Below are 56,890 nucleotides of genomic sequence, written 5' to 3'. Positions count from 1 at the left end.
GTATCGGCTTTGCCGGCAGGTAAAAGACGATACGGAAAGTAAAAGCGTTCCGTACCGGCTTCAGCCCAGTCAGGGGTGCCGTCGGCGATGTCCCACAGATAAACAGCCTTGGGGTAGCTGATGGCTGCCAGCGGTACTTTGAAAGGCAAGCCATTGCGATAGACCAGCAAAAAAGGGGGTGGCTCACCAATGCCGCTGAGCCTCATGTGCAGGCGCCCGTGCTCTTCAATATCCCAGTCGAGGCGGGGGGTGGCTACGATGGGCAGCTTGACAGGCGTGACGGCCTGCGGCTTTTGCCCGTAAAGCCGCAAACGGATGCTGCTTTCATTGCCACCGGCATCCTGCAACACGATGCGCACCTCATAGTTTTTCCCTGCTTCTATTTGCAGAATGCCGTCACCTTGATAGATGCCCAGCCGGTTGTCAGGGGTCAGGTAACAGCGTTGAAACAGCGCTCTTGTTTTGAGATATACATCATAGTTGATGTGCCGGTTGATAGAAAAGGTTTCGCCCATGGGGAAATCATCGAGTCGCCAGGCAAACAGCTGTTTGCCGTTCACTTCCAAACGCAGGCTGCGTATGGCATAACGGTGTTGGGCGGCCGTCATGTAATCCCATGCGCTTACTTCCAAGCCTATGGCACCGTAAGCACTGATGGCGTGAGGCACTTCATATTGCCCATTGCCTTTGTGCACTACAGCAAACACACGGCGCTCGATGCCTTGTTGTATGCGGCTGTGGGCGCGCAAAGGCATGATGGCCACTGCCTGCACATGTGGCGGGCGCCGGTCGGGCATCAGCCACGGGAAGAAGCGCTGAGGGTCCAATACGTTGTCATTGACATTGCGTATTTCATAATGCAGGTGTGGACCAAATGAAAAGCCGGTGTTGCCCACATAACCTATTACTTCCCCTTTTTTGACAGGCAACCGTTCAGGCAAAGGAAACAGCTCTACAAAAAACGATTTTTGGGCATATTGTGCTTTACGCACATATGCTTTGATTTTGGGGGCAAAGTCGCTCAAATGGGCATATACGCTCATGTGGCGGCTTTGAGGGTGAAGCAAATACACCACCTGCCCGTATCCACTGCTCGATACCTTTATCCGGCTCACATAGCCGTCGGCAGAAGCATAGACAGGGGTGCCTATGGGCGCCCGTATGTCTAAACCACCGTGAAAATGGTTGTTGCGCAGCTCGCCCATATTGCCCGTAAGGTAGCGGTACTCTTCGGGCAACGGATAAAGCCAGTCCGTTCTGTATTCCGAAGGCTGAGCCGGCAGCAGCCTGCCCGGAACAAGCAGGCAGGCCGTGAGCAGCAGACGCCACACAAGCCGTGAAAAAAGCATAGGGTGAGGGGTTATTTAATTTCGAAATCCAACATTTTACGCCCTTCCAGATAGGCGGTCAGGCGATCGCCGATGGCCACGGGGCCTACGCCCGAAGGCGTGCCGGTGAAAATAATGTCGCCGGTTTTAAGTGTGAAAAAGCGCGAGAGGTAGGCAATGAGGTAGTCTATTTTAAAAATCATCATCGAAGTGTTGCCTTTTTGGCGCACTTCACCGTTCACTTCCAAATGGAAGTTGAGGTTTTGCAGGTCGGCAAACGTTTCTTTCGGAATCCATTCCGAAACAGGTGCCGAGCCGTCGAATCCTTTGGCTATATCCCAAGGGTAGCTGTTTTGTTTGAGCTTGGCTTGTATGTCGCGCGCCGTGAAGTCAATGCCCAAGCCTACGGCGTCATAGTATTTGTGGGCAAATTGTTCTTCTATGTGCTTGCCTTCTTTGCATATACGGACGATGACTTCCACTTCGTGGTGTATTTCTTTGCTGAAATCCGGGTAGTAGAAGGGGGCATTGTTGCGCAGAAGTGCAGTGTCGGGCTTTAGAAAAATCACCGGTTCACCTGAAAACTTATCGTAGGCGCTTTTCATTTCTTCGATGTGCGCCGCATAGTTTTTACCTACAGCCAGTATTTTCATAGAATTTGCGTTTGTTTTTGGCAAGAGATGATACACAAACTTAGAAAAAGAAAATCAAATGCAGGCAGCCAAAAAAATAAAAGGCTGCTCATTACGGAAACAGCCTTTATTTTGATAGCGCGAATGCATTTGTGGTGATTTATTCACCGTGCAGCCAAGCTTTTTTGGCAAGCAGTTCTTCTTCGGTTTCTTCGTAGTCGGGGTCTTCCACGCAGCAGTCCACCGGGCACACAGCCGCGCATTGGGGTTCTTCATGGAAGCCTACGCACTCGGTGCACTTACCGGACACAATGTAGTAGAACTCATCCGACAAAGGGGGCTGTGGTTCATGAGCATCCACCACGGTGCCGTCTTCCAGTTCTACTTGCTCGAGAGCGGTGCCATCTGCCCAGCGCCATTCCACACCACCTTCATAAATCGCCGTGTTGGGGCATTCCGGTTCGCATGCACCACAGTTGATGCACTCATCTGTTATCATTATAGCCATAGCAATCAGTCATTTTAAGATTATCGGTTGAAAAAGTCATTGTCTGTACAAAGTAACTAAACCCTGAACAAACAAAAAAGTTTCTTACCGGCAGCTTTTTATGATGATGCTTTGGCTGTTATTTCTTTCAGCGAAAAACGGTACACCTTGCGCGAGGGCACCAGCCAAAGTAAAAGAAAACCTATCAGGAAAAAGCACATGAGAGCCAGCACACTGTTGCGCATGGTGCCGGTGAGGTCGTCTATAAAACCATAAGTAAAAGTACCCAACACAATGGCCAGCTTTTCACTGATGTCATAAAAACTGAAATAAGAGGCGGTATCGTCGGTGTCGTCGGGCATGAGCTTGGCATAGGTAGCCCGTGCCAGTGCCTGCGTGCCGCCCATGAGTAAGCCCACCACCGCAGCCAAACCATAAAATTGCCATTCGGTGTATGTGTAGTAAGCAGCCACACAAACCCCCACCCAAACGATGAGTGCTATTTGCAGGGCACGCACATTGCCCCATAAGGAGGAAATGTAAGAAAACAAATGCGCGCCGGGCACCGCAATCAGCTGCAAAATGAGAATGGTGATAATGAGCTTGTCGGCAGACAGCTTCAGTTCATTGGTGCCAAAAAGAGTGGCTACGTACATCACCGTTTGCAAGCCCATGGTAAAAAAGAAGAACGCCAACACAAAGCGCTTGAGCAGCTTTTGGTATTTGATTTCATGAATGACTTTACGCAACTCACGCAAGCCGTTCAAGATCCAGTGTTTGGTATCGTCGTGGCGGCTATGGTCGTTGGGCAGCCCCCGGAAAGTGATTTGTGCAAAGCCCATCCACCATAAACCCGTAAGCACGAAGGCAAGGCGGGAAGCCGTGCCACTGTCGATGTTGCCAAACCACTGCGGCTGCAAGATGGGCAACAAGCAAATCACCAGCAGCAATACACTGCCCACATAGCCCCAGGCAAACCCACGGGCACTCAAACGGTCATAATCTTCTTCCGGGGCAATGCGAGGCAAGTAGGAATTGTAAAAAACAATGCTGCCGCTAAAGCCCACCAAGCCCAGCAAAAAAGCACCCAGTCCCCAAGGCAGGCTGTCGATGTCTTCGAAGAAATAAAGCCCCATGCAGGCAAGGCTACCCAGATAGCAGAACAGCTGCATGAATTGTTTGCGCCAGCCGCTATAATCCGCAATGGCTGTTAAAAAAGGCGAAAGAACAGCCACCAATAAAAAGGCAGCAGAGATGGTATAAGAAAAAAGAGCCGAGCCCGACACTTGCACACCGGCAACATGCAGCAACCGGTCCTGCACAATGGCTTCGTAATAAATAGGAAAAATAGTAGAGGTGATAATCAAAGAGAAAACCGAGTTTGCCCAGTCATAGAGTACCCATGCCTGTTGGGCGCGTTTTTGTTGCTTCCCGTCGAACTTGTTCATGTTTAAACTATTGGTTTAGTATTTTTTGGACAAGCTAAGAAAAAAACTTATCTTGAATTTACCTATCTAAAAAAGCATGACCTATGAAAGAGGTATCCCAAGCGGGCAGTAGTGTTCCCCATTTTATAGAGGGCATTAAGCCCAAAGAAACCCTGTTGGATAAATTTTACAGATGGGAGCGTGAGTGCCCCGATAGAGTCTATCTGCGGCAGCCCTACGGGCAAAAGTGGAAAGAAATGACTTTTGCAGAGGTGGGCAAAGAGGCGCGCCGCATGGCTGCCTACTTCGCTTCTCTGGACTTGAAACGTGGCGACCACATCGGGCTGCTTGCCAAGAACCACGCCTATTGGATTATTGCCGACTTGGCAATCATGATGGGCGGTTACGTATCGGTGCCCATTTATCCCAACATCAGCCGGAAACAGCTGGAGTATATCATCAAAGACTCAGACATCAAGCTGCTGCTGGTAGGCAAGCTGGAGAACCGGAAGCTCTTCTATGATGCGCAATTTGCCGTAAAGCATATTTTGGCTCTGCCCGATTCCAATATTATGGGGCTCGAGAGCTGGGAACATATTCGAGGAAACTATTTGCCCGTAGAGGGTTATCCCAACGTCGATTTCGACGATTTGTTTACACTCATTTACACATCCGGCACCACGGGGCACCCCAAAGGGGTCAAGCTCACCTATTTTGCCATCTCTATTTGTCTGGAAACGAACCGCCCGCTGTTGGAACTGGAAGGCGATTGCCGTTTCTTTTCCTACTTGCCGCTGGCGCACTCTGCCGAACGGGCTGTCGTAGAGGCTTTCAGCCTTGAAAGTGGCGGCAGTGTTTCTTTCTATGAAAACCGCGATACTTTTTTGTACAATCTGCAAAACACGGCGCCTACACACTTTTTGGCAGTGCCTGCCGTATGGCAAAAGTTTTATGAAGGCATTATGAGTAAGATGCCTGCATGGCGTCTGAAGCTGCTTTTGAAAATATCGCTGCTCAACCGCTTGATAAAGAAAAAAATACTGCAAGGGCTGGGCTTGCATAAGGTGCGCTTGGTAATGACGGGCGCCGCACCCATGCCGGCAAACCTGCATCGTTTCTTTGGTGAGCTGGGTCTTGAGATACAAGAAGTCTATGGAATCACCGAGATGGCAGCGGCTGTGTGCATGCACCGAAAGGGCGATGTGCGCCCCGGTACGGTGGGCAAGCCTTTCCCTATGGTGCAACTGCGCATTGACCCCGATAGCAGCGAAATTATTGCAAAAGCCCCTTGGATGTTCATCGGCTACTATCGCGACAGCCATAAGACTGCCCAAGCCATCGATGCCGAAGGGTGGTTTCATACAGGCGACCGGGGGTATCTTACAGAAGATGGGCACCTGGTGCTGGAAGGACGTCTGAGCGATGAGTTCAAGACGATAAAAGGGGAGTTTGTGAATCCCAATAATATTGAACCGCTTTTTGCACTGAATGAAAATATTGGACAGGTGTGCGTGGTTGGCGAAGGATTGTTGCAGCCGGTTGCCTTGGTTACCCTCTCGGAGGCAGGGCAGAAAGAGCCGGATATTGTGTTAAAAGTAGGTATGGAAGTAACCATGAACCGTGTGAATAGCGAGCTTTCCGATGTGGAGCAGATAGAAAAAGTCATCATTCTGCCCGAAGAGTGGACAGTGGACAACGGCTTGCTGACGCCTACCATGAAACTACGCCGGAAGGCAATTCATGCGCGCTATGCTGCCTTGCTTCCTACCTGGTTGAAACACCCCGAAAAAGTGGTTTTTGTATCGAAGCAAGAGTTGAGTTATCTCTACGAACAGACAGAGTGAGCAGAAGGGCGGCTTGTGAGGTGTAGCGAATAATTTTTCTTTTTTGCCTTTGAACTGCTATCTTTGGGCAAAAGAACTGCTTATGGATTTACTCTTTATCCGTTGGGATGTGGACCCCGCCATCGTTGAAATATTCGGCAGGGAGATTCGCTGGTATGGACTCATGTTTGCCATTGCTTTCTTGTTGGGGTCAAACATCCTTGCCAAGATATTTAAAATAGAAGGCAAGCCCGAAAAGGACCTGGATAAGTTGACGGTCTATGTTATCATAGCCACCATAGTGGGGGCTCGCTTGGGGCACTGTCTGTTTTATCAGCCCGACTATTATTTGTCGAATCCTGTGGAAATTTTGAAGATATGGGAGGGAGGGCTTGCCAGCCATGGGGCAGCTATTGGCATACTCACAGCTTTGTATCTGTATAGCCGTTCCCGTCCGGACCAACCCTTTTTATGGGTAACAGACCGGGTGGTGATTCCCGTAGCGCTGGGCGGCGGGTTTGTACGCCTGGGCAACTTGATGAACTCGGAAATTGTGGGCAAACCGACCGACTTACCTTGGGGTTTTATTTTTGTGCGCAATGGCGAAGACTTTGCCCGGCATCCTGCCCAAATCTATGAGTCGCTGTTTTATTTCTTTACGTTCTATGTACTCTGGCGCATTTATCAAAAGCACCAAAGTAAGCTGCCGCAAGGGGCACTACTGGGCTTGTTCCTGGTGATGGTTTTTGGCTTCCGATTTTTGGTAGAGTTTGTCAAAGACAACCAGGTGCCTTTTGAAGACCAACTGCCGCTCAATATGGGGCAGATTCTGAGTATCCCTGCCGTCTTGGGCGGGTTGTGGCTCATGGCACGCGCCTGGAAAAAAGATGTAAACACACAAATATAATTCCTCTTTCAGGAATTCATGCTTTAGCACCTCCCCGGAAGTCCTTGGGAGGTTTTGGCATATAATTACTCATTTATTTTCAACCTAAAAAACATAAACCACATGAAAACGAAAGAAGAGATTGTGAAAGATTGGTTGCCGCGTTATACCGGCACCCCCTTGGAGGAGTTCAGAGAGTATATTTTGCTCACCAATTTCCACAATTACGTGGAAATGTTTGCCGAAAAGTTCAATGTGCCCATACGCGGGCTCGACAAGCCCATGCAAACAGCTTCTTCCGACTTGATTACCATTGTGAACTTTGGCATGGGGAGTGCCATGGCGGCTACTATCATGGACTTGCTTTCGGCAGTAAGCCCCAAGGCTGTTTTGTTTTTGGGAAAATGCGGTGGACTGAAAAAAGACATTGCCGTGGGCGACCTCATCCTGCCCATTGCTGCCATACGGGGCGAAGGTACCAGTAACGACTACATGCCCCCTGAAATTCCGGCTTTGCCTTCGTTCCGCCTGCAAAAGGCAGTGTCTGCCATGATTGTAAAAAACGACATGGACTATTGGACCGGCACGGTATATACCACCAACCGCCGGGTGTGGGAGCATGATGTGGCCTTTAAAGAGTATTTGCGCAAAACCCGGGTGATGGGCATCGATATGGAAACCGCCACTTTGTTTATCGTTGGTTTTGTCAATAAAATACCGCATGGCGCTTTGCTGCTGGTATCCGATGTGCCCATGATTCCCGAAGGGGTGAAAACCTCGGAGAGCGACAAGCACGTAACGCGCCAATTTGCACCGGTGCACTTGCAAATAGGTATCGATTCGCTCACAGAACTGGCAATTTCGGGCGAGTCGGTGAAGCATTTGCGTTTCGAATAAGCAGCAGGTGGACAGTTGCCGGTAGGAATCACCGGCAATTCTTGTTTTATTTACCTCCTCGAAAAGTAAAAAATACCATTCAAGCATGCATTGGACAGACACACATTGCCACTTGTATCTCCAACAGTTCAACGAAGACCGGACGCAAACCATAACGCGTGCTTTTGAGCAGGGCGTCCGCCGTATTATTCTGCCAAACATCGACCGCACGTCCATAGATGATATGTTGCAGCTCGAAGCTGCCTATCCCGGGCATTGCTTTGCTGCCATGGGGTTGCACCCCTGTTCGGTCAAGGCAGATTTCGAAGAAGAGCTGCGCGTGGTGGAAGAGTGGCTGCAGCGTCGCCCTTTTGTGGCAATAGGGGAGATGGGCACCGACCGCTATTGGGATACCACCTTTTGGGAACAGCAGCTGGAAGCATTTAAAATACAGGCAAGCTGGGCAAAAAGTTTGGACCTGCCCTTGATTATCCATTGCCGCGAGTCTATGGATGAAACCATTGAACTGCTGGAGCAATTACAAGATGGTTCTTTGCGTGGTGTCTTTCATTGCTTTACCGGCACGGCAGAACAGGCATCCCGCATCGAAGCACTCGGTTTTTATGTGGGCTTGGGCGGTGTGACCACCTTCAAAAAAGCAGGTATGGAGCGGGTGGTGCCGTATCTGAACCCGGAGCGCATCCTCTTGGAAACCGATGCGCCTTATTTAAGCCCCGTTCCTTACAGGGGCAAGCGAAACGAGCCCGCCTATATCCCCTTGATTGCGCAACGTGTAGCTGCTTTGATGGATATGTCGCTTGAGCAGCTATCCAAACAGACCGAAGAGAATGTACAGCGCCTTTTCTTTTCCAAAAAACAATAGCCTATGCCGGTAGATCAGCTCATAGAAATAGACACCGCTTTGCCCAAGCCGCCCCGCGCTCATATCTTGGTGCTTTACACGGGCGGTACCTTAGGCATGCAGTACGACCCCTCCGGGCAATATCTGGTGCCTTTCGATTTTAGTCAAATACTGGAACGGCTGCCCGAGCTGCGTCGTTTCGACTTTCGCATTACGGTGCTTACACTCACACCACTGCTCGACTCAGCCAATATCACCCCCGCGCATTGGCAAGAGTGGGCTGCTATTATCGAGCAGCACTACCATGCCTATGACGGCTTCGTGGTTTTGCACGGCACCGACACCATGGCATATAGTGCTTCGGCACTTAGCTTTATGTTCGAAAACCTGCAAAAACCCATCATCTTTACCGGGGCTCAATTGCCCATTGGCGAGGCGCGCAACGATGCACGTTCCAACCTGATTACTGCCCTGGAAATTGCTGCCATGAAGCACCCCGACGGGCGTGCGCGTGTGCCGGAGGTGTGCGTGTATTTCGACTATCACCTATGGCGCGGCAACCGGGTGAAAAAGGTGGAAAGCGAGGATTTCGATGCCTTTGATTCGCCCAATTATCCCTTTTTGGCAAAAGCCGGCATCCGTATCCGCTTTCAGGACAGCTACATTTTGCCCTATCCTGCCGGCGCTTCTCTGCGGGTGCACAAGCAATTTGACCCATCCGTGGCACTGTTGCGTTTATACCCGGGCATGCCACTGCCTTTGATGGAGGCTGTGTTGCTGCATTCAGCCGCCAAAGCAGTGGTTTTGCAGACCTACGGCTCGGGAACGGCCCCCACAAATCCCGGTTTTTTAAGACTTTTGGAAAAAGCCTTACAAGCTGATAAGATTTTGCTGAATGTATCGCAGTGTTATGGGGGGCGTGTGGTGCAGGGAACCTATGAAACCAGCCATACATTGGAAAAAATGGGTATTTTAAGCGCTGAAGACATGACTGTGGAGGCAGCCATCACGAAGCTGATGTTTTTACTCGGAAAAGAATGCCCTAAAGAAGAAGTGAAAAGACTAATCAAAGAGAATGTGCGTGGTGAAATAACCAAATGATGGTACATGAAGATACCTCCAAACAAAATTTGCATGTAATTAGGAAAATAATCATATTTGCATCGGAAGCTTCGAAGCAAGGCTTGATTTGCTTTTGTTTCGGCTTCTTTTGAAGAAGTACAGAGAGGTGGCCGAGTGGTCGAAGGCGCACGCCTGGAAAGCGTGTATCCCGGAAAACCGGGATCGCGGGTTCGAATCCCGTCCTCTCTGCTGTTTATTTTTAAATCGATTCATGGTTTTAAATTCAAGCGTTTAAACAACTAAAGTGTTGAGTATGAAAAAGCTATTCTCTATTTTCGCCTTAGCCGGTCTTTTGTACGTGCAAGCTCCCGTGTTTGCTCAAACTGAAACCGACACCACCGCTGCTACCGAAGAAGCAGTAAGTACGGACACCGCGGCTACCACCGAAGAAGTGGCACCGGTTGAAACAGAAGCTACCGCACAAGAAGCTACCGCACAAGAAGAAACAAAAGCAGAAGAGCCTTCTTTCCATCAGTTTGTACTTGAGAAGTTTATCGAGGGTGGAGTAGAGTTCATGTCTATCATCCTCGTCTGCTTGATTCTTGGTTTGGCTATCTCTATTGAGCGTATCATTTATTTGAACCTGAGCTCTACCAACACCAAGAAGCTTTTGACTGAAATTGAAGAAGCACTCAAAACACAAGGTACCGACGGTGCATTGAAAGTAGCTCAAAACCATAAAGGTGCTGTAGCCTCTTTGTTCGCTCAAGGTTTGATGCGCATAGACGAAGGCATCGAAATGGTAGAAAAATCTGTACTGGCTTACGGCTCGGTAATCATGGGTAAGCTGGAGCGTGGTCTTGTATGGGTTTCTCTTTTCATTGCCATTGCACCTATGCTTGGTTTCATGGGTACTGTATTGGGTATGGTAGCCGCTTTCGACAAAATCCAGCAGGCCGGTAACCTCGATGCTTCTTTGATTGCCGGTGAAATCAAGGTGGCTCTTTTGACTACCATCGGTGGTTTGATTGTAGGTGTGATTCTCCAAGTCTTCTACAACTACTGCGTGTCGAAAATCGACAGCATGGTAAATGAAATGGAAGATGCTTCTATCAGCTTGGTTGACCTCTTGGTGCGTCATAAAGCCGGCTTGTTGAAGTAATGCCTTCTTCCCTTTCTCTAAATCTTAATTTTCAAGATGTTATGAAAAGAATTTTGAATATACTTGCCCTTTGGGGCATCGCCAATATATCCAACCTCGCTTATGCGCAAGGAGGAGCGGAGGTGCCTGCCAGTGTCAACATCTTAGTGATTGTGGCTTACATAGCCATTGGCTTGGCAGCAGTACTGGCTATCTTCCTGCCCATCGTAACCAATCCGGACCCCAAGAAGTTAGCCAAGACCGGCATCGGCATCTTGGCCTTGGGCGTTGTTTTCCTGATTGGCTGGGCTATAGCCGGTTCTGACGTGCCGGCACAGCTGGCAGAGCGTTTCGGCGTCACCGCCGGTTCTATCAAATTATATGGAGGCGTTATCATTACCTTCTATATATTGCTGGCGGTCGCTTTCCTGAGCATCATTGTTACCGAAGTATTACGTATCCTTAGATAATCAGCATCATGGCAAAAAAAGAAAGACAAGCACCGGAGATTAGTGCAGGAGCCATGGCCGATATTGCCTTCCTGTTGCTGATTTTCTTCTTGGTAACGACCCAGTTCCCCGCCGAAGAGGGGATTCCCATGGTCTTGCCTGCCAAGAAGGACCCCAATCAGGAACAGGTGCAAAAGGAAATCAATGACCGCAACCTCTTTAAAATACTGGTAAACCGCAACGACGAGTTGCTGGTAGAGGATGAAATCATGGATTTGGCCAATCTGAAAGATGCGGTGAAGCGTCATATTACCAACAACGGGCGCGACCCCAAACTTTCAGACAGCCCCCAAAAAGCGGTGGTTTCCATCAAAGTGGACCGTGGCACCAGCTACGATATGTATATCAAAGTGTTGGACCGGGTGAAGCAGGCTTATCATGAAGCCCGGGCCGAAGCCTTGGGTATTACCGTAGAGCAATACTTGGCTATCAAAGAGGATAAGCTCCCGCCCGATATGAAACAAAAGTATCAGCAGGTGAAAGAGCGTATCCCGATGATGATTTCGATTGCTGATCCCAATAAAAACAAATAATCATGCAAGGGCATTTTAAGAAGAAAACAAAAGCAAAACAGGATATACCCACGGCGGCGCTACCCGACATTATCTTCATGCTCTTGTTCTTCTTTATGGTGACCACTCAGCTCAAACCTGAGCAGGTACTCGTAGAGCAAGAACTACCGCATGCAAGCCAGATACAGTCGATAGATGACCCCACCGTGGTGAGCTATGTGTACATCGGACCGCCTATCAACAAGGCCGCTTATGGTTCGGAGCCGCGTGTACAGGTGAACGATGTACTGCTTGAACCCAGTGCCATTGCCCCCTTGCTCTTGGAAGAGCAGGCAGCCCTGCCTTTGGAAAAGCGTGCAAAGATGATTGTATCGCTTAAAATAGATAAAGACGTGAAAATGGGGGTAGTGAGCGACGTGACCAATACCCTGCGCGACAATGAGCTGCGGATGGTATTGTTCAATGCGGTGAAAGCAAGTGCTTCTGAGCAATAAGAGCAGCTTTGCTATCAAATGGATAAAGGGAGCCGGATAAGGCTCCCTTTTTTTGTGAGGCTTTATTTGCCTTTTTCAAGCAAGTGTGCTTTCAAAAAGCGCAAGCTTTGTTCATAAGCCTGTGCCGTAGCTTCGCTTTGATAACGCGGGTTGCTTGGATTGGCAAAGGCGTGGTCGGCATCGTACAAATGCACCTCTACGGACTTGCCGGCCTCCTGCATCGCCTGTTCAAAAGTTTTTACCACTTCGGGGGTAATCCAGCGGTCTTGCTTGGCAAAGATGCCCAAGACAGGTGCCTGCAGCTCTTTGAGCTTTTCCACATTTTGCTCCGGCATGCCATAGTATATGATGCAAGCGCGTGCTTGCTTGCCCAGCATCAAGGCTGCCTGCATAGACCATCCGCCGCCAAAGCACCACCCGATGGTGGCTATGCGCGCTTTCTTGCCTGCATAGGCTGCGGCACCGCGAATGATTGCCCGGATGCGTGCCTCTTGAGCGTTTTGCATGAGCCGGGCCGCTTCCTCGCGTGTATCGGCTACTTTTCGATCGTAAAGGTCCAAAGCCAGAACGTTCACTTGTCCGTTCAGGTCGTGGTATAGCTTTTCGGCTTCTTTTTTGATATGGTCGTTGAGTCCCCACCATTCGTGAAAAACAAAGAGCCATAGGTGAGATCGACCTTTTGCCCGCAGCTCGTAGGCGTGGGCGGGCTGTCCACCGGCCACGGGAAAGGTGATGTCTTTTCCTATGTCGCTCACGTGCCGGTAAGGGCGCGGGTTTTCGTGCCGGCTGTTAAAGTTTTTGTCTGCGGCAAAAGCGGCAAAAGCACGGGTGGCGTCCAGACAGCAGCTGTGCGACTGGGCATAAAGCCAGCTGCTCAGCAAGCTCAAAAAGAGGGTTGTTAATATTCGCTGCATAACCTTATTATTTAGTTGAACGTAAGCAATTTAACGGATTTGGCTGAAAGTGGAAGTTTTTAAACGAAAATACTTGAGCTTATTCTATTCTTTTTATACCTTTGAATGGGGAGGTTTTGGTGTAGTTGATGGAAAAGCATAAGAAGGCACAATTTTTGAAGAGTTCTAAAAATTAAAAACAAGATGATGCGCACATTCTGTTTGATGTTTTTTTGCATTGCAAGTGCACTTTGGGGTGCCCAAGCGCAGCAAATCAATAGTGGCGGTAACTACTGGGCTATTTATGGAGGTTTGGGGGCAGCCAACTACTTTGGCGACTTGGCTCCGGATGATAACCCTGCCAGTACGAACATTTCATATACACGCCCCAGTGTGATGGCGGGCGTGGCACGGCGTTTCAACAGCCGCATGCAAGTGGAAGCGGAGTTTGATTACTTGCGCATCATGGCTTCGGACTTTCGTAATGCAGACCCCAACGATCAACAGCATAAATACCGCTATTTGCGCAATGCCAACTTCCGCAATGACGTATTTGAGTTGTCGGTGCGTTTGGCGGTAGATTTGCTGCCTTCCCGTGGATATTTTTACCGTCGGCCCATGTGGCGCCCTTATGCTTTTGTTGGGGTGGGGGCTTTTTATCATAACCCCAAAGGGATGACCCCCGATGGAAAGTGGGTGGCTCTGCAGCCCCTGCGTACCGAAGGGCAAGGACTCACCCCCCGCTATAATCCTGACCTGAAGTATCCTGATAAGCCTTATTCTTTGATTCAATTCTCGGTGCCTTTTGGGGCGGGTGTGCGTTATAAACTGACAGATAACTTGGATTTGAGCTTTGAGTTCGTATATCACTATACCTTTACCGATTATCTGGACGATGTAAGTGGCAACTATGCCGATCCGCGTGACCTCTTGGAGCAAGTGGGACCTTTAGCGGTGATTATGGCCAACCGCACCACCGAAACGGTGGACCCCATCACCGGCAAAACGCGTAATTTCCAGCCGGTAGCCGACTCCATAGGAGGGCTCACCACCGATGAGCTGGGCAACTCCACGGTGGTTGGCTTTGGGCGAGGCGGCGACCAGCGGGGCAACAGCAAGGAGTTGGATAAAATCATTACCGTGGGCTTTAAGCTGACGTATATTTTTGCCGGAAAGGTGCGTTGCCCTAAGTTTAGATGATAAGGTGCCGTTCAGCGGGTGCATGCCCGCTTGATGCTTTTGAATGACTTGGTATTAAAAAAATGAATGCGCTCTAATGCAAAAAGTAACTTTTCTGCTTCTTACGATATTCTTTGTGTTTGGCGCTGCTCTTTCTTATGGGCAGCGTCATGAGTTAGGTGCCGGTGTGGGAGTTTGGAACTACAAAGGCGAACTGGCGCCCTATATCAACTATCAATCGCCCCGTTTGGGTTTCTCTGTGTTGTGGCGGCAAAACTGGAATGAGGCTGTCTCTACCCGCCTTAGCGTTAGTCATGGGAGCATCGAGGCACATGACAGCGATTTGAATACCCCCTTGGCACGCCGTCGGCAATACAGCTTTCGCACGGAGTTGACCGAAGTGGCAGCTATTTTTGAGTATAACTTTTTCTACTATCGCAACCCCGGCCGTTTTCAGGGATGGAGTCCCTATCTGATGATGGGCGTAGCTGCTTTTCGTATGAACCCCCAGCAAAACTTGTCGCCCGATTATAGCCTTTACCAGATGTCGATACCTATGGGCGTAGGGATGAAGGTGGTTTTGGGCGAGCACTGGAATCTAAACGCAGAAGTGGGGGCACGTAAAACCTTTACAGACTATTTGGACGACCTCTACACCAACGACCGCCTGTTGCCGGCCCGCCCGGCGAAGTACTATACCGGCAACACCTACGATAAAGACTGGTACTTCTTTTCGGCAATTCATCTGACCTACACTTTTTATGCCAAGCCTTGCCCCTCTTTTTACAAGTTTTAAGAGCTAAGAGAATAAATGCAAGATTCTTGCTAAATTGCAGCCTCTAAAGCAGGAGTCTGAATGCAGGCTTATTCCAAAGAACAAAACGAATGGTTTCATTAGACGATATTAAAAAACAGGCGGTTCCTAAGCATATCGCCATTATTATGGATGGCAACGGGCGATGGGCAAAACAACGAGGGGCAGCCCGTGTGTTTGGTCATCAAAACGCAGTGGAGGCAGTGCGTGCCGTGGTGGAAGGATGTGGCGAAGCCGGTGTGGAATTCCTTACCCTTTACGCTTTTTCTACCGAAAATTGGGCACGCCCCCGGCAGGAGGTAAATGCCCTCATGAGCTTGTTGGTATCTACCATTCGCAAAGAGGTAAAAAAACTCAATGAGAACAATGTGCGCCTGAAGGCCATTGGGCAGTTGAGCGATTTGCCGCAAACAGCGCAACAAGAACTGCAAGATGCCATGGCTCTGACGGCTCAAAACAGCGGATTGACGCTGACCCTGGCTCTAAGCTACAGCGGACGCTGGGACCTTACGCAAGCCATGCGCCGCATGGCCGAAGATGTGCGTTATGGCCGTTTGGAGCCCGCCGCAGTCGATGCACAGACCATCAGCCGCTACCTTTCTACTTCTTTCATGCCCGAGCCCGAGTTGCTCATTCGCACCAGTGGCGAAATGCGTATCAGCAACTTTATGCTGTGGGAGCTGGCTTACACAGAGTTATATTTTACACCTATCTTATGGCCCGACTTCCGCAAACAACATTTGTTTGAAGCCATTCGTTCTTTTCAGCAGAGAGAACGGCGTTTTGGAAAAATCAGTGAACAAATAAAATCAGAATAATACAATGCAGCGTTTTTTGAAGAGTTTCCGGGTACTTGTGTGCCTATTGTTGCTGACAAACTTGGCGAATGCACAGAATCAATCCGGCGAGTACGTCATTGCAGGCATCAATATCAGTGGCGTCAAGTTTCTCGATAGCAACGCCCTACTCAACATGGCAGGCTTGAAAGTAGGCGATACCTTGGAAATTCCCGGCACACGCACGGCTACCGCAATTAAAAAATTATGGGATACGGGGCTTTTCGGCGATATTGAAATTACCGCCACCAAGTTCGAAGGCAATAAGGTTTATCTGAATCTTTATTTGCAGGAACGCCCCAGAGTATCGCGCATCCAATTTGAAGGTGTAAAGCGGGGCGATGCCGATAAACTGCAAGACAAAATCAAAGCAATTAAAGGGAAGATTATTTCTGACCCCTTGATAAAAAACGCTTTGATTACGGTAGAAAAATACTATAAAGACAAAGGCTTTTATGCCGTGAAGGTAGATGCCGTTCAGCAGAAAGATACTTTGCTTTCCAATAGCGTGATATTGAAACTGAAAGTAAACAGGGGCAAGAAGGTCAAAGCAGACGAAATTATTTTTGAGGGCAACGAAGCTGTATCGGACAAGCGTTTGCATCGCCGCATGAAGATCAAAGAAAAACGTTTCCCCCGTATTTTTACCTCGTCTAAGTTTGTGCCTAAAAAATACGAAGAAGACAAAAAGCGGATTATTAAGCTATATGGCAAAGAAGGTTATCGCGACGCACAGATACTGCAAGACTGCGTGTATTTTGTGAAGCCCAACCGCGTAAATATTTACATGAAAATACATGAAGGTCCTCAATATCACTACCGCAACATCACTTGGAAAGGCAACTTTGTATATTCCGATGAATACCTTTCGCAGGTGTTGGGCATCAAGAAAGGCGATATTTACGACCGTGAAGAGCTGGACAAGCGCCTGAACTTCAGCCTGACAGAGCAAGACATCAGCTCTTTGTATATGGATAACGGCTATCTCTTCTTCCGCATTACCCCTGTGGAAATCAAAGCGGAGGGCGACTCCATCGATATTGAAATGCGTATTTATGAAGGTCCGCAGGCTACCATCAATAGTATTTTCATCAGTGGTAATACCCGCACCAGTGATCACGTGATTTTGCGTGAGATACGTACCATACCGGGGCGTAAATTCAGCCGCCGCGATATTATACGTACAAACCAGGCGCTGAGCCAGTTGGGATACTTCGACCCCGAAAAGATACAGATAGAACCCATACCTCACTTGGAAACAGGAACTGTGGATATTAAATATACCGTAGAAGAAAAACCCAGTGACCAGCTGGAGTTGTCCGGTGGCTGGGGTGGTGGCATCGGCTTTGTAGGTACTGTGGGCGTGATTTTTAATAACTTCTCTTTGCGCAAAGCCGGTAAGCTGAGCAACTGGCATCCGGTGCCTGCCGGCGACGGGCAGCAGCTTGCTTTACGGATTCAAGCCAACGGACGTGCCTTTCAAACCTACTCTTTGACTTTCACCGAGCCATGGTTGGGCGGCAAAAAGCCCAATGCCTTTTCGGTCAACTTCAGCCACTCGGTGCAGCGTAGTGTGATTAACAATCGTGTGTTGGGGGGCTTGCAAGTAACCAGTGCTACCGTAAGCTTGGGGCGGCGTCTTAATTTCCCCGATGACTACTTTGTTTTGAGTAATGCCTTGAGCTTCCGGCAATACACCATCGACAATTACAATACCGGTTTGGGATATAACAACGGGGTTTCGCGTAGCATCACGCTGAGTACCACGCTGGCACGAAACAGCATCGACAACCCCACCTTCCCCCGCACCGGTTCGAATATTTCACTGAACGTAACCATGACACCGCCTTTTTCTTTGTTCGATGACATCGAAGGCAGAAAAAATTACGAAGCCCTTAGCCCGCAGGAGCGCTTCAAGTGGATAGAATACCACAAATGGATGATAGATGCCTCGTTTTTTACACCTATTGCCGGCAAGCTGGTATTGAACACGCGTGCCCACTTTGGTTTTCTGCAGACCTATAGCAAAGAAAACGGCGTGGGACCGTTCGAGCGTTTCATCTTAGGGGGAAGCGGTTTGTCGGGCTTCAATTTCTTGTTAGGTTCCGACATCATCGGCTTGCGTGGCTACAAAGACAACTCTATTATTCCGTTTTCTACGGGTGTGAATGCCGGCACAGGTGGAACTGTATTCTCTAAGTATGTGATGGAGTTGCGTTATCCGCTTTCATTGAACCCCGCCGCTACCATTTACGTACTGTCGTTTGTAGAAGCCGGCAACAACTGGGCAGATTTCGGACGCTTCAATCCTTTCATCATGTACCGCTCGGCAGGCTTTGGAGCACGTGTCCTGATGCCTGCTTTCGGCATGATCGGTATCGATTATGCCGTTGGCTTTGATGATGTGCCGGGGAACCCGGGCGCCAATGGCGGGCAGTTCCACTTTACCATAGGTCAACAAATACGATAAAGTATGGTTCGTTTATTTTGCTTCTTGCTCTTCTTTGCTTGTTTACATTCGGCACATGCACAAAAATTTGGTTTTGTAGATGTGAATTTCGTCTTGCGTAAAATGCCCGAGTACCAACAGGTACAGCAGGACTTCGACCGTTTTGTGCAGAGGGCTACACAAGAAATAGAAGCCAAGTTTCAAGAGGTAGAAGAGCTGAAGCGCAAATACAACAGCGAAGAGCTTTTGCTCACCGAAGACATGAAGCGCGAGCGCCTCGAGGAAATTGCACAAAAAGAGAAAGAAGCACGCGAGCTGCAGCAAAAAACTTTTGGCTATGAGGGGCTTATTTTCTTGAAAAAACAAGAGCTGCTGACACCCCTACGCGAAAAATTGAACAAAGCATTGGAACGTGTGGCGCGTCAGCATCAACTACAGGTTATCTATGATAAGTCCGGTGATTTTGTGGTGGTTTATTTAGACCCCCGTCATGATTACACCGACTACGTATTGGAAGAGTTGGGCTTGGGCGACCCGGAAGACAACCCTAAAGAAAATGCCAATCGTTAATTTTGTATATTTGGTACAGTTATTGGAATCTGTTTTAACCATGAATAAAAAAGGAAAATTTATGATGAAGAAGATTGTTGCATTGAGTGCTTTATGCTTTATGATGCTTGGTATCTCGACAGCCTTTGCGCAGCAAAAAATTGGCTATTTCGATCTGAACTATGTGTTGCCTCAGTTGCCCGACTTTAAAGTGGCGCAATCGGAGTTGCAAGCTTATCAAAGCAAGTTGGAAGAAGATTTCAAAGCCAAACAACAAGAGCTGCAAACCAAATACCAGAAGTACTTGAACGAAGGAGCATCTATGCCTGACCCTACGCGTCAAGCGCTGGAAAAAGAAATAGGCTCGTTGCAAGAGCAGCTGCAGGAGTTTCAAAACAGTGCGGCTGAATCTATTCAAAAGAAAGAGAACGCTTTGTTGGCACCTATTTACAAAAAAATAGAAGAGGCCATCGTGGCAGTAGCCAAAGAAAACGGTTATACCTATATTTTGCGCCGCGAAGCGCTGCTTTACGAGCCGGAAGATGGCACCGGCGACATTTCGGATTTGGTATTGAAAAAGCTGGGCGTAACTTCCGTAGAGTCAAAATAAAGAACATACAATGTAGTTTTTTATTCAAAAGAGGGTTTTATGCCCTCTTTTTTTTATATTTATAAAGACAAAAAACAATTAAAACTTTTATGACATTTGTCTTTATTTTACTGCTTGTGGCTCTGTTGCTGTTTCTGCTGGAAATATTCGTGATTCCGGGCACCAGCATTGCTGCTTTTTTGGCATTGATTAGCTGGGGAAGCGCCATCACACTGGCGTTCATGGAATCGCCGGAATGGGGGGCTGCCTTAACAGCTGCCAGTCTGCTGTTAGGCGGGCTGGGTATTCGCTATTTTCCCGCTTCACGTATTTTTAAGCGCTTTAGCTTAAAAGCTTCACTGCCCAGTGGAAAAGACACCCCTGCCGAAGTGCCGTCTTATACCGGTGCTGCCCGGGCCATTTCCGACCTGAAACCGTATGGACGTATTGAGTTGCCCAATGGCGAACAGCACGACGCCCGCTCGTTAAGTGGCTTCATACCTACCGGTAGCGAGGTGGAGGTAGTCAAAGCCGAAAAACAGTACTTCATTGTGAGAAAAGTAGCATCCAATAATCCACAGCTTAATTGATTGTCAACTATAAACCAAAACGAGTATTCATATGGAAACCCTTATTATTACAGCTGTTGCTATCGTCCTGTTTTTCATTTTCATGTCCTATTTCCCCATTAGTTTATGGATTACGGCACGGTTTTCCGGAGTAAACGTCGGGCTTTTGAACATGACCTTCATGCGTATCCGGCGGGTGCCGCCACGCGTGATTGTCGATGCCTTGATTACTGCCGAGAAAGCCGGACTGAAGGATATTACTGCCGATGCTTTGGAATCGCACTATTTGGCAGGTGGCAATGTGCAAAAGGTAATCAGTGCTTTGATTTCTGCCGATAAAGCCAATATAGAGCTTTCTTTTGAGCAGGCGGCAGCCATTGACCTTGCCGGGCGCGATGTGTTCGAGGCAGTGCAAATATCAGTGAACCCCAAGGTGATTACCACACCCAAGGTGGCAGCCATAGCCCAAGACGGCATTCAAGTGATAGCCGTTGCGCGGGTGACCGTGCGCGCCAACATTCGCCGGTTGATTGGGGGCGCCGGAGAAGACACCATCCTGGCGCGTGTGGGTGAAGGCATCGTTACTTCCATCGGTTCTTCTCAAAGCCATAAGGAAGTACTGGAAAACCCCGATAAGATTTCTAAGCTGGTGCTTTCCAAGGGGTTGGATGAAGGTACTGCCTTTGAAATTCTTTCTATAGACATTGCCGATATTGATGTGGGCGAAAACATAGGGGCTAAGTTGCAGGAAGACCAAGCTGAAGCTGATTTGAAAGTAGCAGAAGCCAAAGCCGAAGAACGTCGTGCCATGGCTATAGCCTTAGAGCAAGAAATGAAAGCCAAAGCGCAAGAGGCACGTGCGCAGGTGATAGCAGCCGAAGCCGAAATCCCGAAAGCCATTGCCGAGGCACTGCGCAATGGCAACATAGGTGTTATGGATTATTTACGCATGCAAAACATTCAAGCCGATACCAGTATGCGTAAAAGCATCGGCGGCAGCGATACGCCACGTGATAATGACAATAACCCTTATAACTAAAATTCCCTGTAGCCTTAATAAGAAAACAGTGAGAGCGCAGCCGTACAGTTGCGCTCTCTTCTTTTTATTATTGATAAACACCAAAAAACTTTTTACATGCCTGTTGGGACTATTGTAAGCGCACGCGCGGGTCGATAAGGGCATAGAGTATGTCGGCAAGAAAATTGATGACAACGAAAGTAGCCGCAATCACAATTGTAGCCCCCATGAGTACGGGTAAATCCAAGGTGCGTACGGCTTGTATGGTTTCATATCCCAGCCCCTTCCAGTCGAAAATAAGTTCTACGAAGAAGGCACCCGACATTAAAGAAGCCAACCAGTTCGAAACGGCCGTAATCACCGGGTTCAATGCATTGGGAAAGGCATGGCGCCAAATCACGCGGCGGCGCGACAACCCTTTGGCATAAGCCGTGCGGATATAATCTTGCGACAAGGCATCCAACATGGAACTACGTGTAAGCTGCACAATGATAGACAGGGGGCGAATCCCCAAGGTCAACGCCGGCAATATCAAATTTTGGAGTTGCAGTTGGCGCCCGTAATAGATGGTTTCTACCCAGAGGCTTCCGGTTCCATTCAAGCCGATATAGGGTCCGAGCTTATAGCCCAGATATAAAGAAATCAAGCTTGCCGATACGAAGGAAGGCATAGAGATACCGGCTACCGAGCCCCCGATAATCATGTTGTCAATCCACGAGTTGGCACGGGTGGCTGCCCATACGCCTAAGAAAATGCCCACCACCGTGGCAAACGCCATGGCTGCCAACGCCAAAATGAGGGTGAGCATCAGCTTGTCCAATATAAGCTCACTTACCAAGCGCTTGGTTTGGAAAGAGCGGCGCATATAGGGCATTTTGACCACCACCACCTGTTCACCTACGCTAAACAGCGGGGTATAATTGTATTTTTTGCGCTCTTCCGGTGTGTCGTGGTGCATAGATACGGGGGACAGGTCCCGCAAATAAAGATATAGTTGGGTGGGGAGCGGTTTGTCTAAGTCCCAGTTCGGCTTTGATGGCTTCTTTTGTCATGATATCGGTGCGTTGCCCGGCAATCATGCTTACAGGGTCACCCGGGAGTGCATAATAAAGCAGAAATACCACAATGACCACCCCAAACACAACAAGTATGCCTTCTGCCAAGTGCCTGACCACATAACGCCAGAGCACCGGGTTCACCAAATTGTAGCTTAAACCATAGCCTTTTCGTAATAAATTGCTTATCAATTTCATACACTCAATATAATTCTATCTGCACAAGTTATTGATTCAATATGTAGCGAAGCGAAGCCGGAAGGGCTCTGTATGACCATTTTCCGCGCACGTATCCGTCTTGCAATAGAAGGTAACCGGGATTGCTGCGCACCATGGTTTTGGCTACCGTGTGGTCTATGGAGGCAACAACCACATGATGCCAGCCGGCCTGTGCCAACAGCACTTCCAGTGCATCGGGCGAGGCAGCGCTCAATACACTTACTTTCACGCCGGAGTTTATCAACTCTTCTATGACCGGTTTCGCTTTCGAAAGTCTCTGAAGCAGCCTTTCATCATCGTTTACATCATGGATGACTACCAGGAAGCAAGTGCCTTGAAAAAGGCTGTCCGTAATGTCCGTATCACCTTGGTATGCACGGAAATCTGTGATTTTGGGAAGCGCTTCAGGGTTCAGCAGCTTCATGTCCACAAATGTATAGGTGGTATCGGTGGGATACTCTTGGAAGACGTATTGCTTGCCTTCCTTTTCCATGATATACTCATATTGAAAAGCTGCGGAGGGTTTCATCAGGGAAGGAATATGGTTGCCTACGCGATAGGGGCGGAAGTCCAATGGAGGCAGGTAAGCGATGGCATACCATGCCAATCCCACACTCAATGCAGCCGCTGTGAGGGTGATAACCAGTCCGCGCTTGGCGGTAGAGCTGCCCAGCTGCTTTCTGCGTAAAAAGAGATAGGCAATCAACAGCAGCAGCACTACGTCTTTTATGAACGACTCTTTGGGGGTAAGCTTGATGGCATCGCCAAAACAACCACAGTCCGTTACTTTGTTGAAATACCACGAGTAAAAAGTGAGAAAGGTGAAAAACACTATCATAGCCAACAGCGCACCGATGGCTTGGCGCCGCCGGTAACCACTAAGAAGCATCACGCCCAGCACTACTTCCAAAGAGCTAAGCAGCACCGAGAAAAAGAGTGCATAAGGAATCAGCGCTTCGAAGAAATGACTTGCCCGGTTTTCGTTGCCGGTGTGGGGGCGCACATCTTGTGCAAACACTTCGAAATACTCTTCCAATTTGATTTGGGTGCCTACCGGGTCATTGAGCTTGATAAGCCCCGAGAATATGAACAAGCCCCCTACCAGAATAATTGCCAGCCGGTCAATGTTTTTCATTTGCCTTGAGTTTTATTAAGCAAAATACCGCATAATTCAATATATCTTGATAATTGGCTTCCACGCCTTCCGATACCAGTGTTTGTCCCTGTTTGTCTTCTATTTGTTTGATGCGTAAAATCTTCATTAAAATGAGGTCGGTCATGGAGCTGACACGCATTTGCCGCCATGCTTCGCCGTAATCGTGGTTTTTGCGGCGCAGCAAATCCAAAGTGGCTGCCACTTGTTCGTCATATAAACGACTGACTGTTTCGTAATCCAAATGCAAGGGCGCATCGGCAGGTAGTGACAACTGAATAAGCGCCATCACACAGTAGTTGACAATACCGATAAACTCTTGGCTGATATCTTCGTCAATGGCCTGTGTGCCTTTTTCCTGAATGGAACGGATGCGTTTGGCTTTGATAAAAATTTGGTCGGTCAGAGAGCTGGGGCGCAAAATGCGCCATGCTGTACCATAATCATGATACTTCTTTTCAAAGAGTTTTTTACATTCTTTGATGATCTCTTTATATTCGCTTTCCGTGTGCCGGAAAGAAGTGTTTTCATCCTTGGACATACACCTAAGGTTCCCGGTCATTGTTCTTAAAGCATGATTTCTACGATTGTCAAAGATATGAATTTTTCAAAAACGCTTGGCGCTGTTTCGATACGTGGACGCCTAAAAACTTTTGAGCGCCCCCAGATTATGGCTATCTTGAACGTAACGCCCGACTCTTTCTTCGACGGGGGGCGCTATCACCGCATTGAGGAGGCGCTGCGGCGGGCTGAACGCGCGCTACAAGAGGGGGCTGATTGGATAGACGTGGGCGGATACTCTTCGCGCCCCGGTGCCGCAGATATCGAAGTGCCGGAGGAAATGCGGCGGGTGCTGCCTGTGGTGGAAGCACTGAAAAAAGAGTATGGCGAGGCAATATGTCTTTCGGCAGATACCTTTCGCGTAGAGGTGGCAGGTGCCGCATTGGAAGCTGGTGCCGATATGATTAACGACATCAGCGGAGGGAACGAAGCCATGTGGCGCCTGGTGGCCCGGCACCGGGTGCCCTATGTGATGATGCATATGCGCGGTACGCCACAAAACATGCAACAGCTGACCGACTATCCCGAAGGAGTGACTCTTGAGGTAGCGCGTTTCTTTTCAGAACGCATGGCGCAGTGCAGAGCGTGCGGAGTGCATGATGTGATACTGGATCCCGGTTTTGGTTTTGCCAAAACACTACAACAAAACTATGAGCTGTTGCGTAATTTATCATGGCTTGCTCAGTTCAATGCGCCCATTTTGGTAGGTGTTTCCCGTAAATCCATGATATACAAAGCGCTGGGGGTAACGCCCGCAGAGGCACTCAACGGAACCACTGCACTCAACTGCATGGCACTCTATGCCGGGGCATCAATTTTGCGGGTACATGACGTAAAAGAAGCCAAAGAAATTGTTACCTTATTAGAGCATTTGAAGTCGTCTTAAATTCAGAATTTCCGAAGAAAATATATGCTTTTACTGGCTGTTGGTTTTTTAGAAATAAAGTTTGTCCATATTCTCGACATTCTGTTGGTGGGCTTCCTTATCTTTCGCCTTTACAAACTGGTGAAAGGAAGTATTGCCGTGCCTATTTTACTGGGCGTTTTTTCTTTGTATATCGTTTATCTGATTGTCGATGCTTTGGGCTTGGAGTTGCTCAGCAGCATCTTGGGCCAGTTCTTGGGCGTGGGGGTGTTGGCAGCCATCGTCATCTTTCAGCCGGAAATTCGCAAATTCTTGCTTTTTATCGGGCGCAGCACTTTCAATAAGGAGCGCCCATGGGTATGGTGGCGCCCCAAGCAGGAGGTAGGGGTGGATTTAAGCGCCATACTGGATGCGGCCAAAGCCATGTCGGCTACCAACACAGGCGCCTTGATAGTGCTGAGCCGCAGCAATGACTTGAAATTTTATGCCGATACGGGCGACCGTCTGGATGCCCTACTCTCGAAGCGTTTGTTGTTGGCTATCTTTAATAAATACAGCCCCTTGCATGATGGTGCCGTAATTATAGGGCGCAACGGGCGCATTGTGGCGGCACGTTGCATTTTGCCCGTCACGGAAAATGACCAGGTGCCTGCGCAGTTGGGCTTGCGCCATCGTTCGGCAATAGGGCTTAGCGAAGTGAGTGATGCGGTAGTGTTGGTGGTTTCGGAAGAAACCGGGCAAATATCACTGGTTGTAGATGGAAAAATATACCGTGACATCACTTTGCAAGAGATGCGTAAAGTGTTGAAAGGCTTGCTAAGTAGCGGCAATTGGATAGAACGCTCGGTAGAGGAGTTGTTGGGTGAAGAGAAAAATGCCGTGTCGGCATGAGTTCGATTAGCGGTCGGGGACCGTGCTGCCTTCCAAGTCCTCGAAAGTAAACACCACTCGCTTGTGGGTGAGCTGCTCTAAAAAAGGACGTAACACAATTTCTGCACTTTCTTTGGTTTGTTCAAGCAGGCGGCTTTCGCGGGCTGCTTCTTCTATCTTTTCTTCGGCACTGCGGTAACCGGCTTCTATCAGCTTGGTTTTTTCCAAGGAGGAAAGCCATCCCACATTCACGTCATACACGCGCGAGCGCCGGTGATCTACTTTGACATAGCAAATTTCGGGTTTGGGCAGATGCATAATGATGGTGCTATCGTTTTCTACAATATCTTCTTTTTTGATTTTGCGGAGATCTATGCAGCCTACGGCTTCGCCGGTTATGATGAGTAGTGCACGGCTGTGCTCATATAAGCCCTGGCTAAGCAAAATACTTTCGAGCACACTCACTTCCGAAGGGGCTATCTCTACAATATCTTTGAGTTGATAGCGCACCAATTCAAGCTTTCCCATGCGGCTTACTTTCTCTACAATCAAGTCGTGCTGAGCCGTGAGCGGAACGTCGCCGGAGCTTTGCCATTGCCGGCGCACCAGTTCATACAGGGCAATGGCGGTAATCATGGAAAGCACAATAATGATGACTTGTCGCATGTTTGCTATACTTGGGTTGCTTTTATGTGAATATAAAGAAAAAAGCGGCACATCAACAGTGCCGCTTTTCTTTTCTTTCTTGTAAAAACTCTTTTTAAAGAAGATTTATACAATCAAAGAGCTACCTATCTCAACCAATTCTACTTCAAAGATAAGGTCTTTGCCTGCCAAGGGGTGGTTGGCATCGATGGTTACGCTATCTTCATTTATAGCGGTGATTACTGCGGGTATTTGACGCCCGTCAGCCAAGGTAACGCCTATTTGAGCGCCTGCTTCCATAGGAAAGCCCTCCGGAAGGTCTGCTTTCGGGAAGTCAGCAATCAACTGCGGAAGAGGATCGCCATAAGCTTCGTCTTTAGGTATGTTGATTACTTTCTTTTCGCCTACTTGCATGCCCAATACGCCGGCTTCAAAGCCGGGAATCATTTGTCCTTCGCCCAATTTGAACTCGAGGGGCTCGCGTCCTTCTGAGCTGTCGAATACTTCGCCATTAGTTAGTTTGCCTGTGTAGTGTACTTTCACTACATCGCCATTTTGTGCTGTACGCATAATCAAATGAAAATTTGAATAGATAATTGAATTAGAATTACAAATATACAAAAAATATTAACAGATACAGATATTTGCTGCCAAGCCTCATGAAGAAAAAAGGCGTTTCCTTTGAGCTTATAATCAAGCCCTAAGCGAATTGGATGCCGATTAATCGACAAGCAGCTGTTTTATCTCTTTTGATTCTGTATAATCTGCAGCTGTTTTTCCCGATGAGTCTTTGAGGGTCTTGTCAGCACCTTTTTGCAATAAATATTCTATCAGGGCTTTGTCTTCTCGCAGCGCAGCATACATTAGAGCGCTACGTCCATCGTAATCGGTATCGTTGGGATTGGCGCCCCCTTTCTCGATAAGCAAACGTACGATTGATAGTGGGTCATAGCTCTTCCAGATAGCCATGAGCAGAGGCGTATAGCCTTCGATATTGTCCACCTGGGTAATGGCGCCTTGTTCGAGGAGGAACTCGATGAACGGAAGGCTGCTGTTCATTACGGCTACCATAAGTGGGGTTTCGCGATTCCAGTTTTCGAGGTTTACATCTGCGCCTAAGGATACTAAGAGTTGGGCAATTGGCAGATTGTCCATTTGGATTGCCAAAGTCAGAGGCTGCACATCTACACTGTCCAGTCCGTTGGGGTCCATCCCGTCTTCTATAAGAGATTTAACCAGTCCGGGCATATTTTCTTCTATGGCACGGTTGAGCGGACTGCTTTCATAAGCAGACTCTGTAATTTCGATTACTTCAACTCGAAGACCAAGTCTTTGCCTGCCAAGGGGTGGTTAGCATCGATGGTTACACTATCTTCGTTATGGCAGTGACAATGCCGGAGACTTGACGCCCGTCTGCCAAAGTAATGAGTACTTTTATTCCTTCCTGTATAGGAAAGCCCGCCGGAAGATCACTTTTCGGGAGGTTCGTAATCAATTGGGGAAGCAGGTCGCCGTAAGCTTCATCCTTCGGTACCTTAAATGCTTTCTTTTCGCCTACTTGCATGCCCAATATACCGGCTTCAAAGCCGGGAATCACTTGTTTTGCGCCTAATCTGAATTCGATAGGCTTATGTCCTTCCGAGCTGTCGAATACTTCACCATTAGTTAGTTTGCCTGTATAGTGAACTTTCACTATATCGCCTTTTTGTGCTGTGCGCATAATGAAATCAAAGTTTAGTGAATATCATAAAAATACAAAAAAGCATTGACAAAACTGCCTCTTTTTCGACAATAAATACACAGTATTTTACTAACAATTTTTTAACATAACATTAATGCTTTGTTGAAGATGCAGGCAAATGAAGTCTGTAGTTTTGCAGCATTTGTAATACCTAAAAAACAAATGCTTATGCGACTTTTTACACTTTATTTGTCTGCACTCTTGATAGGGCTTGTATCTGCCTGCACCGGTCCGGCTGCTCCCATGCCGGGACAAGAGACTGCCTACAGCACGCCCAAACGCGAAGACAACATGGCCTTGGGCAATCCCAGTGGTGCCGGCACCGCCCATCACAACTACCTGATCAAGCGTCCGCAGTATGCTATGTCATACCACCGGTACAGAGCTACGCCCAACTGGGTGAGTTGGCACCTGAACAAAGCATGGTTGGGCAGTACACCGCGGCAGAACGACTTCCGCACCGATACCTCTTTGCCGTCTTACTGGTATCGTGTCAGCCCCAATGATTACAAATACACCGGCTTCGACCGGGGGCACTTGTGTCCTTCGGGCGACCGCACGGCCAGTGTGGAAGACAACTCAGCCACCTTTTTGATGAGCAACATGGTGCCGCAAGCCCCCAACAACAACCGTCAGACCTGGGAACAGCTTGAAATTTATTGCCGTCGCTTGGTAGATGATGGCTATGAGCTGTATATCATTGCCGGCAACCGCGGAACCGGGGGCGAAGGCAGCAATGGTTATGCACGCACCATTGCCAATGGCAATATTACGGTGCCTGCTTACCTGTGGAAGGTGATTGTGGTTTTGCCTGAGGGAACCAATGACCTGAGCCGCATCAATACTTCCACGCGCACCATTGCCGTGATTATGCCCAACACGCAAGATGTAAACCAAAAACCATGGACAGATTACCGCGTTTCTATTCGCGAAGTGGAACAGCTGACCGGCTACAACTTCCTGTCGAATGTGCCGCAGTGGATTCAAGATGTAATAGAAACACGGGTAGATAACCAATATGTGGCACCGGAAGAATATGCCCCCACTTTCTAAAATGCCCCTTCTTTTAAAAATATATTAACCTTGATTCGCTCGCACGACATCTCATCATAGGTTAAAAGCTAAGCCCCTTTGCATTGCGAAGGGGCTTACTTTCTTTTTGGGTATTCAGTAATGCAAATCCGGTGAGCTTTGTAAGGACGGAATGAGCAAAAACAAGCAAAAATTACCATCGCTGTTTTTTTACCACAGAGCACACGGAGTGGCCCGGAGGAAAACTATTGTGTATTCTCTGTGTTTCTCTGTGCCCTCTGTGGTTTATTTTTTTTGGTATTACTAATCTGATAAAGGTATTTATGTAAAGAATGTTACCATCGCTGTTTTTTACCACAGAGCACACGGAGCGGCCCGGAGGGGAATCATTGTATATTCTCTGTGTTTCTCTGTGCCCTCTGTGGTTTATTTTTTTTGGTATTACTAATCTGATAAAGGTATTTATGTAAAGAATGTTACCATCGCTGTTTTTTTACCACAGAGCACACGGAGCGGCCCGGAGGAAAATCATTGTATATTCTCTGTGTTTCTCTGTGCCCTCTGTGGTTTGTTTTATTCAATAAAGCTTTTAATGTTAAAATGGCATGGTGCTTTATCTATACTTTGCAACAATACCTTTTTACATTTCGCCTAAAAAGCACCAAAACAGCTGTTTGAGCGTTGTAAGTGTTGAGTATATTGAACCAAAACAAGCGTCCATGAACTGAAATTATTAAGAAAAAGCGATTTGCTTTATTTGGCAGCTGCTGTTGCTCTTTTTTTGTTGGTGCCTGCTGTTGCCATGCTATTCACTGATGCGGTGCGCTGGTCTTTCTTCGATTTTGTGGTAGCAGCCCTGTTGCTGTCTTTGGCAGGTAGTGCGGTGTTGCTCATTCGCCGCTTGGTTCATTCAGTCACTTGGCGTGTGGCGGGCATGGTGTTGGTTTTGTTGTTGCTTCTTCTGCTATGGGTAGAGCTGGCAGTGGGCATCTTTGGCAGCCCATGGGCAGGCAGTTGACACTAAGGCAGCGCATCATGAAGTGCCGCACGCACAAAAGCACCGGAACGCAGCGCATAAATGACGCTAAGCTCGTCCATAAGGCTGCTTTCTTCTATCAGGAAACGCAAAATCTGCTGTGGCGGCAGTTGTAAAAAAAGCTTACTGAAGAGTGCATCGCCTTCCATACGCTTATGGAAAAGAACATCCAGAAATATGCGGTCGTAGCGGTGGAAGCGCCATGGCGGGCGGTAATCGGGCGGGGTTTGCCCGCGGGCAAGTGCCGCAATGATTTGCTTGCAGTGTTTCTGAATAAACAGAAAGGCATAGCCACTGCTTCCTTTGGCACAACCGGCAGCCGTACCTATGGGCACAAGCGCCCCCTTCGTGTGCCGGAAGCCTTGAGCCGCCATGGGAATCACGCCAAACTCTTCTTCTTTGATTTCGAAGCCCGGCAGTTCCCCGTAGTGTTGCTCTATGTATTGCTTCAGTTGGTGGTCATAAGCAGCGGGCGGAAGCAACGCCTTGCCAAAGACCGTAAATTCCACGAGCGCTTCGGTGGGCGAAAAAGGCAGTATGTACATAAAACGGCTTTCGCCGGCTTGTTCAATACGAAAGTCCATCAAGGTGGCGGTGCTTGCGTCGAAGCAGGGACGCTTACTGCGCAGTACATAACCTTTGAAATGCTGTAGCAGAAAAGGGTAGGGCAGTTCTGCGGGCTTTTGTGGCAGACGGTAGCGGCTATCGAAAATCCATTGAGCCTGAAACCGCCTGCCGTCGCTCAGGCGGACTTCACCGGCAGGTGTTGCTTCTGCCACCTCGCCCACACAGAACTCTACGGCAGGTGCCAAATGCTCAAAGCAATAACGGTAAAAGTCGATACCCCGAATCATGTAGTAGCGGAAAGGGGCAATGGAAAAACTACGGCTGCCATATTGGCTGTGAAAGGCAAGCTGTTGCCATTGGCGGTAAACGATTTCCTGAAATGGGGGGGTGCCGGTGGTCCAGAAGCACCAGGTACGGTCGTTCTGCTCTTTTTTTTGGTTGTCTATAAGCAAAACGCGCTTTTGGCACAAGGCAGGATGCCGCGACAGCTCATAGGCAAGGCTTAAACCTGCCGCTCCGGCACCAATGATGATATAGTCGTAGCTTTTAGCCATTTTACCCTTTGGGGAAGTAGAGTATTTTTTTCGTTTCGAAGAATTCCTCTTCGAAGAATTCCGACAACTCGAAAACCTTGTAGCGCTTGCGTCTGAGCTCTTGAAGCTCTTCGCTCAGGTCGCCCCCTTTCAATAAAAACCAACCGTTCTTGAATTTGTTGAAACTGTTGGGCAGAATTTTACTTTGTGTCCAGTTGTATATTTTTTTGGCGGGGGCTACTGCACGGCTCACCACAAAGTCCACTTCCACATCCACTTTTTCGGCGCGGTTGTGGTGAGTGGTTACGTTGTCCAGCTGCAAAGCTTCGGCTATGTGCTGCACGGCATTGATTTTCTTGCCAATGGAATCTACCAGGTGAAACTCTACCTTGGGAAACATGATGGCCAGCGGAATGCCGGGAAAGCCGCCGCCGGTGCCTACGTCCATGAGGGCGGTCATCGATTTGAATTGAATGACACGGGCAATGGCCAGAGAGTGCAAGATATGGCGCTCATACAGGTGGTCAATATCTTTGCGCGAAACCAAATTGATTTTGGCATTCCACTCGCGATAAAGTGGCTCAAGTGCTTCGAAGCGGCTGCGCTGCAGGCTGTCTATTTCGGGAAAATATTTTGTAATCAATTCCATGTTGTTTTTTGCGTTTAGGGTTTAGAGCCGTTGCGAAACGACAGGCAATATTTGCTTCTTCCACTCATAGAAGTCGCCGGCAATAATATGCTGGCGGGCTTGTGTAACCAACCAAAGATAAAAAGTAAGATTGTGAACACTTGCAATTTGTGCGCCCAAAATTTCTTTATTCATGATAAGGTGGCGCAAGTAGGCTTTGCTGTAGAAAGTGCTGACATAGCCGCCCAGCTGCTCATCGATGGGGCTGAAGTCTTCCTGCCATTTTTTGTTGCGTATGTTGATGATGCCTTGTGTCGTGAACAGCATGCCGTTGCGGGCATTGCGGGTAGGCATCACACAGTCGAACATATCGACGCCCAGTGCAATGCACTCTAAAATATTGGCGGGGGTGCCTACGCCCATCAAATAGCGGGGTTTGTCTTTGGGCAGAATGTCGCACACCAGCTCGGTCATTTCATACATCATCTCAGCGGGCTCGCCTACCGACAAGCCCCCGATGGCATTGCCGTCGCAGCCACACGAAGCCACAAACTCGGCAGAGGCCCGGCGCAGGTCTTTATACACACTGCCCTGCACTATGGGGAAAAGCGTTTGCTCGTAGCCATAGAGCGGTTCGGTCTCTGCTACGCGCCGGATGCAGCGCTTGAGCCAGCGGTGGGTCATTTCCATCGACTGTTTGGCATAGTCATAATCGCAGGGGTAGGGGGTGCACTCGTCAAACGCCATAATGATGTCGGCGCCTATAGCCCGCTCTATATCCATAACTGTTTCGGGAGTGAAGAAATGCTTGCTGCCGTCGATATGCGATTTGAAAGCCACGCCTTCTTCGGTGATTTGACGGTTGTCAGCCAGTGAATAGACCTGATAGCCGCCGCTGTCGGTGAGGATGGGGCGTTGCCAGCCGTTGAAGCGGTGCAAGCCCCCTGCTTTTTTGAGCAGTTCAATGCCCGGGCGTAAATACAGATGATAAGTATTCCCTAAAATGATTTGCGCTTTGATGTCATTTTCCAACTCACGTTGGTGAACCGCTTTGACCGTGCCGGCCGTGCCTACCGGCATGAAGATAGGGGTTACAATCTCACCATGGGCGGTGGTTATCTTGCCGGCTCTTGCTTTGCTTTTCGGGTCCTGTGCAATAAGTTCAAACTGCATGCTTTCAGAATTCTTGGTTTTGAGCACTGATGAAAAAAGGAAAAGGCTTGTTTGCTTGAAATACCGTAAAGCCTGAAATGGGCATGCAATTTAGGAAGTTTTTTGTCAATGCTTTTCCCTTTGTTTAAATTTCTATTTTTGTGCATCGAACCACAAGCCGCATCACTATGCATTGGACTTTTTTCTTTATGTATGCCTTGGTCATCTTGCTTGGCATACGCATCTTATGGCATCTGTTGAGTTTGTTGTTATGGCGGCATGCGCCGCGCCCCGCCGAAGGGCATGAGTTGCCCGGGGTGTCGGTGGTGGTGGCTGCCCATAACGAGCTGCTCAACCTGCGCGAACTGCTGCCTTTGTTGCTGGAGCAAGACTACCCGCTCTTCGAGGTCATCATCGTGGACGACCGCTCGTGGGATGATTCCTATGAGTTCCTCTATCATCTGCGCGCCCGCCATCCCCAACTGCATATTGTGCGGATAGAGCAAACGCCGGAGCATATTACACATAAAAAGTTTGCTATTACCATGGGCGTCAAAGCTGCCCGCTACGATATTGTTTTGCTGACCGATGCCGACTGCCGTCCGCTATCGAAGCAGTGGATTCGTTATATGGCTGCGCCTTTTATAGCCAAAGAACAAACGCAAATAGTATTGGGCGCCTCTCTGTATGAACAGCGCCCGGGTTTTCTCAATGCTTTGATTCGTTACGAGACACTTTACACCTTGTGGCAGTATGCTACGGCGGCCTTGATAGGGCTGCCCTATATGGGGGTTGGGCGCAACTTGGCTTACCGCCGCAGCTTCTTTTTAAAACACAGAGGCTTTGGTCCACACCAACGTTTGGTAAGCGGCGACGATGACCTTTTCGTGAACCGTTTGGCAACCGCAAAAAATACCGCCTTGTGTGTGCATGCCAAAGCCATTACCGTGAGCCGCCCCAAGGTGCGTTGGCGTGAATGGTGGCGACAGAAGCGGCGTCATTTGAGTGTAGGCAAGTATTACAAAGCCGGCCATCGCCTGCTCTTGGCTTTGCTTTTCTTGTCGCAGTTGGCATTCTACGTGGCTTTGGGGTGGGTGGTCGGACACATACAGGGCATTGTTTCGTTTGGTATATTGCAATGGATAGCGGCCGAAGTGGCTTTGCTTCTTGTGTTGCATCCGTTATGTATGTTCTTGCTGGCTAAAAAACTGCGTGCTTCCATTCCAATTTTATTGTTGCCATTTTTAGAATTGTCCTATCTGTTGTATATTGGCATAATAGGATTATGGGCACTACTCACTAAAGTGGAAAAATGGAATTAGATAAGTTTGGTTCAAAAGAGTTTTCCGACAAGGCATTGCACGACTTCGCCCTGGTGGACAGGGCGTTGGAAGGCGACCAAAGCGCCTTTGCCGAACTGATGGAGCGCTATAACCGCTCGCTGTTTCATATGCTTTTGAAAATGGTGCGCAATGTGGACGACGCCGAGGATTTGACCATGGAAGCTTTTGCCAAGGCGTTCAAAAACTTAGATAAATTCAAAAAAGACTTTACCTTCAGCACCTGGCTTTTCCGTATTGCCACAAACAACTGTATTGACTTTATCCGTAAAAGACGCCTGCAGACCACCAGCATAGAGGATTTTTATACCGACAAGGATGGCGAAACATCCAATTTAGACATCAAAGACGATGGCTTGGACCCTCAAGAAGAGGCCATCAAAGCGCAAAAAGTGGAGATTGTGCAAGAGGTGGTGAATAAGCTGCCGCCCAAATACCGGCGCCTGGTGCGCTTGCGCTATTTCGAAGAGCTGGCATATCAAGAAATAGCCGAAGAACTCGACTTGCCATTGGGCACGGTGAAAGCACAGTTGCACCGGGCACGTGAGCTGCTTTTCGATATGATTAAAGACAAAAAAGAGCACATATAAAGAAGCGGGCTGTGCATCAATACAGCTTCAAGAAGTTCTCGAGCAGGCGGCTGCCCGCTTCGGCACTTTTTTCGGGATGAAACTGCACGGCGTAAAAGTTGTTTTTGTGCAAGCCGGCACTGAACGGCACCCCGTATTCGCAACGGGCAATGGCATGGCGGGGCGTCCACTCAGCATAATAGGAGTGCACGAAATACATATAAGCCGGCGCTTCGATGCCTATCATTAAGGGGCTGTGCAGCTTATCGATGCTGTTCCATCCCACATGAGGCACTTTCAAATCGCTGTCCCGGTCAAAAGCCTTTACGTTCACGTCAAAGATACCCAGGCAGTCGGTGTTGCCTTCTTCCGAATGACGGCACATAAGCTGCAGTCCCAGACAAATGCCCAGCACCGGCTGATGCAGCGAACGGATGACCTTATCCAAGCCCTTGTTTTTCAGGTACTGCATGGCGCTGGAGGCTTCGCCCACGCCGGGAAAAATCACGCGGTCGGCGCTAAGCAGCAACTCGGCATTGTCAGTAATGACAGGCTCTACGCCCAAACGCTGCAGGGCAAACACTACGGATTGAATGTTGCCGGCATTGTATTTTACTATAGCTACTTGCATGCTTTTCTTTTGCTCTGCTTTAGGCAAAGAAAAGCATTCTTTTTGGCACTTGCAACGCCACTTTAAAATTTGATTTCGGCAGAAAACTTGATACCGAAGGGCTTAGCTTGCGGGCTGTCGAGATAAGTCAGGCGGTGAAAGAAGTCCACCCGGAAGAACTTGAAGATATTGTCAATGCCATAGCCTACTTCCACATAGGGTTTTTGGAAAGACAGCTCAGAAAAGCCCTCGACCGGCTGCCCGTCGGCTGTTTGCTGCGCCAGCAGCGCTTTGTTGCTTGCCCGGAGCCCGCCCCATACGGCATTGACCGAACCCACCAGACGCCATTCGAGCTTATCGTTCACACGCCGGATGAGTGGCAGCTTGTTCAAAATGAAACCTTCGAAATAGTGCGCATAATGCACCGCCACAAAGTGGTCGCTTACAAACTCAAAGCCATTCATTTGGTTGAATGCCCTTTCTATGAGAATGGGCGTATTGTTGCCCAAGTGGGTGCGCAGCAGCGGATAGGGAATATCCGAAAAGATATAGCCGGCCGTAATGCTGTAGTTGGCGTGCCCTATGCCGAACACATTGGCGTTTTTTTGTGCCAGTTGCAGATATACTTTTTGATATTGGAAATCGCCATCGAGCAATCCTTTGAAACCGAGGATGGTCCAAAGTGTCAGGCGTGGGTTACGGTTGGCTATGTCCACCTCATCGAGATTGGCATCGCGTGTGAGGCGCACGGCACGTTGCAGGCGCAGCATGCCTATGACTTCGGCGGTGTGGATGCTGCTGTTACGTGTTTGGGTGTCGGAGGGCGCAGGGTAATAAGCAAAGGGATAAAGCGGTTCCAAGGTACTTTGTTGCAAGGTGAGCTGGGCGCGCACCAGCTGCGACAGGCGGCTATCTATCCATACGCTGTTCATGGTGCGAAAGAAGGGGCGGCGGGAAGCCAAATCAAGAAAGCGGTTCGAGGCGATGAACAGCTCCGGCAGATCGTCTCTTTGGTCCAGTTGAATCAGTGGTTCTATATCTGCCAGATGGCGCGCACCTATGAGCGTAAAGCGTTTTCTGCTCAGCACATGATAAAGACGCAGGTCATATTTCCAGCGCTCGTCTTGTGTGCCGTAAGCCACATAACCTTTGAACATCCACTTGTCGCTAAGGTGGTAGTTGGTGCGCAAGCCAACCCCCAGGCGGTGCCCTTCTATGTTGTTCCATGCATAATAGCGGGCATAATGCCCGAAGTCAATCACCCCTTTGCGCAAATAGCCTGTGGAAAGCACCTTGATAATGCCCGTATAGCGTTTTACCGAAGGCACTTGATTCAGCGTATCGATGAGGCGGTGAATCTGCGGGCGGAAGTCTGTACTGTCGCCGTCTATGGCACGGTACACCCTCAGCTTCTCGAGCTGTGCCTTTTCGGAAGGCAGTTTCTTTTCCCTGATTTCATAAAAGCTGTTGGGATACGCTTGGTTGATGTGGTAGTTTTTGTAGTAAGAGTAGGTGCGGGCTACAATGGCGGGTATCAAGTCGGTAAATTCCGATATTTCGGTTTCGAAAAACATGCTTTCGGGTAACCATACGCCGCTTTGCGTGGGCGCCAGCACCTGCTCTACGGCAAGCGAGCGCACAAAGTTAATGTTGGCATTGGGGGTAATGTGAAGTTGCACCTTTCGCAGGGCATAATCTTCTTTGGTAATCCATATCCTGCCGGTAAAGGCAATGTCTTCTTCACGCAAGGGAATCACCTTGAGCTGATAACACATGAAGCCGCCTACTTCGAGGCTGTCTTCCAACTCGTAATCATAGACCAGCCACCACCCGTTGGCTAAAGGTGAGGGGAAGTACTTGCCCAAAATATTGATTTGGTTGCGGTAGAAATTATAATCGGTAAGATAGGTGTTGGAAAGAATATCTTGCAGAGCGGGGGCGTCTTCTATGCCTATGCCGGTGAGCTGCTGAGCTTCGACGTCTTCGCGGCGTTTGTAGGGGCTGTGTTTGACATATACCCGGCTTACTACCTCATTGACAATAACGGGAATGAGCGTATCGCCCTCGGCGGTGCGCAGCATGTCATAGCCGGCGGCCACCCGGCGCATATCTCTCACGAAACGCAGTTTGCTGATGCCTTTGTCGCTGCTTTTTACATATCCTTCAATGCGGTTGTAGGCTTCGTAGTCGTAAGCTTCCAGGCGGCGTTTGTCGTGCTCATCTTTGCGCTTGATGGCTTCGCGTATGATGCGGTAAGCCGGGTTTTCGCCGGGGGTTACCACCACTGCCTCAAGACTCAGTGCGTCGGGTTTCAGGGTGAAAGACAATCCCGTTTGCGACTGCGCCTTCAGCAGGGGATATTCTATGGTTTGGTAACTAATGAATTCAATGAGCAAGGTGTCGCGCACAAAGTCAAAAGTAAGCACAAAAGTGCCGTTCTCGTCGGTGGCTGTGCCTATATGGGGGTGGTTTTTTAAATACACATTGCAGGCAGGCATGGGCAAACCGCTTTCGCCATCTATGACCTTCCCCTGCAGCGTAATTTGCTGTGCCGCAAGTTGAAAGAGAGGGAGGTGGCACAGCAGCACAAGTAGATACAACCGCAGAGAGTATCCAAGTAAAGGTTTATTCATAGCCGTCATCCGTTAGCCTCCCTATGGGGTTTGGTTTTAATACCTAAATGTAAGAAATTGTAAAGCAAAAAAGCACTTTTATGCCTGCAGCTACTTTTATGCCAAAGCACGCTACACGGGCATGGCTACTATTGAGTGTCATGCTTTTTATGACACAGTGTCGTTCCAAGAAGCAATTGCAGTCGCCCCCGCCGCCTGCCCCTTACTACCATACGCCTGTTGTGGAGCCCTTGGTTTCTACGGCAAGTGCCCGTCTTGAGCTTCCTTTCCGTTCATTGTCCAGTTTTGTCAATGCACAGCTGCCCGCCTTGCTTTACGAAGACCGTTTTTCACAGACGGGGATTGAAACCATCTATTTGCGAGTGTATAAACGCGCCCCCATCTCTTTTTACGGCAGGGGGGAGGAGCTCATCACCACCGTGCCTTTGCGCATTCATGCGGAGGTGAGTGCGTGGGCTGTTGCCCGCAGCCTGAATTTCGCCTTAGACCTTTCCTTTGCTACCCGTCTCTCTTTTACTTCGGGGTGGGCTACCGATGCCCAAACGCGCCCCCATGGCTTTCGATGGGTAGAAAAGCCCTCTTTTTCCATAGCTGGCTTGAATTTCTCACTCGAAGAACCCATCGGGAAGCTCATCAAAGAACAGCAAGCAGCTTTAAGCAAAGTGCTGGATGAAGAAATAGAAAAGAACATACAACTTAAAGAATACATTCAGCCGGCATGGGACGCCATGACCGGCGTGTTTGAACTGTCGCCCGAATACCACACTTGGTTGGTGGTGGAACCCCGGGCAGTAGCCATGGCGCCCATCGAAGCGCGGCCTTATGGTTTAACTTCCGCTCTGAGTTTCCGTTTCGTGTCGCGAACGGTCATAGGCGAGAAGCCGGCAACGCCCGCCCGCAAGCCTTTGCCGCCCCTTTTGAACTTGAACAACCCGGACAACCACTTTGAAATATACCTGCCCGTAGGGATTTCCTTAGCCAAGGCAACGGACCTTTTGCGCACCCGCTACATAGGTGACTCCTTCAGCAGCGGGCGAAAGTCAGTAACCATACGCGACATAGCCCTCTACGGCAGCAACGAGTCCCTGATTATCGCTTTGGACATGGAGGGGAGCTATACCGGCAAGCTGTATTTGCAGGGCAAACCGGCTTATGACCCACAGCGCCAAGAAGTATTTTTGGATGAGGTGGATTTCGACCTGCAAACGAAAAGCTTTTTAATAAAATCGGCCAACTGGTTGCTGCATGGCAGCTTGCGTAAAAAGATAGAGGCTTATTGCCGCTTTCCTTTGGAGGCAGAGCTGACCGAAGCCCGCCGGCAAATAAACACCATGCTCAGCAACTACCGCCCCCACGAAATGCTGCTGGTCAATGGCGAAGTGCACGACTTGCTGCCACATGAAGTAAATATCACACCGGATAATTTATTGGTTACTTTTCTGGCCAAAGGCGTGCTCAACATTCAATTGAATTTGTAAATTCAAACAGTATTCAAAAAAACAAACAACCCTATGAAACCTAAAGAGCATGCATTTTTGATCATCGATGCGCAACAAGACTTTTGCTCGCCCGAAGGCGCCCTTTATGTGCCCGGTGCCGACAAAGACATGAACCGGCTTGCCAACTTAATATTGCATGAGATTGAGCACATCGATGCCCTTTACATTACCTTGGATACGCACCATGTGAATGATATTGCACATCCCTCTTTCTGGGTAGATGCCCATGGCAATCATCCCAAGCCCTTTACCCAAATTACGGCGGCCGAAGTGAAGGCGGGGAAATGGAAAGCCCGCTTTGCGCCCGAAGAGGCTTTGGCATACCTCGAGCAGCTGGAAGCACAAGGCGAATATCCACATTTTATTTGGCCCGAACACTGCTTGTGGGGCACCAAAGGCAATGCTTTGTATCCGTCCGTAGCGCAGGCTTGCACCACTTGGGCGCGGCATCACGGCAAAAACTATGAAGTAGTGGTGAAGGGCACGCACCCGCTTACCGAACACTTTGGCGTGTTTCAGGCACAAGTGCCCCGCCCGGATGCCCCCGAGACCCAACTGAACGAAGCTTTTTTGGATGCCTTAGACGCCTATGCTCACATATGGGTAGCCGGCGAAGCCAAATCGCACTGTGTAGCAACCAGCCTCAAGCAAATCATGAATTACCGCCCCGCGATGGTCAAAAAACTGCATATCATAGAAGACTGCATGTCCGATGTAGAAGGCTTGGGGCATTTGGCACAACCCATCTACGAGGCTTTGAAGCAACAAGGCGCTCATTTTGTAAAGAGCAGCGAACTGCATTTGAAGGCTGTGTAAAGAGCACAAAAAAGTCCGGGCAAGCCATGCACATGCCCGGACTTCGTATGTTTGGCAAGCAGGAGGGCTATTCTTGTGACATCCAAACCAGTTCTGCCAAATCATACACTTTGATGCTGTCTTCTTTTTCTTTGTTCTTCACCCCGTCGGTCAGCATCACCAGGCAGAAGGGGCAGTTGGCAACCACTGCTTCGGGCTGTGTGTCAAGTGCTTCTTCTATACGCTCTATGTTGATATCCTTTTTGCCTTCTTCCGGTTCTTTAAACATCTGTGCACCACCGGCACCACAACACAGACCGAAACGGCGCGAGCGCTTCATCTCTACAAGGTTGGCGTCCAGGCTTTCAATGACCTCGCGGGGAGCTTCATACACATCATTGGCACGCCCCAAGTAGCACGAGTCGTGGTAAGTCAGGCGTTTGCCTTTGAAGGGACCACCTTCCTTGATGCGCAACTTGCCGCTGTCAATCAGTTCTTGCAGCAGCTGCGTGTGGTGAATCACCTCATAATTGCCGCCCAAGTCGGGATACTCATTTTTCAGGGTATTGAAGCAGTGGGGGCAAGCCGTCACAATTTTCTTCACTCCGTACATGTTCAGCGTTTCCACATTGCTGATGGCTTGCATTTGAAACAGAAATTCATTGCCCGCGCGGCGTGCAGGTTCGCCCGTGCAGTTCTCTTCGGTGCCCAGCACGGCAAACTTAATGCCTACCTTGTGCAGTATTTTGCAGATGGTGGCCGTTACTTTTTTGTATCGCTCATCAAAAGAGCCGGCGCAGCCTACCCAAAAGACGATTTCGGGGCTTTCGCCTTGTGCTTGCAATTCGGCTAAGGTCGGTACTTTTATTTGTTCACTCATGATTCAAATCTTTTAAGTTCAGTTTTTGATGAAGTTGAAAATGAGAAGAAAGGACTGTAAAACGTCCGCTTTAGTCTTTATTGACCAGTTCCACCCAGTTGAAGCGGTCGGTGGGGGGGAACTTCCAAGGCGACATGCTGGTTTCCAAGTTATTGAACATCATGTTCCATTCGTTGGGGGTATCGCCTTCTTCCATGGCCACATAGCGGCGGATATCCAAGATGATGGACAGCGGGTTGATGCTCACCGGACAGGCTTCCACACAAGCGTTGCAGGTGGTGCAGGCCATGATTTCTTCTTTGGTGATATAGTCACCGTACAAGCTTTTTTCTTCCTTAATCTTTTCAAGCGACTTGCCTTCTTGCAATTGGCGCACTACCTCTTCGGCACGGTCGCGCGTATCCATCATGATTTTGCGGGGCGAGAGCTTCTTGCCGGTAATGTTGGCGGGGCAGTTGGCCGTGCATCGCCCGCACTCGGTACAGCTGAAGGCACTCATCAGCTGAATCCAGTTGAGGTCGGTCACGTCTTTGGCACCGAAGCGCTCGGGTGCCGGGCTGTTGTCTGCTTGTGCCAGTCCCAAGGCAATTTTCACTTCTTTGGTTACCTCGTCCATGTTGGGCATTTTACCCTTCGGCTCCAGCGAAGCAAAATAAGTATTGGGGAAGGCAAGGGCTATGTGCAGATGCTTGGAGTAGGTAACATAAATGGCAAAGCCAAAGATGCCCAAAATGTGGAACCACCATGCAAAACGCTCATAAAATACGAGGGTGGAGGTGTCCATGTTTTCAAACAGAGGCTGCAGCCATTGGCTGAACCAGAAGCTGCCTACTTGCACATAGTGCTCTACGCCACGGCTTTGCAGAATGGAATCCGCTGCATTCATACTAAGGAAAAACCACATGAGGGTAATTTCGAAGATGAGAATGAGGTTGGCATCCAAGCGGGGCCATTTTTTCATTTCGGCCGACCAGAAACGGGGTACTTTCAATACATTGCGGCGGATGAGGAAAATGGCACAGGTAACAATCACGCCCACGGCAAACAGCTCGAACAGGTTAATGAGCCAGCTGTATGCACTGCCCAAATAGGGGGCAAACAGACGGTGTGCACCGGTGATGCCGTCCAGTATGATTTCCAGCACTTCGATGTTGATAATCAAAAAGCCGGCATAAACCACAAAGTGCATGAAGCCGACCAAGGGCTTGTCGAACATTTTTTTCTGCCCGAAAGCCAAGAGCAGCATACGGCGGAAGCGCTCGCTTTTTCTGTCATTGACCGCCTTTTTTTTACCCAGCAGGATGGCTTTTCGAATAAAATTCACCCTTTGGTAAATAAAATAGCCGGCTGCGCCTAAGCAGAGCACAAAAAGAATTTGAGGTAAATAACTCATAGCCAACGTTTTTTAGTTTAATGTTAAATTTTTTGCATAAAATTGTTTGTAAATATAGAATGTTTGCTCTAAATTTGCATTGCAAATCGGAACAAAACACGGAGCGGTAGCTCAGGTGGTAGAGCAAAGGACTGAAAATCCTTGTGTCGGCGGTTCGAGTCCGCCCCGTTCCACTTCGAAAGGGCATCTCAAACAGATGCCCTTTTTTATTTTTCTTGCTCATGGAAGCCATGGCATCCATTGCCGGCGGCAGGCAGCCAATGCCGGGTGCAAATGATGCAGGCTGCTGTCCGACAGCTTTCGTAAGTAATCGAACGCATCGGTGACGATTTGCCGGTGGTCGAAAGCCAGGGGGGGCAGGTCGTCGAGTGCCCACCACTGCAAAGCGGCAGCATCATCATGCGCCACTGCCTTTGCTTCGTCCATTTGGCAGACGCCCAAGAACACCACCGAAACTACCCGTCCGCGGGGGTCACGCCCGGGAGCGCTGCAAACACGCCATTGATACAGCGCCAAGTTTTTCAAGCCGGTTTCTTCCTGCAGCTCGCGCGCGGCGGCTTGTTCTATGCTTTCGTGCTCGTCCATGAAACCACCGGGCAGCGCCCAGCAGCCGGCAAACGGAGGGCGTTTTCGCTCAATGAGCAATAAATGAGGCTTCCCTTGCCCGTCGATTCCCAAAAGCAGGATATCGGCAGCAAGGGCAGGGCGGGGATATTCATAGGTATAAGGCATAAAAATATCTTTATCTTTTTATGGATTGGCAGTGCCCAAAAGCAAGCCGGCAGGACCTTCCCCAAAATGTTTGATGAGCAGTTGGCGGTAGGACTCGCTGTCTGTAAACCGCTCGAGGAACTCATCCCATACCCCTTTCCAGTCGCTGTTGAGCGGCATGATGAAACCGAAGTCTTCGAAGGTGCTGCCTACGGGGTGCACCTTGACGGGCAGCTCTTTTTGTGTGGCTTCCACGTAATAAGGAAAGTCTATTTTGCCGAAAGAATTGGGCGTTTCGGCTATCTTATACACCAGCGTGGCGGCCGAACTTACATATTCGATCGCCATTTCGGGATAGTATTTTTGTTTGAGTTCGAGCAGGTCTTGTTCGAAAGTGGAGTTGCGGACGGTGAACGCCGTGCAGCCGGCAAATACCTTGGGCATGTCTTTCAGGTCATAAAGGGTGGGCAGGTCTTTATGAGAGGCAAGCAGGGCACGGTTTTTAATGTAGGGGCGGGTGAATTTCATCACTTTTTTACGCGTGTCGGTAATGGTGATGTTGGCCAGGCCGAACACTCCGCCTTCTGCATTGATGACATTGCTTAAAAAGATGTTGAAGTCATCATTGGGTTTATAGACCGAAAGCACCACACGCACCCCTTTTTCTTTTTCAAGAAAGAGGATGAACTCTTTTAAAATATCGACACACAAACCGCTGAGTTTGCCTGCTTCGTTTTTATAGATAAACAGGGGGGTTTCTATATAGGTGATGGTAATGCGCCCCACACCACGCTTTTCGGTCAGTTCCCAGCTGTCGCCGCTCAGGCGTATGGTTTGCGCTTGGGTTGTGTTTGCCAACAAAAGCGCGCAACAGCATATCATAATCAATCGAGTCACCCGGTGCATAGTTATGGTTTTGATTTTGAGGATTGAACCGTTATCAAAGTTAGGAAAAAAATGGAATAGGGAACCGGGCTTCTGTAAAGAACAAAGCTTTCTTTTGTTTTTTTGTTGCTGTACTCGCACACACGCAAGCTTTGGCTTCGTTGTTGTTTTGGAACTGAGTCCGGTATTTTTTAGTTTTGCGAAGGAATCAAGCCCCATGCTCACTTGTTCATGAAAGCCTTTTTGTCCATATGGTTTGCCATGGTGATGCTGCTCAGCCAAACCGGCGTGAGCGTGTGGCGTCATTACTGCGGCAGCCATCTGGTAAAAGAGCAGAGGGGCATTGTGGTGCAGCCCGAAGGCTGCGGCATGGAGCAGATACAAGCTGAAGACAGCCCCTGCCCCGGCGAAGCGCTTTCGAAAGCCGCCTGTTGCACCAATGAGTGGCACCTTTTGCAGCTGAAAGAAGATTACACACCTTCACAGGCCGCCTTGCCTTTGGCTTCGCCCGTGTGGGTGCTGTTGTTGGTTGTTTTCGTTCCCACCGTTTTTCTTCGCCGTCTTTTGCAGGCGCCCGTGCCCCTTGCCGTTTTTTCGCCCCCGCGGCGAAAGGGCAGGCAGTGGTTGCGCCTTTTGTGTCAATGGAGAATATAGACCGGCATACGTCTTGGTAAGCCGCAGGTAGTTTGTTGCCTGCCGGCTGTGCTTTTGTTTTTGTGCTTTCAACCAAAACGTACAGACGTATGCTGAACGCTATTATTCGTTTCTTCCTTGAAAATAAACTGTTTACCGTACTTGTTTTATTGATTTTCGTTGGCTGGGGCTTGCTCACAGCCCCTTTCGACTGGGACTTTCTGCGCGCTTTGCCACGCGACCCGGTGCCCGTGGATGCCATTCCTGATATAGGTGAGAACCAGCAAATTGTGTTCACGGAATGGGAGGGGCGCTCGCCGCAAGACGTGGAAGACCAAATCACCTATCCGCTTACTACTTACTTGTTGGGCGTGCCGGGGGTGAAGACCATCCGCAGCACTTCTATGTTTGGTTTTTCAAGCATTTACATCATCTTCAACGAGGATGTGGATTTTTACTGGTCGCGGGCACGCATCTTGGAAAAACTAAACGCCCTGCCCGCAGGCTTGTTGCCCCCGGGCGTGCAGCCTGCCTTGGGACCCGATGCCACCGCTTTGGGGCAGGTATTCTGGTACACACTCGAAGGGCGCGACGAGCAGGGACAGCCCACCGGTGGTTGGGACCTGCACGAACTGCGCAGCGTCCAGGATTACTACGTGCGCTATGCCTTGAACTCGGTGGAGGGCGTGTCGGAAGTAGCTTCTATTGGTGGTTTTGTGAAAGAGTATCAAATAGAAGTAAACCCTGATGCCCTGAAGCTCTACGGCATTGGGCTGCAAGAAGTGGTGGAAGCCGTGCGGCGCTCGAACCGTGACGGCGGTGCCCGCACCATCGAGGTGAACCGGGCAGAGTATTTGGTGCGGGGCTTGGGGTATGTCAAAAGTGTGAAGGATTTGGAAGAAGCCGTAGTGACGGTCCGGCAGGGGGTGCCCATCCGGCTCAAAGAGCTGGCTTGGGTGAGCATTGGTCCGGCGCCCCGCCGTGGACTGCTCGACAAAGAGGGAGCCGAAGTGGTGGGGGGCGTGGTGGTAGCCCGCTATGGCGCCAACCCCCTGGAGGTGATTCAAAAAGTAAAAGAAAAGATACGGGAGATAGCGCCCGGCTTGCCTGAAAAGAAGCTGTCAGACGGGCGCGTGAGCCGGTTGACCATCGTGCCTTTTTATGACCGTTCCACGCTCATCTACGAAACCCTCGGCACTTTGGAAGAAGCCCTGACGCTCGAAGTCCTGATTTCCATATTGGTGGTGGTAGTAATGGTGTTGAATTTGCGGGCGTCGGTGCTGATTTCTTCCTTGCTGCCCATAGCCGTGCTAATGTGCTTTATTGCCATGCGCTATTTTGGCATCGATGCCAACATTGTGGCTTTGTCGGGTATTGCCATTGCCATAGGCACCATGGTCGATTTGGGCATCGTGCTTTCCGAAAGCATCATTCAGCAAATAGAGCAGGCACCGCCGGGGCAAAGCATGCGCGAAACGGTGTATAAAGGCGCCGCCGAAGTGTCGGGTGCCATCTTGACGGCCGTAGCTACTACCGTCATCAGTTTCTTGCCGGTGTTTGCACTGCAAGCCGCCGAGGGCAAATTGTTTCACCCCTTGGCATATACCAAGACGTTTGCACTGGTGGCTTCCCTTTTGGTGGCATTGCTCATCTTGCCGGCTTTTGCTCATTGGTTCTTTGGTGTACGTTTCGATAAAAGCAAACTGCGTTGGGGGCGCCTGCTGCTTCTGCCCGTAGCATTGCTTTCCTGGTGGGTGGCAAGCACTTGGGCTGCCGTGGTGCTGTCTTTGTTTGCTTTTCGCAGCTCTTTTGGAACTGCCCTTCCTGCAGAAGCGTCTGCCCCCTGCGGTGGCAGCCTTCAACCGCCAATATGGTGCCGTTCTGATTGCCGTCTTTGCGGTGCTGTGGTTGCTGGCAGACTACTGGATGCCCTTGGGACCTGCGCGCCCCTTCTGGCAAAACATGTTGATGGTGGCTTTGATGGCGGGCAGTGTCTTGCTGCTGTTTGCCCTTTTGGAGCGCTATTACCGCCCCATGCTTGCGTGGTGTTTGGAACACAAAAACATCTATCTGGCGATTCCCTCGACCTTGCTGCTTTGGGGATTGCTGGTGTGGCTGGGCTTTCAAAGTTTGTTTGGTTGGGTGGCGCGTGGTTTCGATGCCGTGGGGTGGAACATACGCACCACTGCTCTGTGGAGTACCATGGTGCATGCTTTTCCCGGTATTGGCGAAGAGTTTATGCCTTCGTTGGATGAAGGCAGCTTCTTGCTGATGCCTACCAATATGCCGCATGCCGGGGTGGAACACAACCGCGAGGTGCTCGCACAAGTCGATATGCTGGTAGCCGGCATTCCGGAAGTGGACTTGGCAGTGGGCAAAGCCGGGCGGGTAGAGTCTGCCTTAGACCCCGCGCCCTTGTCTATGTTTGAGAACATCATCAACTACAAGCCGGAGTATGTAGTCAATGAGAAAGGGCACCGTATGCGGTTTAGGGTAGATGAAACCGGGCGCTTCATCACCCGTTCGGGCAAAGCCTACACCAATGAGGAAGCCTTGCTGGCGGGCGTGTCGCCCGGCGAACTTATTCCCGACGACAACGGGCAATATTTCCGCAACTGGCGCGCCCATATTCATTCGCCCGATGACATATGGCAAGAGATAGCGGCACGCACGCAAATACCGGGACTCACTTCCGCACCCAAATTGCAGCCCATAGAAACACGCCTGGTGATGCTTCAGACAGGCATGCGTGCGCCCATGGGTATCAAAGTGTACGGTCCCGACCTGAAAACCATCGAACAGTTCGGCTTCGAGCTGGAAAAAATACTCAAACAGGTGCCTTCAGTGAAGGCAGAAGCTGTGTTTGCCGACCGCGTGATAGGCAAGCCTTACCTGCAACTGCGCATCAAGCGTGAAGAAGCTGCCCGCTTCGGTTTGAAGGTGGAAGATATCCTGCAGTTTATAGAAGTGGCCATCGGCGGCATGCCGCTGAGCACCACGGTCGAAGGACGCGAGCGCTACCCGGTGCGGGTGCGTTACCCGCGGGAATTGCGCGACACACCCGAAGCCATTGCCAAAACCTTGATTGCCACACCCACAGGCGCACAAATACCTTTGGAGCAGGTCGTAGAAATAGAATACACCCAAGGACCGCAAGCCATCAAGAGTGAAGATACCTTCTTGGTGAGTTATGTGCTGTTTGATAAAAGAGAAGGCTTTTCCGAAGTGGAGGTGGTGGAAGCAGCCCGCCGGGCTATTGAACAGCGCATTGCAGCAGGAGCGTTGAAAGTGCCTGCCGGGGTGAGTTTCAAATTTTCGGGCAGTTATGAAAACCAAGTGCGCGCCGAAAAACGCCTTGCCGTCATTGTGCCGCTGGTTTTGGTGCTTATTTTCCTGATTCTCTACTTGCAACTGCGCGAAGTATCCATGGCACTGATGGTCTTCACCGGGGTGGCAATAGCCTTCAGTGGTGGCTTTGTACTCATTTGGTTGTGGGGACAGCCCTGGTTTGCCGATTTTACCCTGTTTGGGCAAAATCTTCGCCATCTGTTTGGCATGCACCCCATCAACCTGAGTGTAGCCATTTGGGTGGGCTTCATTGCGCTCTTTGGCATATCTACCGACGACGGTGTATTGATGAGCACTTATTTGCGGGAATCTTTGAAAAAGAACCGCCCTGACGGCATGCAAGCCCTCAAGGAGGCAGTCATCGAAGGGGGAGCCCGCCGCATACGGGCATGTGCCATGACCACGGCCACCACTGTCATTGCCTTGCTGCCCGTGCTCACTTCTACCGGGCGCGGCGCCGACATCATGATTCCCATGGCTATCCCTACCATGGGCGGCATGCTCATCGACATCAGCTCTTACTTCCTGGTGCCTGTATTGGTATATTGGCGTGAATCTCTGAAAATGAAACGACATGAAAACAAAAACAATGCATAAATACGGTTTGGCACTGCTGTTCGTGATGATGGCCGGGGTGGTTCGTGCCCAAATACCGGAGCTCTACCGCCGGCAGCTCATAGAGCAAAATCCCGCCTTGCAAGCGCAGCGTAAGATGGTAGAGGCTTACCGGCAACGCAGCCTGCAGGCCGGTTATTTGGCTGAGCCCACTGTAAGCGTTGGCTGGTTTTTGTTACCTGTAGAAACCCGTTTGGGGGCACAGCGCCTGCGTTTGTCTGTCAATCAAATGTTGCCTTGGTGGGGCACATTGAAAGCCGGGCGGCGTGCGGCCGCTGCCGAAGCCCGGGCGCAAGCCTTATACTGGCAAGCCGGGGCAGCCCGTGAGTGGATGCTTTTCAGCAAGACCTACTGGGCGTGGTTTGAGTGGCAGGCTTGGTATGCCATTGAATTGGAAAATGTACAGTGGCTGGAGCAATATGAGCCTATTTTACGCAGCCGCCTGGCATCGGGAAAGGCTTCCATGGCAGACTACCTGCGCCTGGATGTGCAATTGCAGGAAGCGCGCCTTAGTTTGGAAGCCCTCAAACAAAAAGCCTATCCATGGCAGGTACAACTCAACCGCATGCTCAACCGCCCGGACAGCACCCGCCTGTTGCCGCCCGATACCTTACTGCCACCTGACAGCCTTTTGTTGGCAGTCGATAGCCTGATGGCGGATGCCCACCCGCGGGTACAAGCGCTGGAGCACCTGCAGGCAGCCGCAGCAGAACAACAGACCTTGGCAAAGCTGCTGCGCAAACCACGCTTTGGAGTAGGCTTGGATTATGTGGTGGTAAGCAAGCGGCAGGACATGAATGTAGAGCAAAACGGGCGCGACATACTCATGCCCATGCTGTCGGTGTCTTTGCCCCTGTGGGGCAAGCGCTACCGGGCAGCCGAAGCCGAAGCCCTTGCCCGTCAACAAAGCGTGGAATATGAAATGCGCCAAACGCTCAATGAGTTGCAGAGCCAAGCTGCCCAAGTGCAGTTTGAACTGTGGGAAAGTTACCGTTACTACCGGCTTTATGGCGAAAACATCGACAAAGTACACACAACCCTGCAGTTGTTGCTGACAGCCTACGGGCAAGGTCAAAGCGATTTTGAGGAAGTGCTTCGGGTGCAGCAGCAGCTGTTCGAATACAAGAAAAAGCAAATATCGGCTTATGTGCGCTTTCAAAAAGCCCAAGCCGACTGGGAATATCTGAACTCACAAACCTACTAATATCATGAATCAACACACCTCTAAACACGATAACCACACACAGCATGCGCATCATCAGGAGCATGCGCAGGAGCACAACCACGGGCATGACCATCACGCCCATATGGTATCCGACTTCCGTCGCCGCTTTTGGGCTTCTTTGGTACTTACTCTTCCCATTTTGGTTTTATCGCCCATGTTGCAGTCGTGGGTGGGCGTGTCTTGGCAATGGGCACCGGCTGCTTATGTACAGCTCGCCTTGGCTACGGCTCTTTTCTTTTACGGAGGGCTTCCTTTTCTGAAAGGTATGAAGCAGGAACTGGGGCGCCGTCAACCCGCCATGATGACCCTGGTTGCTTTGGCTATTTCGGTAGCTTATTTCTACAGCACCGCAGTAGCTTTACAACTTGTTGAAGGTAAGCCTTTCTTTTGGGAATTGGCATCGCTCATTGACATTATGCTGCTGGGACACTGGTTCGAAATGAAGTCTGTCATGGGGGCTTCGCGGGCGCTGGAAGCACTCAGCCAGTTGTTGCCGGCTACTGCCCGGCGGCGCAAGCCGGATGGCAGCTTTGAAGAAGTAAAAGTGGAACATCTGCAAGCAGGAGATGAGGTAGTGATACGCCCCGGCGAGCGCATTCCCGCCGATGGGGAAGTGATAGAAGGCGAGAGCTATGTCAACGAATCGATGCTTACGGGAGAGTCGGTGCCGGTAGCCAAGAAAGCGGGTGACCGGGTGGCGGCGGGTTCGGTCAACGACCATGCCGTTTTGGTGGTACGCGTTACCCATGTAGGTAACGACACCTACCTGAACAAAGTCATAGCCATGGTACAAGAGGCACAAAAAAGCAAGTCCAAAACCCAAAATTTAGCAGACAAAGCCGCTGCCTGGCTTTTTTACATAGCCTTGGGCGTTGGGGTGCTTACTTTCTTCGCCTGGTGGAGCAGCGGCAGCCCGCTCGACTTTGCTTTGGAACGCGCCGTAACAGTTATGATTATTGCTTGCCCCCATGCTTTGGGCTTGGCAGTTCCTTTGGTCGTAGCTATTTCTACTACTCTTTCGGCACAAAACGGACTGCTGATTCGTAATCGTACCGCCTTTGAAAATGCCAGAAAAATCAGTGCGATGGTGTTCGACAAAACCGGCACCTTGACAAAAGGCAATTTTGGGGTACGGCGTTATGACAGCCTGCATCCCGGCTACACAAAAGAGCAGGTGTTGCAGCTGGCCGCTTCTTTGGAGCAGCATTCGGAACACCCCATTGCCCATGGCATAGTGAAAAAAGCTGAGGAGGAGGGCTTAGCCTTCTTGGCGGTCTCGGCTGTGGAAAACATAACCGGCAAGGGTATCAGGGGGGAATATGAAGGCAAAGAGCTGCTGATAACCAATGCAGCATTCTTCAAAGAGCAATATGGCGAGCTGCCTGCCGGAGTCGAAGGCGACGGCACCGAAACAGTGGTGCTTTTGTTGCACGGCGGCGATCCGGTAGGCTTCCTTGCCTTGGCAGATGCTTTGCGTGAAGAGTCAAAACCGGCGGTAGAGCAGCTGCATCGCATGCATATCAAAGTATTCATGGCCACCGGCGACAGCCATCGCGTGGCAGAGGCAGTAAGCAAGAAGCTGGGCTTGGATGGCTTTTATGCCGAAGTATTGCCCGACGAAAAGCAGCGCATCGTAAAGGAATTGCAACAACAAGGTGAATTTGTGGCCATGACCGGCGACGGAGTAAATGACGCGCCCGCTTTGGCACAAGCCGATGTGGGGATTGCCGTAGGTTCCGGCACAGACGTTGCCGCTGAAACAGCAGATATCATTTTGGTAAACAGCAACCCGCAAGACATTGTGCATTTGATTGTGTTCGGCAGGGCTACTTACCGCAAGATGCGCCAAAACCTGTGGTGGGCTACCGGCTATAATCTCTTTGCCTTGCCTTTGGCCGCCGGTGTGCTGGCCCCCTGGGGCATTATGTTAAGCCCTGCCATTGGTGGTGTATTGATGAGTGTGAGTACCATTATCGTTGCTTTGAATGCTCAATTATTGAAAAAACAAGTAAAGTTGCATCAGTCATGAAAACCATACTTCGATATTTGAAAGACCGCCGCCTGTTGGCTTTATTGTTGTTTGCTGCCGGTTTGTTGGCGGGTTATTGGCTCAGTCCTTCAGCCCCTGACCGTGCGCCTGTTGCCCATGATGAGGGCGCACACACGCAGGCGCAAGTTTGGACTTGTTCCATGCACCCGCAAATACGCCAAAACGAACCGGGCAAATGTCCTATTTGCGGCATGGATTTGGTGCCTGCCAATACGCTTGACGATGGTGGGCAAGCGCCTGCTTATGCAGTAAAAATGACACCCACGGCCATGGCACTGGCGCAGGTGCAAACCTTCAAGGTAGAAAAAGGGAAGCAAGTCAAGCAGCTGCGTCTCAATGGGCGGGTGGCCGTCAATGAGCAGACCGTGGCCACACAGCCGGCACACATTCCGGGGCGGGTCGAGCGCCTGATGATAAACTTTACCGGGCAGTATGTGCAGCGTGGGCAGGTGATGGCTTATATCTATTCGCCCGAGTTGATTAGCGCCCAAGAGGAATTGCTGCAGGCGGTGCGCCTTCAAGGCGCCACTTCGCCACTGGTGGCGGCCGCCAAGGAAAAACTACGCAGCTGGAAGTTCACCGACCGTCAGATAGAACACATCATAACCGAAGGCAGCGTGCAACGGGTATTTCCGGTGCTTGCCAATGTGTCGGGCTATGTGGTGCGAAAGCAAGTGAATGTAGGCGATTACGTAAGCACCGGGCAAAGCCTTTTTGAAATTGCCGATCTCTCTACCGTGTGGGTACTGCTGGATGTGTACGAAGAAGACTTCCCCTGGATACAGCGCGGCATGCGGGTAAGCTATCATTTGCAAGCATTGCCGGGAAAAACTTTCGAAGGCATCGTCGATTACATCGATCCGGTAGTGGACCCCCAAAGCCGCGTGGCACGTGCCCGGGTGGTGCAAGCCAACCCCGGCGGGCAGTTGAAACCCGATATGCTGGTGGTGGCAGAGGTGCAAGCCGCCCGCCGGCAAGCGGCACAAGCCCTGCTGGTGCCCAAAACGGCTGTGATGTGGACGGGCAAGCGCTCGGTGGTATATGTGATGAGCCGGCATGACAGCGGCATTTACTTCGAAATGCGGGAGGTAGTGCTGGGTCCTTCTTTGGGTGACTTCTACGAAATAGAAAGCGGTTTGCAAGAAGGCGAAGAGATAGCCGTTTACGGCACCTTTGCCATCGATGCGGCAGCCCAGCTTGCCGGAAAACCCAGCATGATGAACCGGCAGGGGGGAGCAGCTTTCACCGGGCATCATCATGGCGGCATGCATGAAACCACCGCTTCGGACAACACAAACGAACCCTTGCCCGCAACCTTGTTGCAAGCCTTGCGCCACCTGCTGGACGACTACGACCAATTGAAGAATGCCTTGGCAAGCGACAAGCCCGCAGCTGCCCGCCAAGCGGCACAAAGCATGCTGCGCCACCTGAAACAAGTACCTATGGAAGCGTGGAAAGGCGAAACACACCGCTTTTGGATGCAACAGGCTGAGCGCATAGGGCAGGCAGCCGGAACCATCGCCAAAGCCCAAGATATAGAAAACATGCGCCGGGCTTTCCGGCCACTTTCCGACGCCTTCATTGCGTGGACAAGCCGCCTGCCCGTGGCAGAAGACACCCTGTATGTGCAGCATTGCCCCATGGCAGATAATAATGAGGGCGCCTATTGGTTGAGCCGTGAAAAAGACATACGGAATCCCTATTTTGGAAGCAAAATGCTGCGCTGTGGTTCGGTGAAACAAATGCTTACACCCCGTCAGTAAAGCTTAAAACATGGATTCGCTATGAAAGATTGTTGCAAAGATGCCTTTCAGAACCATCGACCGCCCAGACAGTGGAAACAATGGCTCCATCGAATCGTCAGCATCCTGTTGGGGCTGCTGGTGTTGAGCATATTTCTTTTTCAAATCTTTAAACCTTAAAAACAAAAAAAGTTATGATGAAAAAAATCGTAGTAGCCCTTGCCGTGGCTTTTGCCATGAGCCTGACCGCCTGCTCCGGCGAGAAACAAGAAAAACAAGAAGAAAAACAGGAGCAGCAAAGCGAACAAATGCCCATGCATGAAGAAGGGCACGAAGGCATGCACGAAGACATGCACAAAGAAGAAAGCCATGAAGGCATGCATGAAGAGCACATGCAGCAAGCCGGGGTGATGTATCAATGCCCCATGAAGTGCGAAAAAGACAAGATGTATGACAAAGAAGGCGAATGCCCGGTGTGTCATATGCCGCTTGAGAAAGTAGAGGCAAAAACTGAAGGTCAAAAAACCGAATAAGACAGTCTCAGTATGGCAGGGGGCTTCGCTCCCTGCCGCCTCTTGCTTGATTGCGAGTATTAAAAAAATTAACCAAACTTCTAAAAATCATGAAAGCAAAACACTTATTCATTTATATGTTAGGATTGTTGCTGTTTGCGGCATGCAAGCCGGAAGCAGAGAGCAACACAAAGCAAAAAGAAAAAGAACACAAGCAATCCACCGAAACTACCACGGACGAAGCGAAGGCATCGCCGGTATCGACGACTGCCATCGTGGATAGCTACCTTGCATTGAGCCGGGCACTTGCTGCCGACGACGCAGAAAAGGCGGGCGAAGCCGCCAAGCAGCTGGAAGCTGCCTTGAAAGAGCATGCACAACAGCCGGCTGCCGGACAAGCAGAAATAAAAGAAATTCTGGAGAGTGCCATGGAGCATGCACGTCATATACAAGAAAGCATCGATGAAATCCATCACCAAAGGGAGCATTTGAGTATCTTGAGCCAAGACATCAAGGACCTGTTGCAAAAACAAGGGGTAGAACAAAAACTCTACTGGGCACATTGCCCCATGGCTTTCAACAACAAAGGAGCCTACTGGATAAGTGCCACAGAAGAGATTGCTAATCCCTACATGGGCGCTAAAATGCCTGCCTGTGGGCGGATAGAGTCAGAAATAAACAAACCATGAGCCGTAGACTTCAATGGATAATAGGGGCAGTAGGCATCGTTTTTCTCATGCAGCTGCTGCCTGCCCCTGCTGTTGAGGCACCCCCGCCGCATGAGTGGCGTCACAAAGATTTCATACGCCAAGTGAAGCCACCGGCAGAACTTGCTGCTTTGATTCGAGCTGCCTGCTATGATTGTCACAGCTATGAAGGGCGCTTGCCTTGGTATGCCCACCTGCAGCCGGGCAAATACTGGGTGCGCAAACATATACATGAGGGACGTGAAGAGCTGAACTTCTCTTTATGGAGCGATTACAGCAGCCGGCGGCGTCGCAACAAACTGAATTCCATTGTGTCGCAAATCAAAGACCGGAGCATGCCCCCTGCCTACTACACCCCTCTGCATCCGGAAGCCCGTCTCACCTCCTTTGAACGCCGGCATTTAATTCGCTACTTTGAATCTCTGATGTCACAACCATAACAAACGCAGCTATGTCTTACCCCACTCAACCCGTTTGCCTGCCCGACACCAATCTGCCCCGTCTGGTAGTAGTCGGCGGCGGTTTTGCCGGCATGAATCTTATCAAACACCTGCCCAAAGGGCGTTTTCAGGTGGTGCTTATCGATAAAAACAACTTCCATCAATTCCAACCCTTGCTCTATCAGGTGGCATCGGCGGGCATAGAACCCGACAGCATTGCTATGCCCCTGCGCAAGCGCTTCAAGGGCTATCCCGGTTTTTATTTCCGTATGGCCGAAGTCTTGGAAATAGACGCCGTGAGGCGCCGCCTCATCACCGACATAGGGTGGATTGCATACGATTACTTGGTGATAGCTACCGGTAGTGAAACCAACTACTTCGGCTTGCACGACGTGCAGGCAAATGCTATCGGCATGAAAAGTATCCGGGACGCCCTGAATATGCGCAGCCTAATTCTGCAAAATCTGGAGCAGGCGGTTTATACCTGCGATAAACAAGAACAACAAGCCTGCACCACCTTTGTGGTAGTAGGCGGTGGACCCGCCGGCGTGGAAATGGCAGGCGCACTTGCCGAATTCAAGCGTTATATCCTGCCTGCCGACTATCCCGAATTGCACCAAGAAGACATGCAAATTTACCTGCTGGAAGCCGGCAACCGCCTGTTGGCAGGCATGTCGGAAAAAGCCGGGCAGAAGGCGCTGAAATACCTGCAAGATTTGGGCGTGCATGTGGACTTGGGCGCCATGGTGCAATCCTACGACGGCGAAACGGTGCGCATCAAAGACCGCGAACCATTGCGGGCACGCACCGTCATCTGGACCGCCGGCGTGAAGGGCAGCCATCCGGGCGGGATTCCACGGGAAGTGGTGGGCGCCGGCAATCGCTTGTTGGTCGATGAATACAACCGTGTGAAAGGCTTTGAGCGCATCTTTGCCATTGGCGATGTGGCAGCCATGCTCAGCGACGCCTACCCCAAAGGGCACCCTATGGTGGCACAGCCCGCCATTCAACAGGGCAGACATCTGGCAGGCAACTTGTTGCGTTTGTTGGAAGGGCAGCCCCTGCGTCCTTTTGTGTATCATGACAAAGGCAGTATGGCAACCGTAGGCAAGCGCAAAGCCGTTGCCGACATAGGCAAGCGCCGTTTGGCCGGGCGTCTGGCTTGGTGGCTGTGGTCTGTGGTGCACTTGCTGGCCATCAGTGGTTTCCGCAACAAACTACTGGTCATGCTCAACTGGATGTGGAGTTATTTTACCTATGAAAAAGGCAATCGTCTCATCATACGGCGCTATAAACCCCAAGCGCAACAGC

55 protein-coding genes, 2 tRNA genes and 1 pseudogene (1 of these 58 cut by a window edge) are annotated in these 56,890 nt (G+C 50.0%); 36 read left to right on the top strand and 22 right to left on the bottom strand.

Annotated features, from left to right (window positions below; all coding sequences use genetic code 11):
* The 4 genes from QVE43_RS05305 to QVE43_RS05290 form a co-directional block, all read right to left on the bottom strand.
* Nucleotides 1-1,349 carry the 5' portion of a M23 family metallopeptidase gene (locus QVE43_RS05305; RefSeq protein WP_288004925.1) on the bottom strand. Its footprint begins 538 nt before the window's first position, so only the first 1,349 of its 1,887 coding nucleotides appear in the window; its start codon is at nucleotides 1,347-1,349; its stop codon lies beyond the left edge, outside the window.
* A gap of 11 nt (nucleotides 1,350-1,360) precedes the next feature.
* Nucleotides 1,361-1,981, bottom strand: coding sequence for a fumarylacetoacetate hydrolase family protein (locus tag QVE43_RS05300; protein ID WP_038031977.1), 621 nt, complete (start codon nucleotides 1,979-1,981; stop codon nucleotides 1,361-1,363).
* A 139-nt stretch (nucleotides 1,982-2,120) separates the two neighbouring features.
* Nucleotides 2,121-2,468, bottom strand: a complete 348-nt coding sequence (locus QVE43_RS05295; protein WP_038031976.1) for a 4Fe-4S dicluster domain-containing protein — start codon at nucleotides 2,466-2,468, stop codon at nucleotides 2,121-2,123.
* 98 nt (nucleotides 2,469-2,566) lie between these two features.
* Nucleotides 2,567-3,895: an MFS transporter gene (locus QVE43_RS05290; RefSeq protein ID WP_288004922.1), complete on the bottom strand. Its 1,329-nt coding sequence runs from the start codon at nucleotides 3,893-3,895 to the stop codon at nucleotides 2,567-2,569.
* A gap of 83 nt (nucleotides 3,896-3,978) precedes the next feature.
* Between QVE43_RS05290 and QVE43_RS05285 the strand changes: the two genes are divergently transcribed.
* The 10 genes from QVE43_RS05285 to QVE43_RS05240 all read left to right on the top strand — a co-directional run bounded on the left by QVE43_RS05285 (nucleotide 3,979) and on the right by QVE43_RS05240 (nucleotide 12,039).
* Nucleotides 3,979-5,718 carry a long-chain fatty acid--CoA ligase gene (locus tag QVE43_RS05285; RefSeq protein ID WP_288004920.1) on the top strand — a complete coding sequence of 580 codons (1,740 nt, stop codon included), beginning with the start codon at nucleotides 3,979-3,981 and terminating at the stop codon, nucleotides 5,716-5,718.
* An 82-nt stretch (nucleotides 5,719-5,800) separates the two neighbouring features.
* Nucleotides 5,801-6,604: a prolipoprotein diacylglyceryl transferase gene (gene lgt / locus QVE43_RS05280; RefSeq protein WP_288004918.1), complete on the top strand. Its 804-nt coding sequence runs from the start codon at nucleotides 5,801-5,803 to the stop codon at nucleotides 6,602-6,604.
* Nucleotides 6,605-6,706: 102 nt separating this feature from the next.
* Complete coding sequence (locus QVE43_RS05275; protein ID WP_038031972.1) at nucleotides 6,707-7,480, top strand: AMP nucleosidase; 774 nt, start codon at nucleotides 6,707-6,709, stop codon at nucleotides 7,478-7,480.
* 85 nt (nucleotides 7,481-7,565) lie between these two features.
* A complete protein-coding gene (locus tag QVE43_RS05270) occupies nucleotides 7,566-8,342 on the top strand; it encodes a TatD family hydrolase (RefSeq protein WP_288004916.1) in 777 nt (258 codons plus the stop codon).
* Between the two features lie 3 nt (nucleotides 8,343-8,345).
* Entirely contained in the window at nucleotides 8,346-9,422 is a 1,077-nt protein-coding gene (locus tag QVE43_RS05265; protein WP_288004914.1) for an asparaginase, read from the top strand.
* Between the two features lie 121 nt (nucleotides 9,423-9,543).
* A tRNA-Ser gene (locus QVE43_RS05260) sits at nucleotides 9,544-9,632 on the top strand.
* Nucleotides 9,633-9,696: 64 nt separating this feature from the next.
* Nucleotides 9,697-10,545, top strand: a complete 849-nt coding sequence (locus tag QVE43_RS05255) for a MotA/TolQ/ExbB proton channel family protein (protein WP_288004912.1) — start codon at nucleotides 9,697-9,699, stop codon at nucleotides 10,543-10,545.
* Between the two features lie 41 nt (nucleotides 10,546-10,586).
* Nucleotides 10,587-10,994, top strand: a complete 408-nt coding sequence (locus QVE43_RS05250; protein WP_288004911.1) for a hypothetical protein — start codon at nucleotides 10,587-10,589, stop codon at nucleotides 10,992-10,994.
* 8 nt (nucleotides 10,995-11,002) lie between these two features.
* Nucleotides 11,003-11,566 (top strand): biopolymer transporter ExbD, encoded by a 564-nt coding sequence (locus QVE43_RS05245; RefSeq protein ID WP_308445306.1) that lies wholly within the window; start codon nucleotides 11,003-11,005, stop codon nucleotides 11,564-11,566.
* Nucleotides 11,567-11,568: 2 nt separating this feature from the next.
* Entirely contained in the window at nucleotides 11,569-12,039 is a 471-nt protein-coding gene (locus tag QVE43_RS05240; protein WP_038031965.1) for a biopolymer transporter ExbD, read from the top strand.
* A 62-nt stretch (nucleotides 12,040-12,101) separates the two neighbouring features.
* On the opposite strand, the gene QVE43_RS05235 is transcribed toward QVE43_RS05240, so the two are convergent.
* Complete coding sequence (locus QVE43_RS05235) at nucleotides 12,102-12,953, bottom strand: dienelactone hydrolase family protein (protein WP_288004909.1); 852 nt, start codon at nucleotides 12,951-12,953, stop codon at nucleotides 12,102-12,104.
* Nucleotides 12,954-13,136: 183 nt separating this feature from the next.
* Between QVE43_RS05235 and QVE43_RS05230 the strand changes: the two genes are divergently transcribed.
* From QVE43_RS05230 to floA, 8 genes are all read left to right on the top strand, one after another.
* Entirely contained in the window at nucleotides 13,137-14,132 is a 996-nt protein-coding gene (locus QVE43_RS05230) for an outer membrane beta-barrel protein (protein ID WP_288004907.1), read from the top strand.
* A gap of 76 nt (nucleotides 14,133-14,208) precedes the next feature.
* Nucleotides 14,209-14,907 (top strand): DUF6089 family protein, encoded by a 699-nt coding sequence (locus QVE43_RS05225; protein ID WP_051633313.1) that lies wholly within the window; start codon nucleotides 14,209-14,211, stop codon nucleotides 14,905-14,907.
* 89 nt (nucleotides 14,908-14,996) lie between these two features.
* Nucleotides 14,997-15,743, top strand: a complete 747-nt coding sequence (locus QVE43_RS05220) for an isoprenyl transferase (RefSeq protein WP_038031960.1) — start codon at nucleotides 14,997-14,999, stop codon at nucleotides 15,741-15,743.
* A gap of 4 nt (nucleotides 15,744-15,747) precedes the next feature.
* Nucleotides 15,748-18,231, top strand: a complete 2,484-nt coding sequence (gene bamA / locus QVE43_RS05215) for an outer membrane protein assembly factor BamA (RefSeq protein WP_288004903.1) — start codon at nucleotides 15,748-15,750, stop codon at nucleotides 18,229-18,231.
* 3 nt (nucleotides 18,232-18,234) lie between these two features.
* Nucleotides 18,235-18,780, top strand: coding sequence for an OmpH family outer membrane protein (locus QVE43_RS05210; RefSeq protein WP_288004901.1), 546 nt, complete (start codon nucleotides 18,235-18,237; stop codon nucleotides 18,778-18,780).
* A gap of 61 nt (nucleotides 18,781-18,841) precedes the next feature.
* Entirely contained in the window at nucleotides 18,842-19,369 is a 528-nt protein-coding gene (locus tag QVE43_RS05205; RefSeq protein WP_051633312.1) for an OmpH family outer membrane protein, read from the top strand.
* Between the two features lie 89 nt (nucleotides 19,370-19,458).
* On the top strand, nucleotides 19,459-19,938 hold the full coding sequence (locus QVE43_RS05200) for an NfeD family protein (protein ID WP_288004899.1): 480 nt from the start codon (nucleotides 19,459-19,461) through the stop codon (nucleotides 19,936-19,938).
* Nucleotides 19,939-19,969: 31 nt separating this feature from the next.
* On the top strand, nucleotides 19,970-20,956 hold the full coding sequence (floA, locus tag QVE43_RS05195) for a flotillin-like protein FloA (RefSeq protein ID WP_288004897.1): 987 nt from the start codon (nucleotides 19,970-19,972) through the stop codon (nucleotides 20,954-20,956).
* 109 nt (nucleotides 20,957-21,065) lie between these two features.
* Here the strand turns inward: floA and QVE43_RS05190 are convergent, their stop codons facing one another.
* The 4 genes from QVE43_RS05190 to QVE43_RS05180 are packed head-to-tail and all read right to left on the bottom strand — an operon-like array spanning nucleotide 21,066 to nucleotide 23,903.
* Nucleotides 21,066-21,917: an ABC transporter permease gene (locus QVE43_RS05190; RefSeq protein ID WP_308445305.1), complete on the bottom strand. Its 852-nt coding sequence runs from the start codon at nucleotides 21,915-21,917 to the stop codon at nucleotides 21,066-21,068.
* Nucleotides 21,838-22,188 (bottom strand): hypothetical protein, encoded by a 351-nt coding sequence (locus tag QVE43_RS12520; protein ID WP_308445304.1) that lies wholly within the window; start codon nucleotides 22,186-22,188, stop codon nucleotides 21,838-21,840. Before QVE43_RS12520 ends, QVE43_RS05190 begins: the two co-directional genes overlap by 80 nt.
* Nucleotides 22,189-22,216: 28 nt before the next feature.
* Nucleotides 22,217-23,344, bottom strand: coding sequence for a BT_3928 family protein (locus tag QVE43_RS05185; RefSeq protein WP_288004895.1), 1,128 nt, complete (start codon nucleotides 23,342-23,344; stop codon nucleotides 22,217-22,219).
* A complete protein-coding gene (locus QVE43_RS05180; protein WP_038031947.1) occupies nucleotides 23,331-23,903 on the bottom strand; it encodes a DUF1599 domain-containing protein in 573 nt (190 codons plus the stop codon). Before QVE43_RS05180 ends, QVE43_RS05185 begins: the two co-directional genes overlap by 14 nt.
* A gap of 57 nt (nucleotides 23,904-23,960) precedes the next feature.
* On the opposite strand from QVE43_RS05180, the gene folP reads away from it, so the two are divergent.
* Both folP and cdaA read left to right on the top strand, forming a co-directional pair.
* Entirely contained in the window at nucleotides 23,961-24,809 is an 849-nt protein-coding gene (gene folP / locus QVE43_RS05175; protein WP_288004893.1) for a dihydropteroate synthase, read from the top strand.
* A gap of 24 nt (nucleotides 24,810-24,833) precedes the next feature.
* Nucleotides 24,834-25,679 (top strand): diadenylate cyclase CdaA, encoded by an 846-nt coding sequence (cdaA, locus tag QVE43_RS05170; protein ID WP_038031941.1) that lies wholly within the window; start codon nucleotides 24,834-24,836, stop codon nucleotides 25,677-25,679.
* A 6-nt stretch (nucleotides 25,680-25,685) separates the two neighbouring features.
* Here cdaA and QVE43_RS05165 read toward each other — a convergent pair whose 3' ends face one another.
* The 4 genes from QVE43_RS05165 to QVE43_RS05150 form a co-directional block, all read right to left on the bottom strand.
* On the bottom strand, nucleotides 25,686-26,324 hold the full coding sequence (locus QVE43_RS05165) for a DUF4230 domain-containing protein (RefSeq protein ID WP_288004891.1): 639 nt from the start codon (nucleotides 26,322-26,324) through the stop codon (nucleotides 25,686-25,688).
* Nucleotides 26,325-26,429: 105 nt separating this feature from the next.
* Nucleotides 26,430-26,873 carry a peptidylprolyl isomerase gene (locus tag QVE43_RS05160; RefSeq protein ID WP_038032027.1) on the bottom strand — a complete coding sequence of 148 codons (444 nt, stop codon included), beginning with the start codon at nucleotides 26,871-26,873 and terminating at the stop codon, nucleotides 26,430-26,432.
* A gap of 150 nt (nucleotides 26,874-27,023) precedes the next feature.
* On the bottom strand, nucleotides 27,024-27,605 hold the full coding sequence (locus QVE43_RS05155) for an ankyrin repeat domain-containing protein (protein WP_374758345.1): 582 nt from the start codon (nucleotides 27,603-27,605) through the stop codon (nucleotides 27,024-27,026).
* A gap of 61 nt (nucleotides 27,606-27,666) precedes the next feature.
* On the bottom strand, nucleotides 27,667-28,023 hold the full coding sequence (locus QVE43_RS05150; protein WP_288004887.1) for a peptidylprolyl isomerase: 357 nt from the start codon (nucleotides 28,021-28,023) through the stop codon (nucleotides 27,667-27,669).
* 189 nt (nucleotides 28,024-28,212) lie between these two features.
* Between QVE43_RS05150 and QVE43_RS05145 the strand changes: the two genes are divergently transcribed.
* Together QVE43_RS05145 and QVE43_RS05140 are read left to right on the top strand one after the other, a co-directional pair.
* A complete protein-coding gene (locus QVE43_RS05145) occupies nucleotides 28,213-29,097 on the top strand; it encodes a DNA/RNA non-specific endonuclease (RefSeq protein WP_288004885.1) in 885 nt (294 codons plus the stop codon).
* A 736-nt stretch (nucleotides 29,098-29,833) separates the two neighbouring features.
* Nucleotides 29,834-30,094: a hypothetical protein gene (locus QVE43_RS05140; protein ID WP_288004883.1), complete on the top strand. Its 261-nt coding sequence runs from the start codon at nucleotides 29,834-29,836 to the stop codon at nucleotides 30,092-30,094.
* 2 nt (nucleotides 30,095-30,096) lie between these two features.
* On the opposite strand, the gene QVE43_RS05135 is transcribed toward QVE43_RS05140, so the two are convergent.
* From QVE43_RS05135 to tgt, 3 genes are read right to left on the bottom strand one after another with little or no spacing between them, the layout of a single operon-like run.
* A complete protein-coding gene (locus tag QVE43_RS05135) occupies nucleotides 30,097-31,233 on the bottom strand; it encodes a lycopene cyclase family protein (protein ID WP_288004881.1) in 1,137 nt (378 codons plus the stop codon).
* 1 nt (nucleotide 31,234) lies between these two features.
* On the bottom strand, nucleotides 31,235-31,861 hold the full coding sequence (rsmG, locus tag QVE43_RS05130; RefSeq protein ID WP_288004880.1) for a 16S rRNA (guanine(527)-N(7))-methyltransferase RsmG: 627 nt from the start codon (nucleotides 31,859-31,861) through the stop codon (nucleotides 31,235-31,237).
* A 21-nt stretch (nucleotides 31,862-31,882) separates the two neighbouring features.
* A complete protein-coding gene (tgt, locus tag QVE43_RS05125; RefSeq protein WP_288004879.1) occupies nucleotides 31,883-33,013 on the bottom strand; it encodes a tRNA guanosine(34) transglycosylase Tgt in 1,131 nt (376 codons plus the stop codon).
* 167 nt (nucleotides 33,014-33,180) lie between these two features.
* On the opposite strand from tgt, the gene QVE43_RS05120 reads away from it, so the two are divergent.
* Complete coding sequence (locus QVE43_RS05120) at nucleotides 33,181-34,314, top strand: glycosyltransferase (protein ID WP_288004877.1); 1,134 nt, start codon at nucleotides 33,181-33,183, stop codon at nucleotides 34,312-34,314.
* Nucleotides 34,305-34,922, top strand: a complete 618-nt coding sequence (locus QVE43_RS05115) for an RNA polymerase sigma factor (RefSeq protein WP_288004875.1) — start codon at nucleotides 34,305-34,307, stop codon at nucleotides 34,920-34,922. Before QVE43_RS05120 ends, QVE43_RS05115 begins: the two co-directional genes overlap by 10 nt.
* Nucleotides 34,923-34,938: 16 nt before the next feature.
* Here QVE43_RS05115 and hisH read toward each other — a convergent pair whose 3' ends face one another.
* Both hisH and QVE43_RS05105 read right to left on the bottom strand, forming a co-directional pair.
* Nucleotides 34,939-35,532 carry an imidazole glycerol phosphate synthase subunit HisH gene (gene hisH / locus QVE43_RS05110; protein ID WP_288004873.1) on the bottom strand — a complete coding sequence of 198 codons (594 nt, stop codon included), beginning with the start codon at nucleotides 35,530-35,532 and terminating at the stop codon, nucleotides 34,939-34,941.
* A gap of 62 nt (nucleotides 35,533-35,594) precedes the next feature.
* The gene (locus QVE43_RS05105; protein WP_288004871.1) at nucleotides 35,595-38,144 is read right to left on the bottom strand and encodes a DUF5686 and carboxypeptidase-like regulatory domain-containing protein; all 2,550 of its coding nucleotides are present in this window, start codon (nucleotides 38,142-38,144) and stop codon (nucleotides 35,595-35,597) included.
* Nucleotides 38,145-38,224: 80 nt separating this feature from the next.
* On the opposite strand from QVE43_RS05105, the gene QVE43_RS05100 reads away from it, so the two are divergent.
* Both QVE43_RS05100 and QVE43_RS05095 read left to right on the top strand, forming a co-directional pair.
* Entirely contained in the window at nucleotides 38,225-39,622 is a 1,398-nt protein-coding gene (locus tag QVE43_RS05100) for a DUF4403 family protein (RefSeq protein WP_288004869.1), read from the top strand.
* Nucleotides 39,623-39,655: 33 nt separating this feature from the next.
* Entirely contained in the window at nucleotides 39,656-40,459 is an 804-nt protein-coding gene (locus QVE43_RS05095) for a nicotinamidase (RefSeq protein ID WP_288004868.1), read from the top strand.
* A gap of 67 nt (nucleotides 40,460-40,526) precedes the next feature.
* On the opposite strand, the gene QVE43_RS05090 is transcribed toward QVE43_RS05095, so the two are convergent.
* Together QVE43_RS05090 and QVE43_RS05085 are read right to left on the bottom strand one after the other, a co-directional pair.
* Complete coding sequence (locus QVE43_RS05090) at nucleotides 40,527-41,318, bottom strand: (Fe-S)-binding protein (protein ID WP_288004866.1); 792 nt, start codon at nucleotides 41,316-41,318, stop codon at nucleotides 40,527-40,529.
* 70 nt (nucleotides 41,319-41,388) lie between these two features.
* The gene (locus tag QVE43_RS05085) at nucleotides 41,389-42,711 is read right to left on the bottom strand and encodes a (Fe-S)-binding protein (RefSeq protein WP_288004864.1); all 1,323 of its coding nucleotides are present in this window, start codon (nucleotides 42,709-42,711) and stop codon (nucleotides 41,389-41,391) included.
* A gap of 100 nt (nucleotides 42,712-42,811) precedes the next feature.
* Here QVE43_RS05085 and QVE43_RS05080 point away from each other — a divergent pair.
* Nucleotides 42,812-42,884 (top strand) — tRNA-Phe (locus QVE43_RS05080).
* A 46-nt stretch (nucleotides 42,885-42,930) separates the two neighbouring features.
* Here QVE43_RS05080 and QVE43_RS05075 read toward each other — a convergent pair.
* Both QVE43_RS05075 and QVE43_RS05070 read right to left on the bottom strand, forming a co-directional pair.
* Nucleotides 42,931-43,443 (bottom strand): NUDIX hydrolase, encoded by a 513-nt coding sequence (locus QVE43_RS05075; RefSeq protein ID WP_288004862.1) that lies wholly within the window; start codon nucleotides 43,441-43,443, stop codon nucleotides 42,931-42,933.
* Between the two features lie 18 nt (nucleotides 43,444-43,461).
* On the bottom strand, nucleotides 43,462-44,328 hold the full coding sequence (locus QVE43_RS05070; RefSeq protein ID WP_288004860.1) for an ABC transporter substrate-binding protein: 867 nt from the start codon (nucleotides 44,326-44,328) through the stop codon (nucleotides 43,462-43,464).
* 210 nt (nucleotides 44,329-44,538) lie between these two features.
* Between QVE43_RS05070 and QVE43_RS05065 the strand changes: the two genes are divergently transcribed.
* The 9 genes and pseudogenes from QVE43_RS05065 to QVE43_RS05025 form a co-directional block, all read left to right on the top strand.
* A complete protein-coding gene (locus QVE43_RS05065; protein WP_288004858.1) occupies nucleotides 44,539-44,961 on the top strand; it encodes a hypothetical protein in 423 nt (140 codons plus the stop codon).
* An 89-nt stretch (nucleotides 44,962-45,050) separates the two neighbouring features.
* Nucleotides 45,051-48,885 (top strand): annotated as a pseudogene (locus tag QVE43_RS12570) (efflux RND transporter permease subunit).
* On the top strand, nucleotides 48,863-50,107 hold the full coding sequence (locus QVE43_RS05055) for a TolC family protein (protein ID WP_288004856.1): 1,245 nt from the start codon (nucleotides 48,863-48,865) through the stop codon (nucleotides 50,105-50,107). The pseudogene QVE43_RS12570 and the gene QVE43_RS05055 overlap by 23 nt, the downstream one beginning before the upstream one ends.
* A 4-nt stretch (nucleotides 50,108-50,111) precedes the next feature.
* Nucleotides 50,112-52,157: a copper-translocating P-type ATPase gene (locus tag QVE43_RS05050; protein ID WP_288004854.1), complete on the top strand. Its 2,046-nt coding sequence runs from the start codon at nucleotides 50,112-50,114 to the stop codon at nucleotides 52,155-52,157.
* Nucleotides 52,154-53,941 (top strand): efflux RND transporter periplasmic adaptor subunit, encoded by a 1,788-nt coding sequence (locus tag QVE43_RS05045; RefSeq protein ID WP_288004852.1) that lies wholly within the window; start codon nucleotides 52,154-52,156, stop codon nucleotides 53,939-53,941. Before QVE43_RS05050 ends, QVE43_RS05045 begins: the two co-directional genes overlap by 4 nt.
* A 173-nt stretch (nucleotides 53,942-54,114) precedes the next feature.
* The gene (locus QVE43_RS05040; RefSeq protein WP_157630127.1) at nucleotides 54,115-54,453 is read left to right on the top strand and encodes a hypothetical protein; all 339 of its coding nucleotides are present in this window, start codon (nucleotides 54,115-54,117) and stop codon (nucleotides 54,451-54,453) included.
* A gap of 89 nt (nucleotides 54,454-54,542) precedes the next feature.
* The gene (locus QVE43_RS05035) at nucleotides 54,543-55,121 is read left to right on the top strand and encodes a DUF3347 domain-containing protein (protein WP_288004850.1); all 579 of its coding nucleotides are present in this window, start codon (nucleotides 54,543-54,545) and stop codon (nucleotides 55,119-55,121) included.
* Nucleotides 55,118-55,579 (top strand): heme-binding domain-containing protein, encoded by a 462-nt coding sequence (locus tag QVE43_RS05030; RefSeq protein WP_288004848.1) that lies wholly within the window; start codon nucleotides 55,118-55,120, stop codon nucleotides 55,577-55,579. Before QVE43_RS05035 ends, QVE43_RS05030 begins: the two co-directional genes overlap by 4 nt.
* An 11-nt stretch (nucleotides 55,580-55,590) precedes the next feature.
* Nucleotides 55,591-56,890, top strand: a 1,300-nt coding sequence (locus QVE43_RS05025) for an NAD(P)/FAD-dependent oxidoreductase (protein ID WP_288004846.1), incomplete at its 3' end; no start/stop codon positions are given.

This window comes from Thermonema sp. (assembly GCF_026003375.1).
In the GTDB taxonomy this organism is placed as follows: Bacteria; Bacteroidota; Bacteroidia; order Cytophagales; family Thermonemataceae; genus Thermonema; species Thermonema rossianum.
This window is presented reverse-complemented; position numbering and strand designations above follow the sequence as displayed.

Coding starts and splice junctions, on each gene's coding strand:
- QVE43_RS05300 (WP_038031977.1), bottom strand. CDS start 1,981: ATGAAAATACTGGCTGTAGGTAAAAACTATGCGGCGCACATCGAAGAA.
- QVE43_RS05295 (WP_038031976.1), bottom strand. CDS start 2,468: ATGGCTATAATGATAACAGATGAGTGCATCAACTGTGGTGCATGCGAA.
- QVE43_RS05290 (WP_288004922.1), bottom strand. CDS start 3,895: ATGAACAAGTTCGACGGGAAGCAACAAAAACGCGCCCAACAGGCATGG.
- QVE43_RS05285 (WP_288004920.1), top strand. CDS start 3,979: ATGAAAGAGGTATCCCAAGCGGGCAGTAGTGTTCCCCATTTTATAGAG.
- lgt (WP_288004918.1), top strand. CDS start 5,801: ATGGATTTACTCTTTATCCGTTGGGATGTGGACCCCGCCATCGTTGAA.
- QVE43_RS05275 (WP_038031972.1), top strand. CDS start 6,707: ATGAAAACGAAAGAAGAGATTGTGAAAGATTGGTTGCCGCGTTATACC.
- QVE43_RS05270 (WP_288004916.1), top strand. CDS start 7,566: ATGCATTGGACAGACACACATTGCCACTTGTATCTCCAACAGTTCAAC.
- QVE43_RS05265 (WP_288004914.1), top strand. CDS start 8,346: ATGCCGGTAGATCAGCTCATAGAAATAGACACCGCTTTGCCCAAGCCG.
- QVE43_RS05255 (WP_288004912.1), top strand. CDS start 9,697: ATGAAAAAGCTATTCTCTATTTTCGCCTTAGCCGGTCTTTTGTACGTG.
- QVE43_RS05250 (WP_288004911.1), top strand. CDS start 10,587: ATGAAAAGAATTTTGAATATACTTGCCCTTTGGGGCATCGCCAATATA.
- QVE43_RS05245 (WP_308445306.1), top strand. CDS start 11,003: ATGGCAAAAAAAGAAAGACAAGCACCGGAGATTAGTGCAGGAGCCATG.
- QVE43_RS05240 (WP_038031965.1), top strand. CDS start 11,569: ATGCAAGGGCATTTTAAGAAGAAAACAAAAGCAAAACAGGATATACCC.
- QVE43_RS05235 (WP_288004909.1), bottom strand. CDS start 12,953: ATGCAGCGAATATTAACAACCCTCTTTTTGAGCTTGCTGAGCAGCTGG.
- QVE43_RS05230 (WP_288004907.1), top strand. CDS start 13,137: ATGATGCGCACATTCTGTTTGATGTTTTTTTGCATTGCAAGTGCACTT.
- QVE43_RS05225 (WP_051633313.1), top strand. CDS start 14,209: ATGCAAAAAGTAACTTTTCTGCTTCTTACGATATTCTTTGTGTTTGGC.
- QVE43_RS05220 (WP_038031960.1), top strand. CDS start 14,997: ATGGTTTCATTAGACGATATTAAAAAACAGGCGGTTCCTAAGCATATC.
- bamA (WP_288004903.1), top strand. CDS start 15,748: ATGCAGCGTTTTTTGAAGAGTTTCCGGGTACTTGTGTGCCTATTGTTG.
- QVE43_RS05210 (WP_288004901.1), top strand. CDS start 18,235: ATGGTTCGTTTATTTTGCTTCTTGCTCTTCTTTGCTTGTTTACATTCG.
- QVE43_RS05205 (WP_051633312.1), top strand. CDS start 18,842: ATGATGAAGAAGATTGTTGCATTGAGTGCTTTATGCTTTATGATGCTT.
- QVE43_RS05200 (WP_288004899.1), top strand. CDS start 19,459: ATGACATTTGTCTTTATTTTACTGCTTGTGGCTCTGTTGCTGTTTCTG.
- floA (WP_288004897.1), top strand. CDS start 19,970: ATGGAAACCCTTATTATTACAGCTGTTGCTATCGTCCTGTTTTTCATT.
- QVE43_RS12520 (WP_308445304.1), bottom strand. CDS start 22,188: ATGAAATTGATAAGCAATTTATTACGAAAAGGCTATGGTTTAAGCTAC.
- QVE43_RS05185 (WP_288004895.1), bottom strand. CDS start 23,344: ATGAAAAACATTGACCGGCTGGCAATTATTCTGGTAGGGGGCTTGTTC.
- QVE43_RS05180 (WP_038031947.1), bottom strand. CDS start 23,903: ATGTCCAAGGATGAAAACACTTCTTTCCGGCACACGGAAAGCGAATAT.
- folP (WP_288004893.1), top strand. CDS start 23,961: ATGAATTTTTCAAAAACGCTTGGCGCTGTTTCGATACGTGGACGCCTA.
- cdaA (WP_038031941.1), top strand. CDS start 24,834: ATGCTTTTACTGGCTGTTGGTTTTTTAGAAATAAAGTTTGTCCATATT.
- QVE43_RS05165 (WP_288004891.1), bottom strand. CDS start 26,324: ATGCGACAAGTCATCATTATTGTGCTTTCCATGATTACCGCCATTGCC.
- QVE43_RS05160 (WP_038032027.1), bottom strand. CDS start 26,873: ATGCGTACAGCACAAAATGGCGATGTAGTGAAAGTACACTACACAGGC.
- QVE43_RS05150 (WP_288004887.1), bottom strand. CDS start 28,023: ATGCGCACAGCACAAAAAGGCGATATAGTGAAAGTTCACTATACAGGC.
- QVE43_RS05145 (WP_288004885.1), top strand. CDS start 28,213: ATGCGACTTTTTACACTTTATTTGTCTGCACTCTTGATAGGGCTTGTA.
- QVE43_RS05135 (WP_288004881.1), bottom strand. CDS start 31,233: ATGGCTAAAAGCTACGACTATATCATCATTGGTGCCGGAGCGGCAGGT.
- rsmG (WP_288004880.1), bottom strand. CDS start 31,861: ATGGAATTGATTACAAAATATTTTCCCGAAATAGACAGCCTGCAGCGC.
- tgt (WP_288004879.1), bottom strand. CDS start 33,013: ATGCAGTTTGAACTTATTGCACAGGACCCGAAAAGCAAAGCAAGAGCC.
- QVE43_RS05120 (WP_288004877.1), top strand. CDS start 33,181: ATGCATTGGACTTTTTTCTTTATGTATGCCTTGGTCATCTTGCTTGGC.
- QVE43_RS05115 (WP_288004875.1), top strand. CDS start 34,305: ATGGAATTAGATAAGTTTGGTTCAAAAGAGTTTTCCGACAAGGCATTG.
- hisH (WP_288004873.1), bottom strand. CDS start 35,532: ATGCAAGTAGCTATAGTAAAATACAATGCCGGCAACATTCAATCCGTA.
- QVE43_RS05105 (WP_288004871.1), bottom strand. CDS start 38,144: ATGAATAAACCTTTACTTGGATACTCTCTGCGGTTGTATCTACTTGTG.
- QVE43_RS05100 (WP_288004869.1), top strand. CDS start 38,225: ATGCCTGCAGCTACTTTTATGCCAAAGCACGCTACACGGGCATGGCTA.
- QVE43_RS05095 (WP_288004868.1), top strand. CDS start 39,656: ATGAAACCTAAAGAGCATGCATTTTTGATCATCGATGCGCAACAAGAC.
- QVE43_RS05090 (WP_288004866.1), bottom strand. CDS start 41,318: ATGAGTGAACAAATAAAAGTACCGACCTTAGCCGAATTGCAAGCACAA.
- QVE43_RS05085 (WP_288004864.1), bottom strand. CDS start 42,711: ATGAGTTATTTACCTCAAATTCTTTTTGTGCTCTGCTTAGGCGCAGCC.
- QVE43_RS05075 (WP_288004862.1), bottom strand. CDS start 43,443: ATGCCTTATACCTATGAATATCCCCGCCCTGCCCTTGCTGCCGATATC.
- QVE43_RS05070 (WP_288004860.1), bottom strand. CDS start 44,328: ATGCACCGGGTGACTCGATTGATTATGATATGCTGTTGCGCGCTTTTG.
- QVE43_RS05065 (WP_288004858.1), top strand. CDS start 44,539: ATGAAAGCCTTTTTGTCCATATGGTTTGCCATGGTGATGCTGCTCAGC.
- QVE43_RS05055 (WP_288004856.1), top strand. CDS start 48,863: ATGAAAACAAAAACAATGCATAAATACGGTTTGGCACTGCTGTTCGTG.
- QVE43_RS05050 (WP_288004854.1), top strand. CDS start 50,112: ATGAATCAACACACCTCTAAACACGATAACCACACACAGCATGCGCAT.
- QVE43_RS05045 (WP_288004852.1), top strand. CDS start 52,154: ATGAAAACCATACTTCGATATTTGAAAGACCGCCGCCTGTTGGCTTTA.
- QVE43_RS05040 (WP_157630127.1), top strand. CDS start 54,115: ATGATGAAAAAAATCGTAGTAGCCCTTGCCGTGGCTTTTGCCATGAGC.
- QVE43_RS05035 (WP_288004850.1), top strand. CDS start 54,543: ATGAAAGCAAAACACTTATTCATTTATATGTTAGGATTGTTGCTGTTT.
- QVE43_RS05030 (WP_288004848.1), top strand. CDS start 55,118: ATGAGCCGTAGACTTCAATGGATAATAGGGGCAGTAGGCATCGTTTTT.